The organism is Mycobacterium sp. NGS48 (assembly GCF_059812585.1).
Genome location: NZ_JCALCY010000003.1, coordinates 112,072 through 168,562, shown reverse-complemented (window position 1 = coordinate 168,562; position 56,491 = coordinate 112,072). Strand labels below are relative to the sequence as shown.

The window sequence follows — 56,491 nt, the reverse complement described above, 5'->3', positions numbered from 1 at the left end:
CGGCGCCGAACCGCGCCGCCACCGCGGCGGCCGACACGAAACAGGCCTGAAAAGCCAGCGTGCGCACCATCAAATCGCGGCCCATCACGAGCTGCGCTCGCAGTACGGCGCGGTCGAGCCCCAGCGGCACCCGTTGGGCCAGCAGCGCGCGGCCGAACAGCACTGCGGCCAGCCACTGGCCCACCAGGTTGGCCAGCGCCGAACCGGCCAGCCCCATTCGCGGCAGTCCCAGCCAGCCGTACACCAGCAATGGGCACAGCAGCGCCGACAGCCCGAAACCGGCGACCACGTAGCCCAGCGGCCGCACGGTGTCCTGGACCCCGCGCAGCCACCCGTTGCCTGCCAACGAGATGAGGATCGCCGGGGCGCCCAGAATGGCGATCCGCAGCCATGGCAGTGCGGCATCGGCGATGTCGCCGCCGGATGCGATCACCGAGACCAGCGGCACCGCTGCGGCCTGCACGACCACGACGATCAGCGCGCCCAGACCCAGCGCCAGCCAGGTCGCCTGCACGCCCTCGGCCACCGCCGAGGGGCGGTCGCCGGCACCGAAATAGCGGGCCGAACGTGCTGTCGTGCCATAGGACAGAAACGTCAGGTCGGAACCGACGAGAGCGAGGATCAGTCCACCGATGGCCAGTCCGGCCAGGCTCAGCGCACCCAGCCGGCCGACGATCGCGGTGTCGAACAACAAGTAGAGCGGCTCGGCCGCAAGCACACCGAGCGCCGGTAGCGCCAAGCCGGCGATTTGTCGCGAACCGGTCATGGCCACTTCCCTCGCGAGCGTGCGCAGAATGCCGTGTTCTCTCGCCGTTGCGCGTACAAGTGCGCACCCTCGCGCAGTACTAGGCGAAGGCGGCGACCAGCGCGGCCACCACATCGTCGATCGTGCCGGTGGTCGAGTACCCCGCGGCCAGCTTGTGCCCGCCACCGCCGAACGTCGACGCGACAACAGCCAAATCCACCGCCTTTTTGGCTCGCATCGACACCGACCACTGCTGCGGCTCAACCTCTTTGAAGACCGCCGCCACCTCGGCCTGCGACGTGGTGCGCACGATGTCGACGATGCTTTCGACTTCCTCCGCGCGTGCGCCGACCCACTCCTGATGCCCGACCGCCGCATACACCAGCCCGCTGCCCCCGACGGCGTCGGGCAGCAGCTGGGCGGAACCCAGCACCTTGGACAGCATCGTCAGCCAGCTGAACGGATGGGTGTCCATCAGCGCTCGACTGATCGCGGCGTTGTCCACACCGAGCTCAATGAGCCGTGCCGCCAACCGGTGCGCCCGGGCGCCGGCCCAGCGGAACGACCCGGTGTCGGTCGTCAGCCCCGCATAAAGGCAGTGCGCAACCTCGATGTCGATCGGCTTGGACCACGCGTCGAGCAACTCGGCGACCAGCATCGTGGTGGAATCCGCCATCGAGTCAACGAAATTCGCGGTGCCGAACAGTTGATTGGATGCATGGTGGTCGATTACCAGCAGCTCCCGGTCCGCGCCGGCCATATCGCGCAGGCCACCGAGCCGGTTGATGCTCGGAATATCCACGGTCACGACGAGGTCGACGTCACGGCGCATCTCCTCGGGACTGACCAGCAGCCGACCCCCGGGCAGTGACTGCAGCGACTGCGGCAGCACTGCCGGCGCGGCGAAACCGACCTGCACCGCTTTGCCGGATTGGTCCAGCACGATCCCCAGCGCCAAACCGGCGCCGATGGTGTCGGCGTCGGGATAGACGTGGCAGACCACGCCGATCGTGGCGGCAGCGGACAGCAACTCAGCGGCTGCGGCGGCGTCGACGCGCCGGCCGGCGACGGCCGCCTCAGTCGTCGCGTTGGTCGTCGTCATCGGCGTCTCCCGCGTCTGAGTCCCCGCCCCTTACCCGATACGGATCGGCCTCCCCAGCCGGCTCGGCACCCGAGCGAACCCGCGCCAGGTCCGCGTCGGCGGCGCGGGCACGGGCGAGCAACTCCTCCATCCGGTGCGCCGCGTCAGGCACGGTGTCGCGGCTGAACGTCAGCGTAGGCGTGAACCGCACGCCGGTACCGGCGCCCACCTTGGTTCGCAACACACCCTTGGCGCTTTCCAGCGCCGCGGCGGCACCGCCGTAGTCCGGCTCGTCCTCCAGGGTGCGCCCCATCACCGTGTAGAACAGGGTCGCGTCATGCAGATCGGCGGTCACCTTGGCGTCGGTGATGGTCACCCCGGCCAACCGCGGATCTTTGATTTCGTACTCGATCGCCGAGGCGACGATCGTCGAGATCCGCTTGGCCAATCGTCGCGCACGGGCCGGATCGGCCATCAGGCGCGGGCCTTCTCAACCAACTCGTAGGTCTCGATGACGTCGCCTTCCTTGATGTCGTTGTAGCTCAGCGTCAGACCACATTCGTAGCCGTCGCGCACCTCGGTCACGTCGTCCTTCTCGCGGCGCAGCGACTGCACGGTCGCGGTCTCGGCGACCACGATGTTGTCCCGCAGCAGCCGGGCCTTGGCATTGCGGCGCACCACGCCGGAGGTGACCAGACAGCCGGCGATCAGGCCGACCTTCGAGCTGCGGAACAGCGCCCGGATCTCCGCGCGGCCCAATTCCACCTCTTCGTAGACCGGCTTGAGCATGCCCTTCAGCGCGCTCTCGATCTCGTCGATGGCCTGGTAGATCACCGAGTAGTAGCGGATGTCCACGCCTTCGCGGTTGGCCAGTTCGGTGGCCTTGCCCTCGGCTCGCACATTGAACCCGATGATGACCGCGTCCGAGGCCGACGCCAGGTTGACGTTGGTTTCGGTGATACCACCGACACCGCGGTCGATGACCCGCAGCGCCACCTCGTCGTCGATCTGGATGCCCAGCAGCGCCTCTTCCAACGCTTCGACCGTACCGGCGTTGTCGCCCTTGAGGATCAGGTTGAGCTGGCTGGTTTCCTTCAGCGCCGAGTCCAGGTCCTCCAGGCTGATCCGTTTGCGGCTGCGCGCGGCCATGGCGTTGCGCTTGCGCGCGTTGCGCCGGTCGGCGATCTGGCGGGCGATCCGGTCCTCGTCGACGACCAGCAGGTTGTCACCGGCGCCGGGTACCGACGTGAAGCCGATGACCTGCACCGGCCGCGACGGTAGCGCCTCCTCGACGTCGTCGCCGTGTTCGTCGACCATGCGGCGGACCCGCCCGTAGGCGTCGCCGGCGACGATCGAGTCGCCGACCCGCAGCGTGCCGCGCTGCACCAGCACGGTGGCCACCGGACCGCGGCCGCGGTCCAGGTGCGCCTCGATCGCCACGCCCTGGGCCTCCATATCGGGGTTGGCCCGCAGGTCCAGCGCTGCGTCGGCGGTCAGCAGCACCGCCTCTTCCAGCGCCTCGATGTTGGTGCCCTGCTTGGCCGAGATGTCGACGAACATCGTGTCGCCACCGAAATCCTCTGCCACCAAACCGTATTCGGTGAGCTGCCCGCGGATCTTGGCCGGGTCGGCGCCCTCCTTGTCGATCTTGTTGACCGCCACCACGATCGGCACGTCAGCGGCCTGGGCGTGGTTGATGGCCTCCACGGTCTGCGGCATCACGCCGTCGTCGGCGGCCACCACCAGAATCGCGATGTCGGTGGCCTTGGCACCGCGGGCACGCATGGCGGTGAACGCCTCGTGACCGGGGGTGTCGATGAAGGTGATCAGCCGCTCGTTGCCGTCGAGGTCCACCGAGACCTGGTAGGCGCCGATGTGCTGGGTGATGCCGCCCGCCTCGGCTTCGCGGACGTTAGCCTGACGGATGGTGTCGAGCAGTCGGGTCTTCCCGTGGTCGACGTGGCCCATCACGGTGACCACCGGCGGGCGCACCTGCAGGTCTTCCTCGGTGCCCTCGTCCTCGCCGTAGGAAAGGTCGAAGGACTCCAGCAGCTCGCGGTCCTCGTCCTCGGGGGATACCACCTGCACGACGTAGTTCATCTCGCTGCCGAGCAACTCGAGCGTCTCATCACCGACCGACTGGGTGGCGGTCACCATCTCGCCGAGGTTGAACAGCGCCTGGACCAGCGCGGCCGGGTTGGCGTCGATCTTCTCGGCGAAGTCGCTCAGCGACGCGCCGCGGGCCAGCCGGATCGTCTCGCCGTTGCCGTGCGGCAGCCGCACACCACCGACCACCGGCGCCTGCATGTTTTCGTATTCGGCGCGTTTGGCCCGCTTGGACTTGCGGCCGCGCCGAGGCGCGCCGCCGGGCCGGCCGAACGCGCCGGCCGCGCCACCGCGCTGACCGGGTCGACCGCCGCCGCCGCCGGGACGGCCACGGTAGCCGCCACCGGGCGGGGCACCGACACCGCCGCCGCCGCCGCCTCGATAGTTGCCGCCACCGCCGCCGGGGCGGCCGCCGGCGGGCGCGCCTGGCCGACCGCCGGGGCCGGGTCGCGGCGCGCCGGGACGCGGTGGGCGCCCTTGAGCTCCACCCGGCCGAGGCGGCATGCTGCCGGGCGATGCGCCCGGGCGGGGTGCGCCGGGCCGGGGCCCGCCGGGACGAGGTGCCTGCGGACGAGGAATGGGCCGGTCGACGGGCTGGGCCGACGAGAACGGGTTGTTGCCGACGCGCGGGGTACGCGCGGCCGGCTTCGGGGCCGGGCTCGGGCGCGGGCCAGGCGTGGGGCCGGGCCGCGTCGGAGGCGGGGCAGCTTGCGGTTGGCCGGCGGCCGGAGCCTGGGCTGCCGGCGGGGCCGCGGGCGCGGGCGGCTCGGCGGCCGCCGGTGCGGACGGTTTGTGGCCGTCGACTTTCTCAGCGGCGGTGTCGGCCTTCGCGGGGGCCTTTGCCGCCGCGCCGTTGCCGGCCGCTTTCGCTGCGGTCTTGTCTGGCGCGGCTTTGCCGCCGCCAAACGACTCCCGTAGCCGGCGCGCAACCGGCGCTTCCACCGTCGACGATGCCGATTTGACGAATTCGCCCTGTTCGCTCAGCCGGGCGAGAACTTCCTTGCTGGTAACACCGAGTTCCTTGGCTAACTCGTGTACGCGGGCCTTGCCTGCCACTACATCTCCTGTCCATGAGGCGACAGCGGTGGTAGGCCGCGCCTCGGGTTAGCTATGACGCATGGTCATCGGGACTTCACGGTGTGCTCATGTTCTTCGCTACCTGTTCTGTTGCCGGGTGAGCCGAGCGCATTGACATGCTCGACCACCGCGGAGGTGTCCGGTGAACCGGCGATGCGCAGCGCTCGACTGAAAGCTCGCCGCCGAATCGCTTGGTTCGCGCACTGCGGTACGGGATGCAGCCACGCACCCCGCCCCGGCAGGTTACCCGCTGCATCAACGATCACGGCGTAATTGCCGTTCCCGGTCGACGCAGCCACCACGCGAAGCAGTTCGACAGCCAACTCTCGCTTTCGGCAACCGACACACGTCCGCACCGGTCCGTCGATGCGTCGATGTGCCGAGGCCGAAGTCTCGCGCTGGATCACGGCTTAGTTTACCTTCACCGGACCGGTGAGAACCGCGCGGGCTGGCCGCCTTGCCGGTTAGCGGCCGTGCGCCATCCCGTGGCCGGCGGCATGGTCGGGTTGGTCCGCCGCCGACCCCGGCGAATCGCCGCGAATGTCGATACGCCAGCCGGTGAGCCGGGCGGCCAACCGCGCGTTCTGTCCCTCCTTGCCGATCGCCAGCGACAACTGGAAATCGGGCACCACGACTCGAGCGGCGCGGGCCGTCTGGTCGATCACCGTGACCGAAACCACCTTCGCCGGCGAAAGCGCGTTGGCGACGAAACGGGACGGGTCTTCGTCGTAGTCGATGATGTCGATTTTTTCGCCGGACAGCTCGCTCATGACGTTGCGAACCCGTTGACCCATGGGGCCGATGCAGGCGCCTTTGGCGTTGAGGCCGGGAACCCGGGATGCGACCGCGATCTTCGAGCGGTGACCGGCTTCCCGGGCGACCGCGATGATCTCCACGGAGCCATCGGCGATCTCGGGTACTTCCAGCGAGAACAGTTTGCGCACCAGGTTGGGATGAGTGCGCGACAGCGTGATCAGCGGTTCGCGAGCGCCGCGGGTCACGCCCACGACGTAGCAGCGCAATCGGTCGCCGTGCTCGTAGGTCTCCCCCGGCACCTGTTCGGCCGCGGGGATCACGCCCTCCGACCCCTTGGTTTCACTGCCCATTCGGACCACGACCAGACCGCGGGCGTTGGCCCGGCTGTCGCGCTGGATCACCCCACCGACGATCTCGCCTTCCCGGGTGGAGAACTCACCGTAATTGCGCTCGTTCTCTGCGTCGCGCAGCCGCTGCAGGATCACCTGCCGGGCGGTGGTCGCCGCGATCCGGCCGAAACCCTCTGGGGTGTCGTCCCATTCGGACAACACGTTGCCGTCTTCGTCGACCTCGCGGGCGAGCACCCGGACAACACCGGTTTTGCGGTCGATGTCGATATGCGCCTCTTGCTGATGTCCTTCGGTGTGCCGGTAGGCGGTAAGCAGCGCGGATTTGATGGTCTCGACCACCACATCCACCGAAATGCCCTTGTCCGCTTCGATCGCATGCAGCGCGGCCATGTCGATGTTCATTTGCGCCGCTCCTCCGTTTCCCCGCCCCGACCGAGCGCCGCCAGCTCCAACTCACGTTTACTTGGCGACGAAAACTCCACTTGCACAACGGCTTTAACGATTTCGTCGAGCGGGATCACTCGAACGGTCCAGTCGCGCCGGCGGTCATCGCGGACAACCAGTGTCACCGCGTCCCCGGAGGTTTCACCGACCCGTCCGATCAACTGCGATCCGTCGGAGAGTGCGAGTTCGACCTTGCGCCCGCGGGCGCGACGGAAATGCTTCGCGCCGGTCAACGGCCGGTCCACCCCGGGCGAGCTGACTTCCAGCACATAGTGGCCGTGAATGCCTTCCACAGCGTCCAGCAACGCCGAGGCGCCGCGAGACAACGCGGCGATAGTGTCCAGATCGAGCGCGGTGTCACCGTCGGCGATCACCGAGATCCGCGGCGGCCGCGCCCGGGTGTCGATCACCACGTCTTCGATCTCGAAGCCTGCGCGCGCGAACTCACCATCGAGCAGCTCGATCACCTGCGTGTGCGACGGTAGCCCGGTGGTCACGGCGAGCTCCTCATTTTGAGTTGTCCGATCGGCGACTGATGTCGCCGGCGGGGCGGCTCCGGCTGCTCTCCGGGCGCACGGCTATCGCCGATCCCGGGGAACCAGTCACCAACGATACGCCAGGAATCCGGTCTCAGCCGGTCACCGCGAGTGCCCGGAAAGGCAATGGCAGGATGTTGCTGTGCCACCGACAGTGCCCGTCGTCACGCGGCGGCGTGTGCTGGTCGGTGGCGCCGCTCTCGCGGTACTGGGGATCGTTGCGTCGGCCTGCAGTCCGCAACCGGAACAGCCGCCTCCGGTCGACGAACTGGAAGCAGAGTTGACGCTGGCCCGCCACGACAGTGCACTGGCCGCTGCCGCTGCCACCGCCCAGCCGGCGGCCGTCGCAGCCGCGTTGCAGCAGGTCGCCTCTGAACGTTCCCGACACGCACAGTCGTTGGCCACCGAGATCGACCGGGTTGCCGGGATAACGACGAGCACCTCCAGCCAAACGACGACGGCACCGACGTCTACCAGTGCCCCGCCGGGACCGCCGCCGACGGTTTCCGAGGTCATTGGTTCGTTGCGCGCGTCGGCTGCCAGCGCGGAAAAGCTGGCGACCGCGTCGTCGGGCTATCGGGCGGGACTGCTCGGTTCGATTGCTGCGGCCTGCACCGCGGCATACATCGTCGCCCTGGTGTCCGGAGGCACAGCGCCGTGACATCCCCCGAGCCCACGTCCTACACCAATGCACTGTGCGCTGCGCTCACCACCGAGCACGCGGTCATCTATGGCTATGGCATCGTCTCCGCCCGCTGTACGCCGGATGTCAACAAGCTGGTGGCGGCGTCGATGACGCAACACCGCGAGCGTCGCGACCAGGTCATCGCGATGTTGACCGACCACGACGTCGCCGCCCCGATAGCGGCAGCCGGCTACCAGCTGCCCATGCCGGTGAACAACGAGACCGACGCGGCCCGGCTGGCGGCCCGGATGGAGAAGGACACCGAGGTGGCCTGGCGGGCGGTGCTCGAGCAGGCCCAGGCCGACCCGGACCGCGGGTTTGGGGTGAGGGCCCTGACCCAGAGTGCTGTTCTCGCCGCCCGGTGGAATCGGGTCGCCGACGTTTGGCCGATCACCACCGCATTCCCGGGCGGCAGCGACTAGGGGCGCCGCCAGACGCGCGCGCTAGCTGATGGCCGTCGTGATGTCGGTGGCCAGGGCGGCGCCGGCGGTCAGCTCACGGACCTGGCCGCTGAACCGGTCGCGCAGCTCGACGACCCCGTCGGTCCAGCCGCGGCCCACCACGACGATCCACGGCACACCGAGCAACTCGGCATCTTTGAACTTCACCCCGGGCGATGCCTGGCGGTCGTCGAGCAGCACTTCGATACCGAGCCGGTCCAAGTCGGCGGCAAGCGCGATCGCACCGGCGCGGGCTTCGGCGTCTTTGTTGGCGATCACCAGATGCACGTCGAAGGGCGAGACGCTGGACGGCCAGCGCAGGCCCAGCTCGTCGTGGTGTTGTTCGGCAATGACGGCCACCAGCCGCGACACCCCGACCCCGTAGGAGCCCATGGTCAGCCGGACCGGCTTGCCGTCCTCGCCGAGCACGTCGGCGGTGAACGCGTCGGTGTATTTGCGGCCGAGTTGGAAGATGTGACCGATCTCGATGCCGCGGGCCGAGACCAACGTCCCGGCACCGTCGGGTGACGGGTCTCCGTCACGAATCTCGGCGGCCTCGATGGTGCCGTCGGCGGTGAAGTCGCGCCCGGCCACCAGCCCGACGACGTGGCGCCCCGGCTGGTCGGCCCCGGTGATCCAGGTGGTGCCGTCCACCACCCGCGGGTCGACGAGATAGCGAACTTCGTTATCGCGCAACGCCTTCGGGCCAATATACCCCTTCACCAGGAATGGGTACTTGGCGAAATCGTCGTCGCCGAGCAGCTGGTAGTCGGCCGGGTCGAGGGCGGCGGCCAGCCGCTTGTCGTCGACCTCGCGATCACCCGGTACCCCGATACCCAGCAGCTCCCACTCGCCGCCGGGTACGCGGATTTTGACCAAGACATTCTTGAGCGTGTCGGCGGCGGTGATGCTGCGGCCCAGCCCCGCGCCGTTGGCCCACTCCACCAGAGTGGCGATCGTGGGAGTGTCGCCGGTGTCGTGCACGATCGGCTCGGGCAGCCCGTCGACGGGCCGGCTTTGGGGGCGCGCGGTGACGACCGCCTCGACGTTGGCGGCATAACCCGACTCCGGGCAGCGCACGAAGGTGTCCTCACCGATCGGGCTCTCGGCCAGGAACTCTTCGGAGGCGCTGCCGCCCATCGCGCCGGACACCGCCGACACGATGACGTAGCGCACCTGCAGCCGGTCGAACATGCGCTGATAGGCCTCGCGGTGCGCGTGGTAGGCGGCTTTGAGTCCGGCATCATCGACGTCGAAGGAGTAGGAGTCCTTCATGACGAACTCCCGGCCGCGCAGGATGCCGGCCCGCGGCCGCGCCTCGTCGCGGTATTTGGTCTGGATTTGGTAGAGCACCAGCGGGAAGTCTTTGTAGGAGCTGTATTCACCTTTCACTGTCAGGGTGAACAGCTCCTCGTGCGTCGGCGCCAGCAGGTAGTCGTTGCGGCGACGGTCCTGCAGTCGAAAGATGGTGTCGCCGTATTCGGTCCAGCGGTTGGTCGTTTCGTATGGGGCGCGCGGGAGCAACGCGGGAAACAGGATCTCCTGCCCGCCAATGGCGTTCATTTCGTCGCGAACGATCTGTTCGACCTTGCGCAGCACCCGCAGCCCAAGCGGCAGCCAGCTGTACAGGCCAGGCGCGATCGGCCGGATGTAGCCGGCCCGGATCAGCAGCTTGTGGCTGGGTACCTCGGCATCGGCGGGGTCGTCGCGCAGCGTGCGCAAGAACAGCTCGGACATCCGGGTGATCACAGCGGGCAAGCCTATGCGGCGATTGCCAGCGCGGCGAAGCCGGGCGCCGGGGGTCGCCGCGCAAGGCTCGGTGGCGCGCATCGAACCGCCAAACCGCAGCCAGGGCTGTGATCCTTGGCTCATCACAACCCTGGCGTCTTTTTCGTGACGCCTAGAGCTGACCGGCCTCCACGGCTTCACGGTTGTGTTGGGCACGGGCGATCTGGCGTGCCGAGAAGCCGATACCCAGCGCACCGGCGCCCACCAGCACGGCGACGGCGGCCACCCACAGCAGCGAGTAGGTGTATCCGTGGTCGAGCGCGTCGATCTGGGCCGACGTCATGTCGGAAACCCGCCCGGTGGTGCCACCGAGGTAGAGGGTGCGCGACACCTGCACCGCCTGGATCACCACCAATACCAACGGACCGCCGAGGTCCTGGACCATCAGCGTGATCGCCGACACCGGCCCGATGTCGCGGGGCCGCACGTCGGCGACCGCGCACAGCGGGAGGACGACCGAGATCACGCCGATCCCGAACCCGCCAATCACGATGGGCACCAACAGGTTCGGGAAGTACGGGATGTTACGCGTCAAGGTCGAGCCGTACAGCATGGCACCCCACACACCCGCCCCGCCGCCGATGATCAGCCAGCGCGGCGCGAAATGCGGCGCTAACCGGGCCGCCACCACGTTCCCGGCGCCAAGCGCCACGGCGAACGGGATGAAACTCAGTCCGGCGCGCAGCGCCGAATATCCCATCACGTCCTGCACATACAGCCCGATCATCACCGTGAGCGTCAGCAAAACCCCGCCGGCCATGAAGAGAGAAAAGAAGGTCATCACCCGATTGCGCTCGCTGAACAGCGGCAGCGGCACCAACGGATGCTCGGCGGTGCGCTCGACAACCAGGAATCCGAGCGCCAGCAGCACGGTGGCGACCGCCGCCCCGATCACCCACGGATCCGTCCAGCCCCGCTGCGGCCCCTGGGTAAATATCAGCACCGCCGACATGCAGCCCAGCGTGGCCAGCGCCGCGCCGGTGACGTCGAGTTTCAACCGCTCGTGGCGGGTCTCGGCCAGCTGCGTGACCGCGATGGCGATGATGGCGATCCCGATCGGAATGTTGATCAGAAACGCCAGCCGCCAGGACACCACGGTCAGCGCGCCGCCGAGAACCAGGCCCAGCACCGAACCGGCACCCTGCATGGCCGCCGAGATGGCCATCGCGCGGTTACGCGCTGGACCGACGGCATAGGTCGTCGCGATCAACGCCAAACCGGTCGGCGCGGCCACCGCGGCGCCCATGCCCTGGACAGCGCGAGCCACCACCAGAAACGACTCCTCGGTGGCCAGCCCGCACGCCAACGACGCCAAGGTGAACACGCCGACGCCGGAGATGAAAGCCCGCTTACGGCCGATGGCGTCGCCTACCCGGCCGCCCAGCAGCAGGAGCCCGCCGAAGGTCAACACGTAAGCGGTGATCACCCAGCTCTTCCCGGCGTCGGAAAGGTCGAGTTCGGCCTGCATGCGTGGCAGTGCCACGACGACGATGGTGCCGTCCAGTGTCGACATCAGCTGCATGCCGGTGATCGCGACGATGGCGATACCGAGCACGCTGGAGGACAACTGCCGGGCCGTCGGTGCAGGACCGCCCGGCGTAGACATGAGACGCCAGCCTAGTGCAGGCGCGTCTCAGCGCCGGCGAACCGTGCCCGCTACAGCTCGCCGACGTCGAGGGCGTGCTGGACCTCCTGCGCGTGGGCGACTTGCTTGGCGGTGTAGCCGATCAGCAGCGCCACCCCGCCGACCACGACGGCCGTCCCGGCCACCCACAGCAGGCCGTAGGTGTAGCCCTGGTCGAGCGCGTGCAGTTGCGCTGGGTTCATGTATTTCACCGGGCCGTTGGTGCCGCCCAGATACAGCGTGCGCGACGTGATCACGGCCTGGATCACGGCCAGCACCACCGGACCACCGAGGTTCTGCAGCATCAGCACAATCGCCGAGGTGGGTCCGATCTTGTCGAACCCAACGCCCGCGATCGCCGAGAGCGCCAGCGGAACAATGATCATGCCGATGCCGACGCCGCCGACCACGATCGGAATCACCAAGTTCGGGAAGTACGGGATGCCGGCGTTGAGCGTCGAGCCGTACAGCATCGCGCCCACCAACAGGGCACCGCCACTGATCACCACGACGCGCGGCGGAAACCACGACACCAGCTGCGACGACGCGCCCATGCCGATGCCCATCGCGATGGCGAACGGGATGAAGCCGACCCCGGCGCGCAGCGCGCTGTAGCCCATGATGTCCTGCACGTACAGCGCGATCAGCACGGTGAGGGTGAACAGCACGCCACCGCCCATGAAGATCGCCGCGAAGGTGGCCAGCCGGTTGCGATCGAAGAACAGGTCGAACGGCACGATGGGGTTCTCGGCCGTGCGCTCGATGATGGCGAACGCGATGAAAGCACCCAGGGCCACCAGTCCCGAACCGATCGTCGTGACGGAGATCCAGCCCTGCTCCGGGCCCATCGAGAACGCGAACACCGCGGCGGTACAGATCAACGTGGCAAGAAAGGCCCCGGTGGCGTCGAGCTTCATCCGTTCCTTGACGGTTTCCCGCAGCGTGGTGCGGGCCAGGTAGATCATCAGCAGCCCGATCGGCACGTTCACCAAAAACGCCAGCCGCCACGACACCTCGGTCAGCGCCCCGCCGACCACCAGGCCCATCACCGAGCCGACGCCGGTCATCGCGCCGAACACCGCCGTCGCCGCGTTGCGCGCGGGCCCCTTCGGGAAGGTGGTCGCGACCAGCGCCAAACCGGTCGGTGAGGCGATTGCGGCGCCCACCCCCTGCAGCAGCCGGGCGATGACCAGGGTGGATTCGTCCCAGGCGATGCCGCACAGCGCCGAGGCGATCGTGAACAAGGTGACGCCGACGATGAAGGTGCGCTTGCGCCCGATCGTGTCGCCCAGGCGTCCGCCGAGCAGCATCAGCCCGCCGAAGGTCAGCACGTAGGCGGTGATCACCCAGCTACGGCCGGCATCGGACAGGCTGAGGTCGTTTTGGATCCGGGGCAGCGCCACGATCGCGATGGTGCCGTCCATGGTCGCCATCAGCTGCATGCCGGCGATCGCGACCACCGCGGCAATGAACCGGCGCGACGGCAACCACGTCGGTGAATACCTGCTCGTACGGTCCACGGGGGCCTCTTTGACGGGCGTCGGAACGGGATGGTCAGTAGCCCAGCTACCGACTGCCCGCTCTGCGTCGTTAAGAGCAGTCATAAGGAGCTACCCTACAGTAATCTTAAGAAGCGCTTAAGTGCCGAAAGCCGCGACGGCACCAATCACGATGATCGCAGGCGGCCGGATGCCCTCGGCCCGGATCGCTTCGGGGGCGTCGGCCAGGGTGGCCCGCAACGTGCGCTCGGCGGCCGTCGTCCCGTGCTGAACCACCAGGACCGCCGTATCCGCTGGTCGGCCGCCTTTCAACAACGCTTCGGTGAACAAATCGATACGTTCCACGGCCATCAGCAAAACGATGGTGCCCGACATTGCCGCCAATGCGTCCCAATTCACTAACGATTCGGGATGACCGGGCGCAATATGGCCGCTGACCACCACAAATTCGTGGTTTATCGCGCGGTGGGTGACCGGAACGCCCGCCAATGCGGGCACCGCTATGGCACTCGTCACACCCGGCACCACGGTGACCGGAATTCCGGCGTCGGTACACGCCAGCACTTCCTCGTAGCCCCGCGCGAACACGAACGGGTCCCCACCTTTGAGACGCACCACGAACTGCCCGGCCTTCGCGCGCTCGATCATCACCGCGTTGATGGCGTCCTGCGCCATGGCGCGGCCGTACGGGATCTTGGCGGCGTCGATCACCTCGACCTGCGGGGGCAGTTCGGCAAGTAATTCCGGCGGGGCCAGTCGGTCGGCGACCACCACGTCGGCTTGGGCCAGTAATCGGCGCCCGCGGACAGTGATCAGTTCCGGGTCGCCGGGGCCGCCGCCGACCAGTGCCACCCCGCCGCGCACGACATCGTCGCTTTCGGCGGTGACGATCCCACGCTGCAGCGCTTCTCGGATGGCCGAACGGATCGCTGCCGAGCGACGGTGCTCGCCGCCGGCCAGCACACCCACCGCCAGCCCGGCGTAATCGAATGTCGCCGGGGTGACCGCGCTGCCCTCGACGGCGATATCGGCGCGGACGCAGAAGATTTGTCGGCGATCTGCTTCGTCGACCACTGCGGCGTTGACTGCGGGGTCGTCGGTGGCCGCGATCGCATACCAGGCCCCGTCGAGGTCGCCGTCGCGATACTCGCGCAGCGACAAGGTGATTCGCGGCATCGCCTCGACGGCGGGGGTGGCGGTGCGGGTGATGACATGCACGTCCGCCTCGCTGGCGACCAGCAGCGGAAGCCGGCGTTGAGCGACCGTGCCGCCGCCGACCACGACGACCTTCTTGCCGGACAGCCGCAAGCCGACCAGGTAGGCGTTCTCGGTCACTCGGCGATTTTAGGCGATCGCGTGGGCCACGAAGCGTGCCACGGCCGCTGGAACCGCAGCGGGATGGGTGTGCAGGTAGGCCGCATGCACGCCGCCGTGGACGGCGCCGTCGCGCACAGTGCCCGCGGCGTGTCCCTGATACAGCCATGCCGGTTGATAGGTGTCGGCGAATGTGACTGCGCTGCGGTGAAATTCGTGCCCCGTCACCCGCTGTCCGGCGCCGTAGAGTGGCGAATCGACAACGGCGACGGCGTCGCGATATCCCAAGGTCAGTTGCTCGGTGAACCGCGCCGACCCGGCCAGGACCCCGCACATCGGGTAGCCGTCGAGTTCGGAAACCAGGTACACCAACCCGGCGCATTCGGCATGCACCGGCGCTCCGCCAGCGACCAGCGCGCTGATCTGCCGGCGGGCGGGATCGTTGGCCGACAGTTCAGCGGCGAACTGTTCGGGGAAGCCGCCGGGCAACAGCACCGCGTCGGTGTTCTCGGGCAACGAATCGACCAGCGGATCGAATTCGACGACGTCGGCACCGGCCGCCCGGACCAGTTCGGCGTGTTCGGCGTAGCCGAAGCTGAATGCCTTGCCGCCGGCCAACGCGACCGTAACCGGCTCGGTGACCGCTTCGCCGACGGCGGCCGCCGGATCCCACGGCGGATCGGTGACCGCAGTTGCGGCCGTCGCGACGACGGCACCGATATCGACGTAGCGGGCGATCAACGCTGTCATCGCCTCGACCGCGGCCCGGGCGCGCCGACCGTATTCGGCTGCGGTGACCAGCCCCAGATACCGTGTCGGCACTTCGATTTCGTCACGACGCGGAATCGCGCCCAGCACCGGGATGCCGGCATGTTCGCAAGCCTGCCGCAGCACCTGCTCATGTCTGGGCGTGCCGATCCGGTTCAGCACGACACCGGCGATGCGGATACCGGTGTCGAACGTTGAAAAGCCATGCAGCAGAGCGGCGATGCTGTGACTTTGCCCGCGGGCGTCGACCACCAGGATCACCGGGGCGCTTAGCAGGCCCGCGACCTGCGCCGTCGAACCTCGTGCCGGGACGGCTGCGGCGTCCTCGATGCGCCCGTCGAAAAGCCCCATCACGCCTTCGATTACCGCGATGTCAGCGCCGGCGGCGCCATGCCCGTAAAGCGGTCCGACGAGCTGCTCGCCCACCAGAACCGGGTCCAGGTTGCGGCCGGGGCGTCCGGCTGCCACGGCGTGGTAGCCGGGGTCAATGAAGTCCGGGCCCACTTTGAACGGAGCGACGAGATGACCCGCCTGCCGCAGTGCACCGATCAGACCGGTTGCGACGGTGGTCTTTCCGCTTCCCGATGCCGGAGCTGCGACGACGACGGCAGGCGTGCTCACGCTGGTCGCCACCGGCCCATCCCCCACCGCCGCGAGCGTGCGTATAACCGGGTTTTTATGCGGCGTGTCGACCGGGGACACGCACGCTCGCGCAAGAGGGTTACCACTCGATGCCCTTCTGACCTTTGCGCCCGGCATCCATCGGGTGCTTGACCTTGGTCATCTCGGTGACCAGGTCGGCCGCGTCGACCAGCCGCGGCGGGGCGTCGCGGCCGGTGATCACCACGTGTTGGTGGCCCGGACGCGACAGCAGGGCGTCCACCACCTCGTCGACGTCGACCCACCCCCACTTCAGCGGATAGGTGAACTCGTCGAGCACGTAGAAGTCGTGTCGCTGCTGCGCCAGCCGGCGGGTGATCTCGGCCCAGCCGTCGGCGGCTGCCGCGGCGTGATCGTCGTCGCTGCCGGGCTTGCGCGACCACGACCAGCCGGCGCCCATTTTGTGCCATTCGACGGCTCCGCCGACACCGTGCTCGTCGTGCAGCCGGCCTAGCTCGCGAAACGCCGCCTCTTCGCCGACCTTCCATTTGGCGCTCTTGACGAATTGGAACACCGCGACGTTCAGCCCGGAGTTCCAGGCCCGCAGCGCCATTCCGAATGCGGCGGTCGACTTTCCCTTGCCCGGCCCGGTGTGCACCGCCAGCACCGGAGTGTTGCGCCGGGCCCGAGTGGTCAAGCCGTCGTCGGGAACCTGTTGCGGGCGGCCCTGCGGCATGACTAATCCACCCCCGAAGTCAGGCCGCGCCGCGCACGGCCTGGGTCAGATAGTCGGCCCGCAGCTGCTCCAACCGCAGTGTGGGCGCGCCCAACTGGGTCGCCAGCCGCTCGGCCAGCCCCAGCCGCACGAACGACGTCTCGCAATCCACTACCACCGCGGCGGCGCCTTCGGCGACCAGCAGTGCGGCCGCAGTGCGGCTGCGGCCCAACGGATCTGCGCCCGATGTCGCCCGCCCGTCGGTGAGCACCACCACCAGCGGCCGGCGTGCGCGGTCGCGAACCTTCTCGCGCAGCACCAACTCGCGGGCGGCCAGTAGCCCTTCGGCCAACGGCGTCTTGCCGCCGGTGTCGAACCGGGACAGCCGGCGGGCGGCGATGTGCGCCGATGTCGTCGGCGGCAACAACAGCTGGGCGCCCTGATGGCGGAAGGTGATGACGGCGACCTTGTCGCGCCGTTGATACGCGTCGCGCAGCAGCGACAAGGTCGCACCGCTGACCGCCGCCAACCGGTCGCGGGCGGCCATCGAGCCTGAGGCGTCGACGACGAAGATCACCAGGTTGCCTTCGCGGCCCTCCCGGACCGCGCGACGCACGTCGCCGGGCTGGAGCCGAAGCCGGTTCCCGCCGTCCGGGTGCTCGGCGGCGGACAACACGGTGGCGAACAGGTGCAGGCCATGGCCGGCGGCGACGTCGTCGGTGGCGGCCACCACGGCGCCGGAGGTGTTGCGGGCGCGCGATCGGCGGCCCGGCGCGCCCGCACCGACGCCCGGCACGGTCAGGGCGCGGGTCCGGAAGGTCGACGACGGCGGCGCGCTGGACTTCACGGAGGACGGTTGACTTGGTGAATTCCGCTGTGGCGGATCGTCGTTGGCGCTTTCCCCGCCGCCCGGCGGATCTGGATCGGGCTCCGGATCTCCGGGTGGATCGTCTTGTGCGGCTTGGGCCAGCGCCTCGTCGAGCTGGTCCCGGTCGATGCCGGGATCATCGAACGGGTCGCGGCGGCGCCGGTGCGGCAACGCCAACTCGGCAGCTACCCGGATGTCCTGTTCGTCGACGTCGCCGCTGCCCCGCCAGGCGGCATGAGCGACGGCGGTGCGGGCCACCACCAGATCAGCGCGCATCCCGTCGACGTCAAACGCCGCGCACAGCGCCGCGATGCGGCGTAACTCGTTCTCCGGCAGTACGACGTCGTCGAGCAGTTGGCGGGCAGTGGCGATCCGGCGGGCCAGCTCGGCGTCGGCGGCGGCATACCGGTCGGCGAATCCGTCCGGGTCGGCCTCGTACGCCATCCGCTGCTGGATGACCTGCACCCGCACGTCGACCTCACGCGACGCATGCACGTCGACCGTCAGCCCGAAGCGGTCCAGCAGCTGTGGGCGCAACTCGCCCTCTTCGGGGTTCATCGTGCCGATCAGCACGAACCGGGCCTCGTGGGAATGTGAGATCCCGTCACGTTCGATGTGCACCCGGCCCATCGCCGCGGCGTCGAGCAGCAGATCGACCAGGTGGTCGTGCAGCAGGTTGACCTCGTCGACGTAGAGCACACCACCGTGGGCGCGGGCCAGCAGCCCGGGCGAAAAGGCGTGCTCGCCGTCGCGCAGCACCCGCTGCAGATCCAGTGAGCCGATCACCCGGTCCTCGGTGGCGCCGATCGGCAGTTCCACCAGGCGGGCGTCGGCGCCCTCCGACGCGGCGGCCGACAGCAGCGCGGCGAGGCCTCGCACGGCGGTGGACTTGGCGGTGCCCTTCTCGCCGCGGATCAGCACCCCGCCGATCTCGGGGCGCACCGCGCACAGGATCAGCGCCAGCCGCAGCTGTTCATGGCCGACGATCGCGCTGAACGGGTAGGGCTTCACGGCCCACCCGGCCTGCGCATCGGCACATGCGGAATACCGTCTTCGACGAAGTCCTCACCGTCACGGACGAAGCCGTGCTGGGCGTACATCTCGGCGAGGTAGGCCTGAGCGTCGATACGGCACGGGTAGTCGCCCACCTCCGCCAACGCGGCTTGCAGCAGTCGGGTGGTGTGACCCTGCCCGCGCGCGGTGCGCTTGGTGCACAACCGGCCGATCCGGAATGCCTTGTGCCCGCCGGCATGCTCTTCCATCAGCCGCAGCGTACAGATCACCGCGCCATCGGGCTCTTCCAGCCAGAAATGTCGGGTTTCCGAACGCAGGTCTCGTCCGTCCAGTTCGGGGTAGGGGCAGGCCTGCTCGACGACGAAGACCTCCACCCGCAGCTTGAGGAGCTCGTAGAGGGTCGGCGCGTCAAGGTCTTTGGCCCACGCTCGGCGCAATGCGGCGGTCATAGCTCCAACACCTTTGTGCCCCATGCCCACACCTCGTCGAACAGCGCCGGCTCACGCGACAACGCGGTTCCCAGCGAGGGCACCATCTCTGTGAGGGTCGGCAGCCATGATTGATAGCGGTCGGGAAAGCAGCGCTGGAGCACATCGAGCATCGCTGCTACGGCTGTCGAGGCGCCCGGCGAGGCGCCCAGCAGGCCGGCGATGCTGCCGTCGGCGGCAGTCAGCACCGTGGTGTCGAACTCGAGTTTTCCGCGCCGGATCACCTGCACCCGCTGGCCGGCCGCTACTGTCTGCCAGTCGGAATCGACTGCGCCGGGCGCGAACTGACGCAGTGCATCGACCCGTGCGGGTTGGGTGAGCTGCACCTGGCCGAGTAGGTAGTTGACCAGCTTCCGGTGGCCGAACCCGGCGCCGAGCATCGACAACAGGTTGTCCGGTTTGACCGACCGCGCCAGGTCGGAGACACGGCCGTGCTTGAGGAACTTGGTCGACCAATCCGCGAACGGCCCGAACAACAGCCACGGTTTGCCGTTGACGATCCGCACATCCAGATGCGGCGCCGTCACACCGGGCGCGCCGGACGCGGGCATGCCGTATACCTTGGCGCGGTGCCGCCCGATCAGGGCAGGGTTGGCGCTGCGCAAAAACCGCCCGCCGATGGGAAAGCCCCCGAAACCCTTCGCCTCCTTGATCCCGGAGCGCTGCAGGAGCCGCAGCGCCTCGCCGCCGGCCCCGACGAACACGAATTTCGCGTGCAGTTCCCGGCTTTGGCCGGTGCGGCGGTTGCGGATCCTCAGCGACCAACCGCCCTGGCGCCGACGGGACAGATTACGCACCTCATGCCCGAACAACGCGGTGGTGCCGCCCCGTAGGCCGTAACCGATGAGCTGCCGTGCCAGCACACCGAAGTCGATGTCGGCGCCGTCGGCGGCCCAGCTCAGCCCCACCGGCCGGCTGAAGTCACGTCCGGCGGCCATCAGCGGCAACCGGCGGGCGAACTCGTGGGGATCCTCGATCAACTCGGTGCGCGCGAACAGCGGGTTGGCCGACAACGCTTGCCGGCGCCGTCGCAGGTAGTCGACTTCGTCGACACCCTGCACAAAGCTGACGTGCGGGACCGAGTTGAGGAAGCCGCGCACGTCGGTGAGGATCCCGTTTTCCACCGCGTAGGCCAGAAACTGGCGGGTGACCTGGAACTGCTCGTTGACACGCACCGCTTTGCTGATGTCGATCGAGCCGTCTCGATCCGGGGTGTAGAAGAGCTCGCAGAGCCCGGAGTGGCCGGTGCCGGCGTTGTTCCACGCGCCGCTGCTTTCGGCGGCGGCGGCGTCCAGCCGTTCGACCACAGTGATCGACCAGCCTGGCTCCAGCCGTCGCAGCAACGCCCCCAGAGTGGCGCTCATGATGCCCGCCCCCACCAGCACGACGTCGGCCGTCGCGGTTGTAGCGGAGTCGGACACCGGAGGTTTGTCCTTCGTCGTGGATCGGCTGTACCGGTCCTCAGGCTATCCCGGCAGCAGTCACTGCAATCCAGCACGCTTTAAGCTGGCAAACGTGACTGGCTGGCAGCGCGATGTCCTGCCCGGTTACTGGCAGCGCACGATCGCGCTGGGTCGCGATCCGGACGGCGAGGGAGACATCGTCGCGACCCTGATCCGTCGCGGCGAGGCCGCCGCCGTGCCGCACGCTGTTCTGGCCATGCACGGCTATACCGACTACTTCTTCAATACCGCGCTGGCCGACCACTTCGCCGACCGTGGCTTCGCGTTCTACGCACTCGACCTACGTAAATGCGGACGGTCGTGGCGGCCGGGCCAAACCCCGCACTTCACCACCGACCTGAGGTGTTACGACGCCGAGCTCGACCACGCGCTGGCCGCCATCCGCGAGGACACCGATGCCGCTCGTGTGCTGGTGTGCGGGCATTCCGCCGGTGGGCTCATCGGGTCGCTGTGGCTGGACCGGCTGCGGCGGCGGGACGCCACCGCCCGGGCCGGTATCGGTGGCCTATTGCTCAACAGTCCCCTGCTCGACTTGCCCGGTGCGGCGGTGCTGCGCTGGGCGGTGACCTCTGCGCTGATCGCAGCCATCGCGCGGGTCAGCAGAACACGGGTGGCCCGGGCACCCGGTGCCGGCGGCTACGGCGCCAGCCTGCACAACAGCTATCACGGCGAATTCGACTACGACCTGCGATGGAAGCCGTTAGGTGGGTTTCCGATCACGTTCGGCTGGCTACACGCGGTCCGGCGAGGACAGGCCCGGCTGCACCGCGGGCTCGATGTCGGTGTTCCCAACCTGATCCTGCGCTCAGACCACAGTGTGTCCGAAACCGCCGACTCGGTTGCCCTGCAATGCGGCGACGCGGTGCTCGACGTCAGCCACATCGCCCGTTGGGCCGGCTGCATCGGCAACCGCAGCACGATCGTCTCGATCACCGACGCCAAACACGATGTGTTCCTGTCCATGCCGCAGCCCCGCCAAGAGGCCTATCGTCAACTGGACACCTGGCTCGACCACTACCTCGGCGCTGCCGAACCGATACCGTCACAGAACGGATGACGACATGGAAACTTACGACCTTGCGATCATCGGAACCGGTTCGGGCAACAGTGTTCTCGACGAACGCTATGCCGGCAAACGAGTCGCCATCTGCGAACAGGGCGTCTTCGGCGGCACTTGTCTCAACGTCGGATGCATCCCGACCAAGATGTTCGTCTACGCTGCCGAGGTTGCCCAAACCATCCGCGGCGCAGCGCGTTACGGTATCGACGCGCATATCGATGGCGTGCGTTGGGATGACATCGTTTCACGCATCTTCGGCCGCATCGACCCGATCGGGATCAGCGGGCAGGATTATCGACGTGCCTCCCCCAACGTCGACGTGTACGGGCGCCACACGCGTTTCGGCCCGGTTGCGCCCGACGGTCGTTACCTGCTGCGCACCGACGACGGCGACGAGTTCACCGCCGACCAAGTGGTGATCGCCGCAGGGTCACGGCCGGTTGCTCCGCCGGCCGTCCTCGAGTGCGGCGTCGAATACCACACCAGCGACACGATCATGCGTATCGCCGAGTTACCTGAGCATCTCGTGATCATCGGCGGCGGTTTCGTGGCAGCCGAATTCGCACACATCTTCTCGGCGCTCGGTGTTCGGATCACGCTGGTGATCCGGGGCGGCACGCTGCTGCGGCACCTGGACGACACGCTGTGCGAACGCTTCACCCGCATCGCCTCGACCACATGGGAACTACGCACCCATCGCAACGTCGTCGACGCCAGCCATGACGGCTCGGGCATCGTGCTCGAACTCGACGACGGCTCCAAGCTGAGCGCCGACGCGGTGCTGGTGGCCACCGGGCGGATACCCAATGGCGATCTGCTCGACGCCGAGCAGGCCGGGATCGACGTCTCGCACAGCCGCATCGTGGTCGACGAGTACCAACGGACCTCCGCCCGTAATGTTTTCGCGCTCGGTGATGTCTCCTCCCCGTATGAGCTCAAGCATGTGGCCAATCACGAAGCGCGCGTCGTGCAACACAATCTGCTGTGCGACTGGGACGACACCGAGGCGATGATGGCCACCGACCACCGCTACGTGCCCTCGGCGGTGTTCACCGATCCGCAGATTGCCAGTGTCGGCCTGACCGAGAACCAGGCCGTCGCAAAGGGTTTCGACGTGTCGGTCAAGGTGCAGGACTACGGCGACGTCGCCTACGGCTGGGCGATGGAGGACACCACCGGCATTGTCAAGCTCGTCGCCGAATGCGGTAGCGGGCGGCTACTCGGGGCCCACATCATGGGCCACCAGGCATCCTCGATCATCCAGCCGCTGATTCAGGCAATGAGTTGCGGGCTGAGGGCCGATCAGATGGCCCGCAGCCAATACTGGATTCACCCGGCGCTGCCCGAGGTGGTGGAGAACGCGCTACTCGGATTGAGCTGACGGCGGCCGGTCGTTCGACTGACATGCCGGGCACAGGCCGTGCAAGGTCAGACCGGCGCGCTCGGACAGGCTGAACGAACTGCCTTCCATCGCATGCTCGAGCGCCGAGCTCAGCTGTTGGGCGGGCACCTCGATGATCGAGCCACACCGGGTGCACACCGCGTGATGGTGCGGATCCTCGGCCAGCCCATAGGTGGTGACCCCGCCCTCGAGGGTCAGAGCGTGCAGCACACCCTGCTCGACCAAGGTGGTCACTGTCCGATAGATCGTCGCCAGATCCGGCGGTTGTTCACCGGCGGGTAAACATTGGCGCAGTCGCTGGTCGATTTCGGCCACCGACAAATGACCGTGGACCGGCTCCAGCACGGCCAACACCGCAATCCGTGAAGCCATCCGCCGCAGCCCATGTGCGCGCAGCAACTCGCCGATCCGCTCGGTGACCGTCGGATCCAACGCGGATGGCTTGGTCACTTCACCAGTATGCGCGCACCTGATGGCCGAATCGCGCCCAATGACCAGGATCGAGGAGCCGGGAAGCTGCCAGACTGACATCCGTGGTCGGTTCAATCTGCGACGTGCTGCCCGCCGCGGCTGCGCTGCTGTCAGCACCGGAAGCGGTCGACGCGTTGGGGATCACCGAAACGGTGGGCGACGTGCGCCGCGTCGCCGTCATTCTGGTCGACGGGATGGGCTGGCATCTGCTGCCGGCGCTGGCCGGTAGCGCTCCGCTGCTCGCGTCGATCCTGGCCGGGGAGGTCGGACGGCTCCAGGAACTGGCGTGCACGTTCCCGTCGACGACGCCGACCAGCTTGGTCTCGTTGGGCACCGGTGTCCCGCCGGGCCGGCACGGCGTTTTGGGCTTCACCGTCAAGCTGCCCGCCACCGACCGAGTGCTGCACCATATCTTGTGGCGCGACGACCCACCGCCCGCCCAGTGGCAGCCCGTCTCGACCTGGTTCGAACGGCTCGCCGCGGCGGGCATCAGCGCGCGGGCGGTGCTGCCGGCCGCGTTCATCGGCAGCGGCCTCACCGAAGCGGCCTACCGCGGCGCGGACTTTCGTCCGGCGGATCCGGGCGATGACTACGCGCAGCGGGTGGCCGACGAGCTGGCGGCAGGACCGGGCCTGGTCTATGGCTACACCGCCGCCCTCGACACCGCGGCGCATGTGTTCGGGATTGGTTCACCGGAATGGCATAGCGCCGCCGGTTACGTCGACGCACTGCTCACCCGGCTGGTCGAGGCGCTGCCGGCAGATGCGGCGCTGCTGGTCACGGCCGACCACGGCGGCCTGAACATTCCGGCGGGCGCGCGAATCGACCTCGGGACCGACGCGCAGCTGGCTGCCGGAGTACGGGTGGCCGCCGGCGATCCGCGGGTGCGCTACCTCCATACCGTCGCCGGTGCGGCGCCGGACGTCCTCGCGGCGTGGAGCGAGATACTGGCCGGGCGCGCCGAGGTGCGCAGCCGTGAAAATGCCGTCGCGGCAGGCTTGTTCGGACCGGTGGACGACGATCATCTGGGCAGGATCGGCGATGTCGTCGTCACCTGCACCGGCGATTTTGCGGTGTTGGCCACCGGTTTCGAGCCGCCGGAAGTGGCACAACTGGTCGGATTCCACGGCGCTGCCACGGCTGCCGAGCTGGCGATCCCGTTGATCACGTACCGGCGTTGAGCGAGGACGCAATTTTCAGCGTTGCTACGAAATTCCACTAAATTCCACGATATTCCACTTGCAAATGATTTGCATTATTACTGCAAATCGTCTGCATGACGCTTACCGATGGATTACCGTCGTCAATGGCCGGGGTTTTCTTCTTGTGCGGAGAGGACACGACATGGCCGGCGCTGCATTCGGTCAGCAGCAATCGTCGTGGTCGAGGTTGCGAAACGCCTTGACGCCAGACGAGTGGCTACGTCTGTGCGCCATGTTCGCGGTGATCGCCGCGCTGCATCTGGTCGGTTGGTGCACGCTGGTGCTCGTCGTCGAGCCGGCGCACTTTTCGGTCGGAGACAAGGCCTTCGGTATCGGCATCGGTCTGACGGCCTACACCCTGGGACTGCGGCACGCCTTTGACGCCGACCACATCGCGGCGATCGACAACACCACCCGCAAGCTGATGAACGACGGGCAGCGCCCGCTGGCCGTCGGCTTCTTCTTCTCGCTGGGCCACTCCTCTGTCGTCTTCGGGCTGGCGCTGCTGCTGGCGTTCGGCATCAAAGCGATCGTTGGGCCGGTCAGACAGGATTCTTCGGCCCTGCATCACTACACCGGCCTGATCGGCACCACGGTTTCCGGTGTGTTCTTGTACCTGATCGCCGCCCTCAACGTCGTCATCCTGGTCGGGATCCTGCGCGTGTTCGCCCAGATGCGCCGCGGCGTTTACGACGAGGACGAACTGGAAGAACAGCTGAACAACCGCGGATTACTCAACCGGTTCCTTGGTCGCTTCACCAAATCGATTACCGCGTCCTGGCATATGTATCCGGTCGGCCTGTTGTTCGGACTGGGTTTCGATACCGCCACCGAGGTCGCGCTGCTGGTGCTGGCCGGCACCAGCGCTGCGGCCGGCCTGCCCTGGTATGCCATTTTGTGTCTGCCAGTGCTGTTCACCGCCGGAATGTGCTTGTTGGACACCATCGATGGTTCGTTCATGAACTTCGCCTACGGCTGGGCCTTTTCGAATCCCGTACGCAAGGTGTACTACAACATCACCATCACCGGGCTGTCCGTGGCGGTCGCCCTGCTCATCGGCAGCGTGGAACTGCTTGGCCTATTCGCCGATCAATTCGGCTGGGGCGGCCCATTTTGGGATTGGGTCGGCGGGCTGAACCTCAATGCCGTCGGCTTTGTCATTGTCGGACTGTTCGTGGCGACATGGGTTGTCGCTCTGCTGGTCTGGCGTTATGGCCGTATCGAGGAGAAGTGGGCCGTGCAGGCCGAACGCGTCGGCTGAAACGCGTCGAGAAGTCGGCTTGGGTTGATATCAGGCCGCGTTCACCGCCGTACCAGGTGCGGGTAGTCAACGACACCCACGATCAGCGCAGTGTCGCCCGCGCGATGGGCGGAACTGTGATTGTCAGCTCGGACATAACCGTCCGAATTCGACGACCGTAAGGTTTCGATTCGGTCCCGGCGCGATGCCTGCTGTCTACACGCATGCACCGGGCCAGTTTTCAGGCACGCCTGCGCAAATATGGGCGTGCGTTGCCTGCATGCGCCCAGGTATGGACTAGTCCACCGGGGCGATCTGGTATTTCGAAGGAGCAGTCCATGTCATTCGTCAACATCGTACCCGAAGCACTGTCCGCAGCGGCGGTAAATCTGCAATCCGTCGGCTCGGTGGTAAGTGCCCAGAATGCCGCAGCGGTGGTACCCACCACCGCGCTCATTCCCGCCGCTGCCGACGAGGTATCAGCGCTGACCGCAGCACAATTCGCCGCGCACGCCCAGATGTACCAACTGGTCAGCGCGCAAGCCACCGCCATCCACCACGCGTTCGTGACGATGCTGGCGACCAGCTCGGGGTCCTACGCGACCACCGAGACAGCTAACGCCGTGGCCGCGAGTTGAGGAGCAGTACAATGGATTTCGCAGCCTTACCACCAGAAATCAACTCCGCCCGCATGTATGCGGGAGCTGGCGCCGGCCCACTGTTGGCCGCTGCTACGACGTGGGACAACCTATCCGCCGAATTGGGCTCTGCGACCGCAGATTACGGGTCAGCGGTCACCAATCTGGCTACGGGCCAATGGCGCGGCCCGGCCTCGGCGTCGATGGCCGCAGCCGCCGCCCCGTATGTGACGTGGATGGGCAGCGCCGCCGCGCAAGCTCAACTGACGGCCATCCAGGCCAAGGCTGCTGCCGGCGCCTACGAAGTCGCGTTCGCCATGACGGTGCCCCCGCCGGTGATCGCCGCTAATCGTACGTTGCTGGCGTCGTTGGTCGCGACTAACTTCCTCGGCCAGAACACTCCAGCGATCGCGGCCACCGAAGCGCACTACGCCGAGATGTGGGCACAGGACGCCGCGGCGATGTACGGCTACGCCGGATCGTCGGCGGTCGCATCGGCGTTGGCGCCCTTCACCGAACCGCCGGTGACCACCACGACCGCTGGTCCGGTCCTGCAGGCCGCCGCGGTTACTCAAGCCACCGGAACGGCAACCGTCGCAGGCACCCAGACGGCTCTTTCGCAATTGACGACCACCATCCCGCAGACGCTGCAGGGACTCTCCTCCCCGGCATCGTCGACGTTGGGCTCGGGTTTCCTGGGCTCATTGTTTCCGGATGGCCTGTTTGGTTCGGAGGGTCTGGGACTGAACGACAATTTTTGGAACACCATCTTCTCGTCCGGGTTCTATATGCCGGGGAACTTCCTGGGCACCATGACCGATTTCGCCGCGATGGCGGGCGTCGGTGAGGCTGCCGAGGCAGCCGAGGGGGCGGCTGCGGCTGGCGGGGCGGCGGCCGCCGAAGGACTCGGCGGCGCATTGGCAGGCCCGCTCGGTGGACTCGGCGGACTCGGCGGAGTAGCGGCCGGTTTGGGCCAGGCCGCGTCGATCGGACCATTGTCGGTGCCGCCGACTTGGCTTGCGCCGGCGGCGATGAGCCCGCTTACCTCATTGCCGGGCACCGGGCTGGGTGCGTTGCCGGCTGCCGGGTCGACCGTGGCCCCCAGCATGCTCGGCGGGATGCCGCTGGCAGGCGCGGGTGGACACGGCCTGAATGGCTCCGCGCCCCGCTACGGGTTCCGCCCGAGCGTGATGGCGCATCCGCCGGCCGCCGGATAACGCCCTCACGGCGTGAACACCACCCGGGTGCCGGAGGGTTCACGCTGGGTCCATGCCGCCTCGACGTCGGCCAGCGGCCGGCGCTGTGTGGTCAATTGCAGCTCACCGGACACGGTCATCGCGAACAGGCGTGGCAGAAATTCGCTGCGCGCCCGCATCAACACCTCGAACGGCACGCTGCCCGGACCCAGGCCCACCAGCTGGATACCAGCGCTGCGCAAGATGCCGGCGGGCAACGTGATGTCGGCGCCTGCCATGGATCCGACCTGGACGAACCGCGTGGCGTGATACGAAGCGAGCAGGGCGTTGTTGCTCAGCGCAGCCAAGACCTGTTCGGCCGGCTCACCCCACAGGTAGTCAAGTACGGCGTCGAACGGCCGGTCTCGGTGCGCGGCCGCGACCCGGGCGGCCACATCGTCGTCGCCCAACCGGATCACCTCGTCGGCGCCGGCACTTTCCAACCACTCCAACCGGTCAGGATCGCGACCCGCTACCACCACTCGGCCGACACCGAACATCTTTTTGGCCAGCTGGACGGCCAGCGACCCGGTGACGCCCGTAGCGCCCAGCACCAGCAGATGGTGCTCGGGGCCCACTTGCGCGGAATGCTCCAACGACATCCACGCCGACATACCGGGATTCGGCGCCGCCGCGGCCGTCGCCGCGTCCAGATCGTCGGGGATCTCGACGGCGCCGCGCGGGTCGATCAAGGTACGTTCGGCCATCATCCCGTGGGGTCTGAGTGCGCCGCTGTACACGCGGCGCCCGTCGGAAAGGCGAGCCACTCCGTCCACGCCGGCAACGCTCGGTAGCGGTAACTCGGCGCTGGCGAAATGCAACCCGGAGACCAATCCGCGAACCAAGTTGGTCAGGGCGGCTGCCTCCACCGTCGCCACTTCCGCGCCGTCGCGGGCCGACGGCTCGGCAAAATCGGCATAGACCGGTGGCCGGCCCAAAGTCTGGATAACCGCCGCCTTCATTCCCGACCTCCATAGTTTCCAATGAAATGGTTTCCATTGAAACATACGCTGTGTTTGCCGATATGACAAGATGGTTTCCGTGAAAACGAAGGCGGCCGCCGTCGCCGAAATCAGTCGGCTGGTCCAAGCCGTCGGCGACAAATTCGACAGCGCCGACGTCGACGCCGAGCGAGATTTCATGGCCGCACACCTCCCGTCGCGCATGCAGCGCACCGTGCGAGCGATGCCGACGCTGAGCATGCATCTGCTCGACCACATCAGCGACGAGCCGATCAACGTCGTAGCGCTGGCCGCCCGGGCCGGCCAATTGAAGGGAACGGTGTCCAAGCACGTCCAACGCCTCGTCGACGCCGGCTTGGTCCGTCGTGCACCGGTACCTGGCAATCGCAGGGAAGTCGCGCTGCGACTCACCGAGGATGGCCGCATCGTTGCCCAAGCGCATCGGCAGCTTCACGACGAGATGAACCGCGGGCTCGAGGAATTCCTGACCCGCTACAGTCGCGCCGAGTTGGCCACGGTCATCAAAATTCTCGACGACTTGGTCAGAACGCCCAGAGTTGGGGTGCGGCTGACCTCGCCGACTACACCGGCGTGACGTAGGCGGCGCTGATACCGCCGTCGGCCAGAAACGCCGAGGCCGTGATGAACGAGGCGTCGTCGCTGGCCAGGAATGCCGCGGCGGCGGCGATTTCGGGTGCTTCGGCGAAGCGGCCCATCGGCACGTGCACCAGCCGGCGTGCGGCGCGCTCGGGATCCTTGGCGAAAAGCTCCCGCAGCAACGGAGTATTCACCGGCCCCGGGCACAGCGCGTTGACCCGGATACCCTGCCGGGCGAACTGCACCCCAAGTTCACGCGACATCGCCACCACTCCGCCCTTAGAAGCGGTGTAGGAGATCTGCGATGTCGCCGAGCCCATCACCGCAACGAACGAGGCGACATTGACGATCGAGCCGCGCCCGGCGGGCACCATGTGACGCAACGCCGCCCGGCAGCACAGGTAGACCGATTTCAGGTTGACGTCTTGCACCCGCTGCCACACCGGCAGCTCGGTGTTCTCGATCAGCTCGTCCTCCGGCGGTGAGATGCCGGCGTTGTTGACCGCGATGTCGACCGAACCGTAGGTTGCCGCCGCGGTGTCGAACAGGGTGTTGACGGCGGCTTCGTCGGAAACATCCACCGGCACAAACAAACCGGCCAAGTCATCGGCGGCCTGCGCGCCGGCCTGCCGGTCGATGTCGCCGACGACGATCGTGGCCCCTTCGGCGTGCAGCCGCTGCGCGGTGGCCAGACCGATGCCGCCGGCGGCGCCGGTGACGACGGCGATTTTGCCGGCCAGCCGCCGGTTCAGATCCGGGCTCATTCGTGCACGCTCGCATACGCGCGCGCCGCCTCGACGATCGCCGTGAACAGCCGGAGGTCGTCGAGGCTTTCCTCGGGATGCCATTGCACGGCGAGTACGAAATCATCACCCGGCAACTCCAGGGCCTCAATCACACCGTCGACGTCCCACGCGCTGACGATCAGTCCGTCGCCGACGTCGGCGATGGCCTGGTGGTGATAGCAGCGCACGTCGGCCGACTCCCCCAGCAATCCCGCCAGCCGGGTGCCGGTCACGGTGCGCACCTTCAGCGTGGTGAACACCGCGTTGCCGGCCCGGTGGCCGCTGTGTCCGATGACGTCGGGCAGGTGCTGATGCAGCGTTCCGCCGAGCGCCACGTTGAGCACCTGCGCGCCCCGGCAGATGCCCAGCACCGGCAGCGCGCGCCGCAGCGCTCCGCGCAGCAGGGCGAATTCCCAGACGTCGCGTTGCCGGCCGGGCTCGTCGGTGGCCGGATGCGGTTGCTGGCCGTAGGCGGCGGGGTCGACGTCTTTGCCGCCGGTGATCACCAGGGCGTCGAGCCCGTCAAGCACCCGCTCGGCGATGTCCGCGTCCACCCGCTGGGGCGGCAGCAGCGTCGCCACGCCGCCGGCTCGCGTGATGCCCTGGAAGTAGACGGCCGGCAAAAAACTCGCCGGAACATCCCAAATGCCGGTCTGGGCCTGATCCAGATACGTGGTCATGCCGATCATCGGGGGTCGCGAGGTTTGCACGTCACCACCGTAGGCCGATGCCGCGGCCGCGGTCGGTCACCAGGTGCTGGTACGCAGGACGATCTCGGCGGCCAACTGCGCAATGGAATCCTGGGCGTTGCGACGCCCCAGCATCTCCACCACGCGGTAATCGCCGTAGACGAACCGCTGGCTGGCGCGGGCCACCGCCTCCGCGGCGGGCGTGCTGACCAGCGCGGTGGTGTTGATCTCCACCGGCGGGCAGTCTCGGTCGAGGATGACGCCGGCGAGGTCGGGTGCGCGCGGATGCCCGCGATCGATGACAACCAGACCGGTGAAGCGGTCCAATCTGGTGGCCGCGAGCTCCCAGGCCAGTTCGCCGCCGATACGATCGCCCACCAGCACGCCCCAGTCGATATCGAGCACGTCGAGAATGCCGACCACGGATTTGGCGGTCAGCCGTTGGTCCGGGCCGATGACGAGCGTTCGCAGCGAGGCGGTGTGCAGGCGTTCACAGAGCGGGTCGTAGGCAGCCAGTGGCCGCTGAGCCGCACCGAGCACCACGACGACCGAGCCCCGTTCCGGGCCCGCGATATTGACCTCGATCGGGAATCCGTCGATGGTGGTCATCATCGTCGAGGGCACTTTCGCAAGCTACAGCGATTGCTCTCCGCGCGTGGCGTTTCTGCACGGACTCTCAGATGGATATCAGGCGAACTGATGTCGAATAGAACCTCTGACGGTCGCGATGTGCTCAGAACGCTTGCGCTAGCGCGATTTTGGCAACGGCCCGCTAATCGCGCAGACCCGCAACGACAGTCGGGCGCGACGGCGGGCCGTTGTCGAGTAGACCGATGACCGCGTCGAGGTCGACGTGAGCCGCCAACAAATCGGCCATCAGGTCCAGCTGACCGTCGCGGCGCGCCGCCACATCCACATCGTCAGCCACAACGAACCCATCCCGTCCCGCGGCGGCGGCCGCCGCAGTCAACCACTTTCGCCGAAACTCGTCGTTGTCGAACAGGCCATGCCAGTGGGTGCCGTACACATGGCCACGTCGATAACCCTGCGGTGAACCGTACGCGTCGAACCAGCCCGCTTCCGCGCAGCGAGCGACCCGGCCGTGGTGGATCTCGTAGCCGCTCAGCGAGCCCTGCCACCGGCGCAGCACCTTCATGGTGTCGAACACGATGTCGGCGTCGAGCAGACTTAGCCCGTCGACGCGCCCGGACCGGGTTTCCACCCGGTCGTCGATCGAGCGGCACAGCATCTGGAAACCGCCGCAGATACCCAGTACCGGCCGGCCGGCTTCGGCATGCGCTGCGATCACCCGGTCCAGGCCGCGCGCGCGCAACCAGCGCAGATCGTCGACCGTGGCCTTGCTGCCCGGCACCACGATCACGTCAACGTCGGTCAGGTCGGCAGGCTCACTGACCCAGCGCACCACCACCCCGGGCTCGCAGGCCAGCGCCTCGACGTCGGTGGAGTTGGAGATTCGCGGCAGCCGCAGCGCACCGACCCGAAGCCGGCCCCGCCCGCGCGGCGGTTGCGGTGTACCCATCACCCGGTGATCCATCACCGAGACGGAATCCTCCGAATCCATCCATAGTTCCTCGGCGTAGGGCAGGACGCCGTAGGTCGGACGGCCGGTGAGGTCGGCCAATTGCCGCAGACCGGGCGCCAGCAGCGTGAGGTCGCCGCGGAATTTGTTGACGATGAACCCGGCGATCAGTGCCTGGTCTGGCGCGTCGAGCACCGCGACGGTGCCGAACAAATGGGCCAGCAACCCGCCACGATCGATGTCGCCGACCAGGATCACCGGCAGGTGCGCGGCCCGGGCGAGTCCCAGGTTGACCAGATCATTTTCGCGCAGGTTGATTTCCGCAGGCGATCCGGCGCCCTCGCAGATCACCGCGTCGAATTCGGCGCGCAGGCCTGCCAATTCGTCGGCCACCACAGCAGCCAGCTCGTTGCGCTGGGTCCAGTAACCGCTGCCGCTGACCGAGCCGGCGACCTGGCCGCGGACCACCAGCTGCGAACTGCGGTCGCTGCCGGGTTTGAGCAGGATGGGGTTGAACCGGACGCTCGGCGGCAATCCTGCGGCGCGGGCCTGGACGGCCTGCGCCCGGCCGATCTCGCCGTTTTCGACGGTGACGGCGGAGTTGTTGGACATGTTCTGCGCCTTGAACGGCGCCACCCGGATGCCCTTGCGCGCCAACAGCCGGCACAGCCCGGCCACCACCATCGATTTCCCGGCGTCGGAGCTGGTGCCCGCGACCAGCAGCGCCCCGCTCACGTTGGTTGCGCGACCAGACGCAGAATCGCATTTTTCGTGCCGCGATCGTGCGATTCTGCGTCTGGTCGCGCGCTCACGGCAGCGTCAGGATTTCGGCGCCGCTGTCGGTGACCAGCAGGGTGTGCTCGAACTGCGCGGTCCACTTGCGGTCTCTGGTGACCACCGTCCAGCCGTCGTCCCATATTTCATAGTCGAGCGCGCCGAGGTTGATCATCGGCTCGATGGTGAACGTCATCCCCGGCTCGAGGATCGTGGTGACCGCGGGCTGGTCGTAGTGCAGCACCACCAATCCGTTGTGGAACGTGGTGCCGATGCCGTGACCGGTGAAGTCGCGAACCACGTTGTAGCCGAACCGGTTTGCATACGACTCGATGACGCGCCCGACCACCGACAATGCCCGGCCCGGTTTGACGGCTTTGATCGCGCGCATCGTCGCCTCGTGGGTGCGCTCGACGAGCAGCCGGTGCTCTTCGGAGACGTCGCCGGCCAGAAACGTCGCATTGGTGTCGCCGTGTACGCCGTCGATGTAGGCGGTGACGTCGATGTTGACGATGTCGCCGTCCTCGATCACCGTCGAGTCGGGGATGCCGTGGCAGATCACCTCGTTCAGCGACGTGCAGCACGACTTGGGGAAACCCTTGTAGCCCAGGGTCGACGGGTAGGCGCCGTGGCCGACCATGTAGTCATGCGCGACCCGGTCCAGCGCATCGGTAGTCACGCCGGGCGCCACGGCCTTGCCCGCCTCGGCCAGCGCGCCGGCCGCGATCTGGCCCGCAGTGCGCATCTTCTCGATGACCTCGGGAGTTTGCACCCACGGCTCGCTGCCCTCGCGCGCGGTGGCTTTGCCGACGTATTCGGGGCGAGGGACCGACGCCGGCACCGGCAGCGTCGGAGACTGCACGCCGGGGGAAAGTGCGGTGCGAACAGGCATGTCGCCAGGGTAGTCGGATGCTCGGGCTACATTGCACGACCATGGAGATCGACAACGTTGACGCAGAGTTCACCGCACAGTTCGCCGAGCGGTTCGCCGACACCTGGCGCACGCCGGATTTGCCCAGGCACGAGGCATTGTGGAGCGACGACATCGTGCTGGTCCAGCCGATGATGGGCACCCTGCGCGGCAAGCGGGCCTGCCGGTCAGCGTTCCAGCGGCTGTTCGCACTGATTCCCGACCTGCACGCCGACGTGCGCACCGTCGGCCACGGCAACGCGGAGGTGTTCATCGAGTTCACGTTGAGCGGAACCTACGGCGGTAAGCCGATCGCGTGGGACGCCGTCGATCGCTTCGCGTTCGCCGACGGACTGATCGCCGAACGAGTCTCCTACTTCAACGCGGTTCCCCTGATGCTCACGCTGATCCGCCGGCCGCGCGGATGGGGTCGGCTGGCGCGCGCCGGCGCGACGCTTTTCCGGCGCTAACGCCGCCGCAGCAACGACCGGCGCGGTCCTTTGATCACCACCGAGCCGCAGACCACTCGGCCGGTCAACACCACATGGGGTGTGCCTTCGGCGGGCGCGGTCTTGCGGCGGTCGCTGGCACTGCCGGCGTAAACCTCGACGTCGTCGATCGAGGCGCTGGCGCCTTCGGGCAGACGGATTTCGACCGATCCGAACTTCATGTCGAGCTCGATGACGACGACCGGGCCGGCGAAACGCGCGTTCACCAGGTCCAACTCGCATGACCCCACCCGGCGCACCAGCGCCAGCCGGGTCGGCACCATCCATCCGCCGCGCCGCTTGAGGGAGCCGAGCCAGCCGCGCAGTTCGACCCGGTCGGCTGCCGAGGTGACGATCGCCCCGGGTCCGGGCAGGTCGCTGACCAGGCTGTCCAGCTCGATGCGAGTCCGGGCGTAGGACACCTGCGACGAGCGTTCCTCGAACTCGCCGATGTCGATCAGCCCCAGCGCGACCGCGTTGTGCAGCCGGCGCAGTGTGCCGTTGCGGTCGGCATCCGAAACCCGCAGCTCGGTCAATTGGTCAGGCTGGGTCATAGCTGTTTCAATGTACCGCCGCCGCCGGTGCCGCGGACCGCTCCGCTCGTCGGCCGTCAAGCCAGGTAGTCGCCCGGCAGCTGGCCCAGCATGAACTTGGTCATCCGCACCGCGTATTCCGAGCTGCCGCCTCCGACGATCAGCGCCGCGAATGCCATATCACCGCGGTACCCCGCGAACCACGAGTGCGATCCGCCCGGGAATTCGGCCTCCCCCGTCTTCCCGAACACCGCGCCGCACTCGGAGATGTCCGTCGCGGTGCCGTTGGTCACCACCAGCCGCATCATCGGCCGCAGACCGTCGAGCATCTTGGGGCTCACCGGTGTGCCATCGCCGGCCACCGTCGTCTCCCGGCCCTCGATCAGCCGCGGCACCGGCGTCTTCCCGGCGGCCACCGTGGCCGCGACCAGCGCCATGCCGAACGGGCTGGCCAGCACCTTGCCCTGGCCGAAGCCGTCCTCGGTCCGTTCGGCCAGATCCACCGTCGGCGGCACCGAACCGGTGACCGTGGTGATGCCGTCTACCTGGTAGTCGAGGCCGACGCCGTACTTGGCGGCCGCTTGCGTCAACGCTCGAGGCGGCATCCGGCTGGCCAATTCGGCGAACGTGGTGTTGCAGGAACTTGCGAAGGCCCGCGACATCGGCACCACACCCAGATCGAACCCGCCGTAGTTGGGCACGGTGCGGTGCCCGATGTCGACCGTGCCCGGGCAGCCCAGCAGCGTGTTGGGGCTGGCCATGTCGCGCTCGATCGCCGCACCGGCGGTGACCATCTTGAACGTCGACCCGGGTGGATACAGGCCGCTGGTGGCGATCGGGCCGTCGGCGTCGGCGGCGGCGTTTTGGGCAACGGCCAGAATCTCACCGGTCGAGGGCCTGATCGCCACGATCATCGCCTGGCGGCTCTGGTTGTCGACGGCATGCTGGGCTGCGTTCTGCACGGAGCGGTCCAGGCTGATCGAGATCGACGGCGCCGGTGAGGGTTCGACCTCGTGCAGCACCGCGACGTCGACTCCGTTCTGGTTGACGCTGACCACCCGCCAGCCGGGCTGGCCGTCGAGTTGGTCGGCGACGGCCTGCTTCACCTGGCTGATCAACGCGGGCGCGAAGTGCTCGTCGGTCGGCAGCAGCTCGGCCTGTGGGGTGATCACCACCCCGGGCAGGTTTCCGATTGCCGGAGCGACGGCGTTGTTGTCGTCGGCGCGCAGCGTGATCAGATCCAGCGGCTTGACCGACGAGCTGGCCTGCTCGGCGAGTAACTGCGGGTCGTTCAGCGCGTCGTCAAAGGGGTGCAGGGCGTCGATGACCGCGCGGGCGGTCGCAATGAGCTGCCCGCCGGCCCGGCCGGCATCCAGCGTGTAGTGGTAGAGGTAGCCGGGCACCAACACGTCGGTACCGCCGAGTTCGTTGACGCCGGCACGTCGTGGCGGATCAGCCCGCAGCGCGAACGTCTGATGCTCGCCGAGCCGCGGGTGCAGTCCGGTGGTGGTCCACCGGACCAGCCAGCGACCCTCGTCGCGGGCCATCTTCAGTTGCCCGTCATAGGTCCAGGCCCGATTCTTCGGTAGCTGCCAGGTAAAGCGGTAAGCCACCGTGCCGGTGTCCTCGGTGTAGCGCGAGCCCAGGAGCTGGGTGTCCAGGTGGGTAGCCTGCAAGCCGGCCCACGCCGCATTGAGCGCCTCGCGGGCATTGCTCGGGTCATCGCTGAGCTCCGCGGCGGCGGCAGTGTCGCCGGTGGACAAGGCGGCGAAGAATCGCTCGGCGGCCGGACCCGGCCCATCGGGGCGCGGCGTGCAGGCGGGCAAGGCGGCGATCGCGACCAGCAGCAGACAGGCGGCTTGCGATGCAAATGTGGTTTTTGTTGCCATTGAGGCAAATGTTATGAAATCGAGTCTCTGTGCGGTCGGAGGCGCACCGAGTGTGGGCCGACGAGCGGAACGCCACGGTGAAAAAACCGCCCGATCGCCGCAGTGGCGTTACGGTCGCAAACCGCCCCGACGAGTCAGTCCAGCAGGATGGTCGCGAAGGCGCCGACTTCGGTGAAGCCGACGCGGGTGTAGGCAGCGCGGGCCACGGTGTTGAAGTTGTTGACGTACAGGCTGGCGATTCGCCCGGTGCCGACGATCACCGCCGCCAATGTCGCGGTGCCGGCCGTACCCAAGCCCTGGCCGCGGCGATCGGGATGCACCCACACCCCTTGGATCTGGCCGACATGCGGTGACTGGGAGCCGACTTCGGCCTTGAAGACGACTTCGCCGTGCTCGAAGCGGGCCCACGCCCGGCCCTGGCTGATCAGGCTGGCCACCCGACGGCGATAGCCGCGACCGCCGTCGCCCAACCGTGGGTCGACGCCGACCTCGCCGATGAACATATCGATGGCCGCCGCCAGGTAGGCGTCGAGCTCGGGGAGCTTCACCTGGCGCACGCCGGGGTCGATCGCGCAGGCCGGCATCGAGTTCAACGCCATCAACGGCTGATGGGCACGCACGTCGCGGGCCGGGCCCCAGACCGACTCGAGCCGCTGCCACATCGGCATCACCAATTCGGCCCGGCCGACCAGCGACGAGCATCGTCGTGAGGCGCCCATGGCCTCGTCGGCAAACGCAGCCAAGTCGGCCGGCCCGCCACGCAGCGGGATCAGATTGGGACCGGCGTAGCACAGTGACTCATCGGCGCCCCGCCGAGTCCACAGTTCGCCGCCGATCGCAGTCGGGTCGATGCCGTGGTCGGCGACCCGTGCGGCGACCATGCACGACCCGACGGGGTCGTGGTCGAGGACGCGGCGCACCGCGGCGGCATCCCGCACCACCGACACCCGCCGCTCGTCGACCAAGCGATGGATGGGCGGAGCCGACATACTGACTCTTTCTGCGATCAGGTAGCCCGAACGGGCTCCCTCAGCTTACGGTCACAACCGGGGAACCGCTCGCAGATGCGTCCGGACCCGACGGCGTGCCGCCTTCGGCGGCCAATCGCATGGCCTCTTCGATCAGCGTCTCGACGATCTGCGCTTCGGGCACGGTCTTGATCACTTCGCCGCGAACGAAGATCTGGCCCTTGCCATTGCCCGATGCCACGCCGAGGTCGGCCTCGCGGGCCTCCCCCGGACCGTTGACCACGCAACCCATGACAGCCACCCGCAGCGGCACGTCGAGCCCGTCGAGGCCGGCGCTGACCTCGTTGGCCAAGGTGTAGACGTCGACCTGCGCACGACCGCAGGACGGGCACGACACGATCTCCAGCGAGCGCGGCCGCAGGTTCAGCGACTCCAGGATCTGGTTGCCGACCTTGACCTCTTCAACCGGTGGCGCCGACAGCGACACCCGAATGGTGTCGCCGATGCCCTGTGAGAGCAGCGCGCCGAATGCGACCGCGGATTTGATGGTGCCCTGGAACGCCGGGCCGGCCTCGGTGACCCCAAGGTGCAACGGGTAGTCGCACTGGGCGGCCAGCTGTTCGTAGGCCCTCACCATCACGACCGGGTCGTTGTGCTTGACGCTGATCTTGATGTCGCCGAAGCCGTGCTCCTCGAACAGCGACGCCTCCCACAGCGCCGATTCCACCAGCGCCTCCGGGGTGGCCTTGCCGTACTTGTCCATGAACCGCTTGTCCAACGAGCCCGCGTTGACACCGATGCGGATCGGGATACCGGCCTTACCGGCGGCCTTGGCGACCTCGGCGACCCGCCCGTCGAATTCCTTGATGTTGCCCGGATTGACCCGCACCGCCGCGCAGCCGGCATCGATCGCGGCGAAGATGTACTTGGGCTGGAAGTGGATGTCGGCGATCACCGGAATTTGGCTGTGCTGGGCGATTTCGGCAAGCGCGTCGGCATCCTCCTGGCGCGGGCAGGCCACCCGCACGATGTCGCAGCCGGCGGTGGTCAGCTCGGCGATCTGCTGCAACGTGGCGTTGACGTCGTGGGTTTTCGTCGTGGTCATCGACTGCACGGCGATCGGATGATCGCTGCCGATGCCGACGTCACCCACCGTCAGCTGACGGGTCTTGCGCCGCGGCGCCAACGTGGGCGCCGGCGGTGCCGGCATGCCCAGTCCAATGTTTTGGCCGGTGGCCATCGGTGAATCTCCTACTGGAACAACCTGATCGGATTGACCAGGTCGGCGGTCACGGTCAGCAGCATGTAGCCGACCACCACCACCAAAATGACATAGGTGGCGGGCATGAGCTTGAGGTAATTGACCGGTGCTGCGGCGACCTTCCCGCGGGCCGACCGCACCAGGTTGCGGAGCTTCTCGAATACCGCTATCGCGACGTGCCCACCGTCGAACGGCAGCAGCGGCACCAGGTTGATGGCACCCAGCACGAAATTGAACTGCGCCAGGAAGAACCAGAACGCCACCCACAACCCATGATCGACGGTGTCGCCGCCGATGATCGACGCCCCGACCACACTGATCGGCGTCTCCGGGTCCCTCTCACCGCCGCCGATCGAGTGCACCAACGCGCCGACTTTGGTCGGGATCTTCGCCAGCGACTTACCCAGCTCGACAGCCAAATCACCGGTGAAGGTCACGGTGCCGGGGATGGCCGTCAGCGCGTTGTAGTGCGTCGGCCCGAACTGCGCTGCGCTGATGCCGATGGCCCCCACTGGGCTCGGCTTCTGGTCGCCGGGCTTGGCGAACCGCTGCGTTCGGGTGACGTCGACCATGACGGTGAACTTGGCGCCGTCGCGCTCGATGACGAACGGCGTGGGGCCGGTGAGTTTCTGCACCGCATCGACCAGCTCGCCGAAGCTGTGGACGTCGGTGGCGCCCACCGTGGCGATCACGTCGCCGGACTTGATTCCGGCAATCGCCGCCGGTCCGGGCCCGTTGCACTTGGCCAGCTCGCCTTTAGTGAGTTCCGGTGCGACGCAGGCAGTTTCACCGACAACCGCCCGATCGTCGGGATGCAGGTTCGGCAGTCCCCAGGCGACGGCGATGCCATAGATCAACACCAGGCCGATCAAGAAGTTCATGCCGGGGCCGGCCAACAACACCGCGGTGCGCTTCCAGGTCTTCTGCTTGTACATGGCGCGGTCGTGCTCGTCGGGCAGCAGTTCTTCGACCGAGGTCATGCCGGCGATGTCGCAGAATCCGCCCGCCGGGATGGCCTTGATGCCGTATTCGGTCTCGCCGCGCCGCGTCGACCACAGCGTCGTACCGAAGCCGACGAAATAGCGGCGCACCTTCATACCGGTGCCGAGCGCGACCCACATATGCCCGCACTCGTGCAGCGCCACCGAGATCAGGATGGCGAGCGCGAACAGCACAATGCCGACAACGAACATCATCGGGTGCCTATGACCTCCTGTGTGGCTCGCTCAATCCCGCGTCGGGCCTCCGCACGGGCCCAGCGCTGCGCGTCGAGTACGTCATCCACGGTAGCGGGTAATGCGGCCCATTGGCCTGCGGCGTGCAACACGTCGGCGATTGTGCGCACGATCGCCGGAAAGCCGATCCGGCCCGCCAGGAAGGCGCCCGCCGCTTCTTCATTGGCGGCGTTGTAGACCGCCGTCATGCAGCCCCCGGCTTCGCCGGCCCGCCGGGCGAGCTCGACGGCGGGAAATACCCGGTTGTCGACCGGCTCGAAGTCCCAGCTTGACGCGGTGGAGAAGTCGCAGGCCGCGGCCGCGCCGGGCACCCGCTCCGGCCAGTTCAACGCCAGCGCGATCGGCAGCTTCATATCCGGTGGGCTGGCCTGCGCGATCGTCGAGCCATCGGTGAAGGTGACCATCGAATGCACGATCGACTGCGGGTGCACGACCACGTCGATGCGGTCGTAAGGCACCCCGAACAGCAGGTGGGTTTCGATGAGCTCCAACCCCTTGTTTACCAGCGACGCCGAATTCAGCGTGTTCATCGGCCCCATGGACCAGGTGGGATGGGCGCCGGCCTGCTCGGGGGTGACGTGCTCGAGGTCGGCGGCCGACCAGCCCCGGAACGGCCCGCCGGAGGCGGTGAGCACAAGTTTGGCGACCTCATCCGGGGTGCCGCCGCGCAGGCACTGGGCCAGCGCGGAGTGCTCGGAGTCGACGGGCACGATCTGACCCGGCTGCGCCGCCTGCAGCACCAGCGGGCCGCCCGCGATCAGCGACTCCTTGTTGGCCAGCGCCAGGCGGGCACCGCAGGCCAGCGCTGCCAGCGTGGGCCGCAATCCCAGCGCTCCTACCAGCGCGTTGAGCACGACGTCGGCCTCGGTCTCCTCGACCAGACGGGTAGCCGCATCAGGCCCGTGGTAGCTGACCTCACCGAGGGCGTGCGCCGCGTGCTCGTCGGCCACGGCGATGTTGGTGACCCCGGTCTCGGCGCGCTGCCGGGCAAGCAGATCCAAATTGGTGCCCCCGGCGGCCAGCCCGACCAATTCGAACCGGTCCGGATTGGCCGCGATGACGTCCAGCGCCTGGGTACCGATGGACCCGGTACTGCCCAGCACCAGAACCTTGCGGCGGCTCGTCACCCACTTATTGTGCCGCGCGGTGCTCGGCGTTGCGTTTAACACCCGCCCAAAGCGGGAAGGGCGACCAACACCTAATGGCCACAAGAACGGGAGATGGCAGCCATGGACGCTATGCAGCACAAAGCACTTGCCGCGGCCGGCTTCGCGGCGATCGCAGTGGCGGGGTTGTCGGGCTGTACCACAACCGAAGTCCACCAGCCGGCGCAGTCCGCACCGGCGACCGTGACCACGACGGTGCTCATCACCACGTCGGCACCCACGACGACCGGAAGCCCAACACCGGCAGGCAATCCGGTCGGTCCCGGCTGCGCGGAATACGAGCAGCAGGTGCCCACCGGGCCCGGCTCGGTTTCCGGGATGGCCAAAGACACCGTCGCCGTGGCCGCCTCAAACAACCCGCAGCTCACCACGCTGACCCAAGCGTTCTCCGGCAAACTCAACCCGCAGGTGAACCTGGTGGACACCCTGAACAAGGGCGAGTACACCTTGTTCGCCCCGACCGACAAGGCGTTCGAGAAACTCGACGCTGCCACCATGGACCGGCTCAAGACCGACGCAGCGTTTTTGAACGGCATCCTGACCTATCACCTGGTCAACGGTCAGCTGACACCGGCGCAGGCCGACGGCGTACATCAGACGCTGGACAACAATGCGACGCTGACGGTCACCGGTACCAGCGACGACCTCAAGGTCAACAACGCAGCGGTCACCTGCGGCGGTATCGGCACCGCCAATGCGACGGTGTACATGATCGACACCGTGCTGATGCCACCCGCATAGCCGAGACCCGGCAAACCGGGGTGTGCCAGAATGTCGGGGCACTGGCAATCCCAACCGGAGGTGACGTCGTGGTCAGTACTGAGGTGGAGCAGCGCGACGCCGGGGTGTACACCGCCGATGTGCCGTCCGCAGCCTGGGGCTGGAGCAAGATCAATTACCGCACCTGGCGCATCGTCGGGTTGTGCGTCGTCGGCTTCCTGCTACTGATGCTGCGCGGCAATCACGTCGGCCACATCGAAGACTGGTTTCTGATCAGCTTCGCGGCTCTGGTGCTGTTCGTCGTCGTGCGCGACTGGTGGGGTCGCCGGCGCGGCTGGCTCCGATAGCGCCGAACTGCCGAGACTGCGCTGACAGCGCCGAGACTGCGGTCAGCGCCTGCGCGGGGCAGCAGTCACACGCTGAGCGCAGTCTCGGCATAGAAAAGTCGACGGCTTAGCCGTCGGCGGCCAACTGACCACAGGCCGCGGCGATCTCCCGGCCGCGGGTGTCGCGGACGGTGCAGGAGACGCCCCTGGCGCGGATTCGCCGGACGAACTCGCGTTGGGCCGGCTTGGGGCTGGCGTCCCACTCGCTGCCCGGCGTCGGGTTGAGCGGGATGACGTTCACATGCGCCAGCGGTCCGAGCGCGCGGTGCAGCAGCTTTCCCAACAGGTCGGCCCGCCAAGGCTGATCGTTGACATCGCGGATCAGCGCGTATTCGATCGAGACCCGTCGACCCGTCACGTCGGCGTAGTAGCGGGCGGCGTCGAGCGCCTCGCCGACCTTCCACCGATTGTTGACTGGCACCAGCGTGTCGCGCAGCTCATCGTCGGGCGCGTGCAGCGACAACGCCAGCGTCACCCCGAGCCGCTCGTCGGCCAGCTTGCGGATGGCCGGGGCCAGACCGACCGTCGACACCGTCACCGAGCGGGCCGAGATCCCGAAGCCGGAGGTGATGCCACGCACCGCGGCAACCACCCGCGCGTAGTTGGCCAGCGGTTCGCCCATGCCCATGAACACGACGTTGGACAACCGGTCACCCCAGTCGTCGCGCAGTGCGACGGCCGCGGCCCGCACCTGCTCGAGGATCTCCGCGGTCGACAGGTTGCGGTTCAGCCCGCCCTGCCCGGTCGCGCAGAACGGACATGCCATGCCACAGCCGGCCTGCGACGAGATGCACACGGTGTTGCGCTGCGGGTAGCGCATCAGCACCGATTCGAACGTCGTGCCGTCGATGGCGCGCCACAGCGTCTTGCGTGTCTGGCCGTGGTCACAGGCGATGTCGCGGGCCGGGGTCAGCAGCGTGGGAAACAGCGCCTCGCCGACCAGGTTGCGGGCCGCAGCCGGCAGGTCGCTCATCTGCCGCGGGTCGGCGATCAGCCTGACGTAATACTGGTGCGCCAGCTGCTTAGCGCGAAAAGCCGGCAGGCCCAGCTCCGCGACGGCGGCGGCGCGGCCCGCCTCGTCGAGGTCGGCCAGATGCCGCGGCGGCAGTGCGCGCCGCGGTGCCTCGAACACCAGTTGTTGCACCATGATGAGTCCAGTATCAGGGCACCAGCGTCAGCACGACCCACGCCGCCACCGCCGACGGCAGAAACCCGTCGAACCGGTCCAGCACCCCGCCGTGGCCGGGCAGCAGGCTACCCATGTCCTTGATCCCCAGATCTCGTTTGACCTGTGATTCCACCAGATCACCGAGAGTCGCGGTGATCACCACCGTCAAACCCAGCAACACGCCGATCCACAGCGGTTTGCCGACCAGATACGTCACGGTGAGGGTCGTCGCGGCGATACCCAGCACCAGGGAGCCGACCAGCCCCTCCCAGGATTTCTTCGGACTGATCGCCGGGACCATCGGATGCTTGCCGAACAACACGCCGGCGGCGTAACCGCCCACGTCGGAGGCCACCACACCGACTGCCAGCGAGAACGCCTTCGCGGGCCCGTCATGGTGGTAAACCAGCAAGGCAGCAAATGAGGCGAACAACGGGACCCAGGCGGCCAGGAAAACCGTCGCCGAGACGTCGCGCAGGTAATTCGCCGGCGCGGCATCGGAACCCTGCGCTGCCCGCCGACCCTGCCGGCTCAGCAGCCGCCAGATCATGCAGATCACGACGGTGCCTCCGAAGCCGGCCAGCGCGCCGCGCGCACCGTACGGCCAGGTCAGCCACACGGTGGCCTGACCACCGAGCACGAGCGGGATGACCGGTAGCACGTAGCCGGCGGCCCTGAGCCGCCGCACCACTTCGAGCGTGCCGAGCAGCACACCGGCGGCAAGTATCCCGACGAACGCGTAGCGCGCGTACAACAACGTGGCGATGACGGCCCCGCCCAGGACCGCACCCACCAGGATCGCCACCGGCAGGTTGCGGCCGGCCCGCGACGCCTTCGGCGGCGGCTCCGGCAGCGATTCCTCGGCCGGGGTGCCTGTACCGGTATCAGTGCCTGCCACGGACATCGTTGCTGAGCGGCCGCTAGACCTCCAGCAGCTCGCCTTCTTTGTGTTTGACCAGCTCGTCGATCTGGGTGACGTACTGGTGGGTGGTCTTGTCCAGGTCCTTCTCGGCCCGGCCGACCTCGTCCTCGCCGGCCTCCCCGTCTTTGCGGATGCGGTGCAGCTCCTCCATGGCCTTGCGGCGGATGTTGCGTACTGAAACGCGGCCTTCCTCACCTTTGTGCTTGGCCTGCTTGACCAGCTCGCGGCGGCGTTCCTCGGTCAACTGCGGCACCGCCACCCGGATCAGCGTCCCGTCGTTGGTGGGATTGACACCCAGCTCGGAGTTGCGGATGGCGGTCTCGATGGCACCCAGCTGGCTGGCTTCGTAGGGCTTGATGACCACCAGCCGGGCCTCAGGGACATTGATGCTGGCCAACTGGGTGATCGGAGTAGCCGTGCCGTAGTAGTCGATCACGATCCGGGAGAACATGCCCGGGTTGGCCCGGCCGGTCCGGATGGTCGACAGGTCGTCCCGGGCCACCGACACCGCCTTCTCCATCTTCTCTTCGGCGTCGAAGAGAGTCTCGTCGATCATATTTGCGCCACTCCTTCTCATCGCTGGCCCGCTGCATCGCCGCCGGCGTGCATGTGCGCCGCTCCTTAGGTGGTGACCAGCGTCCCGATCTTCTCACCCGCGACCGCGCGAGCGATATTGCCGTCGGTCAGCAGGTTGAACACCAAGATCGGCATGCCATTGTCCATACACAGGCTGAACGCGGTGGCATCGGCCACCCGCAGCCCGCGGTCGATCACTTCGCGGTGGCTGATCGCGGTGAGCAGTTCGGCTTCGGGGTTGGTCCGCGGGTCGTCGGCGAACACGCCGTCGACGGCCTTGGCCATCAGCACCACCTCGGCGCCGATCTCCAGCGCGCGCTGCGCAGCGGTGGTGTCGGTGGAGAAATACGGCAATCCCATGCCGGCACCGAAAATCACCACCCGGCCCTTCTCCAAGTGCCGTCGCGCGCGCAGCGGAATGTACGGCTCCGCCACCTGCCCCATCGTGATCGCGGTCTGGACTCGGGTCGCGATGCCTTCCTTCTCCAGGAAATCTTGCAGCGCAAGGCTATTCATGACAGTGCCGAGCATGCCCATATAGTCCGAGCGGCTGCGCTCCATGCCGCGTTGTTGAAGTTGTGCGCCGCGAAAGAAGTTGCCGCCGCCGATCACGACCGCGACCTGCACGCCACTGCGAACCACTTCGGCGATCTGGCGGGCCACCTGGGCCACCACATCGGGATCCAGCCCGACCTGCCCGCCGCCGAACATTTCGCCGCCGAGCTTGAGCAACACCCGCGAATACTTAGGCCGATTATCCGGTTGAGCGGCTGAGTAGCCATTGTCCGGCAAAAACGCCTCCACGCCCCTGGTGCTCGTCGGCTCCGGTTCTGTCATCAGACTCCTCGCGTAAGAGCGCCATTCCGCTGCGCCCTGAGACGACACTTTCCATCCTGCCTCATGCCCACCCCCGCATGTCCGAGGTGAAAGCTTAATGTCGAGGCTCGCCGGCCGTGCGGCCACTGCGAGATTTCTCGCGGAGATCCTCGCGCCCCCGCACAACCAGAAGGTCAGTGCCCGCCGGGAGCTACGACGAGGCTGTCAGCCCCCGGGTGGCCGGTCCTTCCAGCAGCGTGCCATCCGGTGCGAAGCGCGATCCGTGCAGCGGACACTCCCACGACTTGTCCGCGTCGTTCCAGTTCACAATTCCGCCCAAATGCGGACATACCGGCGAAACACGGTGCTGCACACCGTCAACCGTGCACCGTGCTTCCAAATTCCAGGGCAGACCGCTGACCACTCCGCCGTCGGCGGGAGTGGCGCGTCCCAGCCGGGTCACCGGCGCGACCCACCCTTTGGCCATGTGGAAAGCGACCTCGAGATTGGCTTGCACAGCGGTGGGGAGGCCGGTGAGCTCATGCGGGCTCCACGCCGCGAAGGCACGTGCCCAATCCATTCGCCCGTCGAGGATCCGCCCGCTGAGCGCAAGCGCCGCGGCCGTGCCGGCAGCCAGCCCCCACTTGTTGAATCCCGTTGCGACAAGGACTTTCTCGTCCCCAGGAAGGATGGGACCGACATATGGCAAGTGGTCCGCGGGCGTGTAGTCCTGGGCCGACCACTGATGGGTCACCTCGGCACCGGGATAGTACTTGCGCGCCCACGACGACAGTTCGTCCAGCTCGGCGGTAGGACTCTTGCGGCCGACGACGTGGCTGGCACCACCGACGATGAGTCGCTCGCCAGCGGCGACCGGGGCGTATCGGATCGACCTGGTCGGCGAACCGGCGGAGATGAACATCGGCCGGGTGATGGTGCCGGGGACGTCGAAGGCAATGCAGTAAGACCTATTGGGTTTCAGTCTGGCGAAGAATCCGCCGCGATCCAGAATGGGCATACCGGTGGCCAGTACACACCGCCCTGCGTCGACGTCGACCTCACCGTCAGAGGTACGCACGCCCAGCCGCACACGGCCGCTGCGGTGCGAGAGACGATGCACCCGCGCGCCCTCGACGAGCCGGCCGCCCCGCTCGGTCAACTCGCCGATCAGGCTGTCCAGCAATGGCATTGGATCGAACTGCGCCTGGGCGGCGAGCCGCACCCCGCCGTGATAGGGAAACGGGACATCGGCGTCGTCATCCCAGTCGACATCGAGGCCTGCCAGCCGGCACGCAGCCAACTCCGCGCGCGCCGACGCCACCTCTCCCGCCGACTGGGCATACGTGTACGCGTCTTCACGCTGAACCGGAACTTCGTTGGCCTCGCAATACCGCAGTAGCCAATCCTGGCCCTCGTGGTTGCCGCGCACGTAGTCACGCGCGAGGTCGGCCCCGTGGCGGGCGACGATCTGCGACAACATCGTGGCCTGCAGCAGGCTGACCTTTCCGGTGGTGTTGCCGGTGGTCACTGCGCCGGCGCTGCGCGCCTCCAGCACCACTACGTCCTTGCCGGCCCTGGCCAGCAGCACCGCGGTGACCAGACCGGTGATGCCGGCGCCAACCACCACGACGTCGGCGGTCAGCGGTCCCAGACTTGTTCGAGCAGTTAGGCGGCTTCGATCGGCCAGCCACAGCGATCTCATCATCGCTCCCACATACCCGGCCGTGAGGCGACGAAACAGCGCGGCAGCCGGGCAAGGTGGCTGTGAAGGTTTGAGTACCCGCCGACCCGGGAATCCGCGAGACGCGGCGGGGAAAGCAAGAGATCAACGAGTCTCTGCGCCGCGCCGAAACCGGTCGAGACATCGGCCGGTGCTGAGTAGGAACTCAGTGACACTAGCCAACAAGGAGGACTCCATGGCGGACGACAAAAACAGTGGACCTGAAGAGGGCGTACGCGGTGCCGTCGAAGGCGTCAAGGGCAAGGTGAAGGAAGCCGCCGGCAACGTGCTCGGCCAAGACGACATGGCCCGCGAGGGCAAGGCCCAACAGGACAAGGCCGAAGCGCAGCGGGACGCCGCAAAGAAAGAGGCCGAAGCAGACGCTGCTCGCGGTAGCGCGGAAGCGTCCGAGAAGCGCCAGCAGTCTCACCAGGAGTAGCTTGATCCAAGATGACAGGCCCGGTCCGTGACGGACCGGGCCTGTCATCTGCGTGGGGCCTGGGGATCAACCGAACAATGGCAGCGCCCGCTTGCGGGCCAGCGCGTCCATGCCGCGCTGAATGCTGTCCTGCACTTCGTGATACTTGTGGTCGACGTACTCGTCGTCATCGGCACGTGTGGCGTCTTGGTCGAGCTCGACGGCGGGCATGAATCTCGTCCGGATCTTGGCGGGCAGTGGGAACTGAGGCAGCGCGGCGGGCGCAATTCCCCACGGCAGCGAGACGGCCACCGGGAACACCTTGAGCCGCAACAGCCGGTCCAACCGCAAGACCCGCGAGAGCTTGTCGCCGCGGATCAGGACCGGCATGGCGTCGGCGCCCCCCACCGTGGCGATCGGCACAATTGGCACGCCGGCGCGAATCGCCATCTTGACGAAGCCTTTTCGCCCGGCCAGGTTGGCGCGGTCCCGCTCACTCCACGGCCGCAGCGAGTCGACTTCGCCGCCCGGCCAGAGCGCGACATCACGTCCTTCGGCCAGGGCCGTCGCAATGGCGTCCGGCGCGGCCGGCAGCACACCCATTGAACGGAAGTACCGGCCGAAACCCGGAATCGCCATCAACGCGTCGTGGGCGGTTCCGTGCAAAGTCCGCTCGGGACCGAATCGCCGCCACCACTGGAAACCGACTGTCCAGGCATCCCACACGAATGGTGCGCCGGAGTGGATCCCCACCAACAGCACGGGTGTCTCCGGGACGTTTTCCCAGCCGTCGATTTCCATTCGGAACCAGTATTCGACCAACGCGTTCCAGAAGAACTTCTGCTGCTGCAGCGTGGCCTCGTCCTGGCCGCTGAGGTCCCATCTGCCGGCCCGGCTGGCCACCCAGCCGCTCAATCCGCCCTGTTGTCCTTCACGCCGGTCGTCCATCGCCGCGCGCGCTTGTTCGGCCTGCTGGTGGGCCTGCTGACGCACCTTGCCCGGTCTGCGATCGGTTGCACTCATACCGCTTCGAGTACCCCATCCGGGCCGCGGCGAAAATGCCTGCAAAGCGACGCCTCCCCGCGTCATTGACTGACGCGGGGAGGCAAGTTGCCTTATATGGCAGCTTTAGGCGGTGCTTGTCCAGATCAGGACGTCCTGCACGCCGTCGTTGTAGACGACGCCATTGGGCGGCGCGCCGGTCACGTCGAAGTAGACCTTGCCGCTGGACTGCTGACCCTGAACAATCGGCGCCGGGCTAATGCCGTTCGGCACCGGAGACGTGTCAACCACCCGGTAGGTTTCACCGTTGGCGGCCCGGGCGTTGAAGTCCGAGACCAACGGCGTGACAGTCCCACTGTCCGACTTGGCCGTCAGATCCGCCTGGTACAAGTGACCCTTCGGGGTGTATCCCGGAATCACCATGTCGCTGGGCTGCAGATTTGTCACCGTGTAGTCGGTGACCAACGGACCGTCTACCAGTTGTTGGCTGGTGCCGAAACCCTGGATGCTCGGCGGAGCAGCAGAGGCCATCGGCGCGCCGAAAACACTGGCGGCCGCGATTGCAGCGGCTCCAATTCCCGTTTTCACAGTAGTGGCGGTGAACTTCACGCTATCTCCTCTCATTCGTGTCGTTCGAGCCTTCCGTTCGAGCGGTGATACCCCGGTCTCGAGTAGGTCACCGCACCCAGTCCCCCATACCCATCCACTGTGGGCCCAAACGTGGTCCGAACGAATGATGTTGCGTGACAGCGATCTTTTACGTCGCCGTGAAGCCCTCAAATCAATGGTTAGCCGCTGGTAGGGCCGGGTAGCCGGGCGGTAGATCACGACCGCGACTTCGATAGCGCCTGCGCTACCTGACGATTCGATACTCCAGGAGCACCCGATGAGTTTTCCCGAGCAACAGCAAGCGGTACCCGGTGTGCAAGCTCGAATGGACCCCGTCCCGGACTGCGGCGAGGACAGCTACCGAGGCTCCGGAAAACTTACCGGTAAACGGGCGGTCATCACCGGTGGTGACAGCGGGATCGGCCGCGCGGTGGCGATCGCCTACGCCAGAGAAGGCGCTGACGTGTTGATCGCCTACCTCAACGAGGACGAAGACGCTCAGGACGTCGCTCGCTATGTCGAAGACGCAGGCCGCAAATGCGTCCTCGCTCCCGGCGATCTGTCCGATCCCACACATTGCCGGGCTGTGGTGGATCAGGCGGTCCAGGAGTTCGGCGGGATCGACGTGCTGGTCAATAACGCCGCATACCAGATGACGCACGAAACGCTCGATGAGATCAGCGACGAGGAATGGGACTACACGTTCCGGCTGAATGTCGGGGCTTACTTCTATCTCACCAAGGCGGCCTTGCCGCACATGGCCGCCGGCTCGTCGATCATCGGCAGCTCGTCGGTCAACTCCGACACACCCAACCCAACGTTGGCCCCCTATGCGGCAACCAAGGCAGCGATCGCCAACTTCTCGGCCAGCCTGGCACAGCTATTGGGCGACAAAGGGATTCGCGTCAACAGCGTGGCGCCCGGTCCGATCTGGACACCGCTCATCCCGTCGACCATGCCCGCGGAGAAGGTGAAGTCGTTCGGCGAGAATGTGCCGTTGGGGCGCGCCGGTCAACCGGCCGAGCTGGCGTCGATCTATGTGCTGCTGGCCTCCGACGACGCCAGCTATGTTTCCGGTGCGCGGGTGGCCGTCACCGGCGGCCGGCCGATTCTCTGAGAACAGGGCAGGCTCTCAGGAAATTCCAATCAAACGCTGGACAGACCGACCCGCTGGGGGCTACTAATGAGTAGGAATTACCCTGTCTTCAGCAGCGTAGGGCCGGCATCCGCCCGAGGCGCCAATTTCGGCGCACGATACGGAGTGCACCGATGAGCTCTGCGACGATCAAAGTCTGTCGCTCCCAAGCTGCTTCGAGTACGGAGCGAGTTGACGCGCCACACGCCCTGCGCGCGGCCACCCGCCACGTCGGTACGGCGGTAATCATCTCCGTCGCCGGCGAAGTAGACGCCAGCAACGAAGGTGACTGGCGCTACCTACTCGCCGAGATGGCGGCAACCGCCGCCACGCCGGGACCCGTCGTGGTCGACGTGCGCGAGCTCGACTTCATGGGTTGCTGCGCGTTCGCGGTGCTGGCGCGTGAGGCAGAACGTTGCCGACGCCGTGGTGTGACGCTCTGCTTGGTCAGCCAAAAGCCGATAGTCGCGCGGACCGCGGCCGCCTGCGGTCTGCGCTGGCTCCTGCCCATCCACTCGACGTTGCAAAGAGCGTTGACGCGCGCCGCAAAGGAGGACTAAGCACCACGATCTCACGCCAGGCCCGTGACGCCCGCGAGTACTGGTAGTGCCGATCGACGAGTGCTATCGCTTGGTCGCCGTCATCCGCCAGGAATGGCGGGGCTGTCCGGAGGCAGCACGGTGTGGCCGGCGGTCGACCGCTTTTTCGCCGAGCTCGATACACAACGCCAGATAACTGCTGTAACGCAACGCAATTGGCGGAAACCAGATGGCTGAAATCCGTGTTGGCAAAGCCAAGATCAAACCCGATTCGACGTCGCATTCGTGGCGGGTCCAGCAGGGCAACCAGGGCCCGTACGACAAAAACGTCGGCCGCCACAAGGACGGCAAGGCCGACGCCCGTCGCTCGACCGGAGTCGGCCCGAAGAGGCATGACGCAATCCTGCCAATCATGCCTAGCCTGCCGCCCGGATAAGCGGTGACGCAATGGATCTGACCGATACCGAGGAGAGCCCCATGATTGTTCTCTATGTGGTTGTCGCCATCCTGGCCTCGGTGGGGCTGGTGTTCATTGGCGTGAACTGCCGGCCATCATCCGCTACCTCAAGTTCGAACGGATGTGACTGCGGGCCTGATTGATTCGATTCCGTCTTAACGAGCCGGGTTGCCCTACGCCCCTGAGACTATCCGACCTGCCGCAGCGCCTCGGGTGTGAGGTCTTCGCGGGAGGGGTAGCCGTCGACGGCCATCAGCAGGTCGGCTTCGGCCAGCAGCGAGCGCAGCACGTGCACGATGCCATCGTCACCGCCCAGGGCCAGACCGTAGGCGTAGGGCCTGCCGATCCCGACTGCAGCGGCCCCCATCGCGAGCGCCTTGATGATGTCGGGACCGCTGCGGACTCCCGAGTCGAACAGCACCGGTAGCCCGTCGGCCGCCTCGAGGACTCCGGGCAAGCAGTCGAGGGCGGGTACACCGCTGTTAGCCTGTCGGCCCCCGTGGTTCGAGCAGTAGATGCCGTCGACGCCGGCGTCTTTGGCGCGCCGCGCATCGTCGGGGTGACAGATCCCCTTCGGGATTACCGGAAGATCGGTCTCCGCACGCAGCCAGTCCAAGTCATCCCATCGAAACGGCCCGCCGAAGATGGGAAGCTTCTGCACCGCGGCCTCCGTCGGATCTTCGCCGGGTTTCAGGCTGTCGAGGAAGACTGGGTCGCTGGTGTAGTTGGCAAGACAACGACTGGGCACCTGTGGATAGTTGCCGGCGCTCAAGTCACGCGGTCGCCAACCGGTCACCCAGGTATCGAGGGTGACGACGATGCCTTTGTAGCCGGCCGCCTCGGCGCGATGCACCAGGCTGGCGGCCATCTCGCGGTCCGGTGGCGTGTAAAGCTGGAAAAACCCGGCGGTGTCACCTAGCTGAGCCGCTACATCTTCGAGTGGGTCGGCCGAGAGTGTTCCGGCCATGAATGGGATGCCGGTGCGCGCGGCCGCACGGGCGCAGGCCAGATCGCCGTGGCCGTCTTGGGCGCATACGCCGATGACGCCGATCGGTGCCATGAACGCCGGAGCCGGAAACTTCACCCCGAACACCTCGACCGAAAGATCACGTTCGGTGGGGGCGACCAGCATTCGCGGCATCAGGCCCCAGCGCTCGAACGCGTGACAGTTGGCGCGCTGGGTGTGCTCGTCGCCGGCGCCGCCTACTACATACCCCCATACCGACTGCGGCAGCGCGGCGGACGCTTTTGCCTCCAAGTCAGCGAAGGTGATTGGCAAGGGCGGGTTTTCGCCTTTTTGCCCCTGCGTGTAAATCTCGTTTTGGTACTGTGCAAACGCCATAGGCAACAGGTACCCGACGCCGAGCCCACCAAACCGGCCTCGAACCGCCTGGCAGCGGGATATCTCGGCCTCTGCATGCGCCGCTGATATTGCATGTTTACCCATCACAGTACGGGGTAATGCGCTTGTGTCGACACAACATCCAAGCGCCAGGATTGACCGTCCATTAGGTACGGAGCAGGTGAAACGATGACCACAGCCGCCCGGCACCGCCCAAGGCGCCTTGGCGATGGACGTCGTGGGGTGTGGCTGGAGCCGTCAGCACGTGCGGTGGCGAAGGTCGACGTCATGACAGTCACATCACATCCGTTTGTCGAGGAATGGGGACCACCGCCGCCGCACCGCCGGCATGCCCGAGATCAGGTACTCAGTCGCAGACGGGCCCGGCACATGAGTCGGCGCTTCGCCGTCGTCGGGGTGGGGATCCCGGCGGTACGCCTTCAGGAAATAGCCGCGGGTAGGTCTCTAGCGTCTGACGACTTGGTCAATGTCAGTTTCGCACTCGTCGCGACGGAAGTGATGCGGGAAGAGCGTCTCGCGAAGTTCAAGCGAGGCCGACGTCGCGCCACCCGATGGCTCATATTTGCGGGCGCGACCCTCGCGTCGCTGAGCGCGCTCTGTTGCATTGTTTTCGCCTTCGTCAGCCTGGCTCTATACGAGTCGCCGCTGTGAGCTGACTTCGCTTGGGCTGACTGGATTCTGGCTCAGGCGCGTGTTGTCGACGCGGCTCGGGCGGGCCGTGACCTCGTCGGCGCCAATCGAGGACGTGGTGCCCGTTGTCGAACTCGCCCGGCAGTGCCGAAGCCAGCTGCGTCTGTGTCCTTTTCGGGACTAACTTCTGTGGTACCAATAGCGCATCGAGCAAACGTCACATCATCGCCGGCCTGCCCTGACAGCCGCGTTTACCGGCCCGGATATTCGGGGATTCGGCTGACATGGCGATTCGTGCAACGTGCGGGAACGACAACGACAAAGCGTTCACGGTGACTTGGCAGAGGCGCACCGCTAGCTTCGACAGCATCGAATGTTCGGCCAGCGAGATTGCGCCGCAGTGTGCGCACTGCGGCTGCCGGATTCTCGGGCACGGCGTCGAGACCACCGACGCTGTCTACTGTGTGCACTGCGCACGCCAATCCGGTGACCGCGCGTTGGCCGACCGGCAACAGTGACGATGGGTACGCCACCGTTGCCGCCCCGCCCCGACGAGCCCGGCCGCGAAGACCGCAGCGTCCGGCCGGCGGTCACTTTCGCTTTGGTGATCGCGGTGGTGGGCGTGGCCTTCCTCGTCCTGGCGGCATTGTCAGTTGCCGGTTGCGACGGCGGGGCCCGTACCGACACAGCGGCGTGCGGGTCGGTACTGCGCATCGCGCTGGGAATCGGCGCGCCGGTCATTCTGTTCGGCGGAGGCGTGTGGGCGTTCGCGCGAACGTACCGGCTGTGGCGGCAAGGCAGGCCTTGGTGGGCATGGCAGGGCGCAGGTTGGTTTTTGCTGTTGCTGATGCTGCTCACGCTGACGATGGGCCTGCCGCCGATCGCCGGCCCGGCCCTGGGTGGTTAGCGGCAGGCCGAGGCCCTCCCTGGTTACCCGATTCAGCTGCGGGTACTTCTCCTGAAACCCGGGCACGACCATAGGTAGGAGAGCTCAGATGACTGAACCCGAAGCGATCGTCCGAAAACTGCATGATGCGCTCGAGAAAGAAGAAGGCCTCGCCGCTCGGCTCGAGCAGTCATTGACGAAGGCCCGCGAATGGGCCGAGGCCGACCTGAACCCGAAACTGTTCGAGGCGCTGGAGTGGCCCACCGACATCGGTCAGTACGAGGACTATCTGAAGCGCTTCGTGCGGTGGGTGCCGCACGAATCGGAGGCGGAGGCGTGGAAGCAAGAGGGGAAGTCCCAAGAGGTCGATGATCGGCACGCGCATTTCTACTTTTTGCTCTCGCAGAAGGTCGACGGCGAGATGCTGCAGAACTCCGACGTCTTCCGGGAGTGGGCGACTGAGTTCGCCCGGCAATGGGGCAACTTCCTGGACAGCCCCGAGTCGTTCAGCCCGGAAGCCTTGCAGTCGTTCATCGACAACGCGCCGCAGTTCAGCGTCCATGAGTCGCTGGTCGACGGTGCGCCGAATGCGCCCAGCGGCTGGTTGACCGCTAACCAATTCATCGCCCGCGAACTCAACGGCGGGCTGCGCCCGATTGCCGAGCCCAGCAATAACATGGTGGTGACCTCCCCGGCCGACTGCATGTATAAGAGCGCCTACGACATCGACGCCGACTCCGCGATTCCGGCCACCAACGTCAAGAACGAGAAATACGGCAACATCAAACAACTCATCGATGGCAGTCAGTACAGCGAAAGCTTCGCCGGGGGCACATTCGTGCACTACATGCTGCCGGTGACGGCCTATCACCGCTATCATCTGCCGGTCGGCGGTCTGGTCAAAGAATCCTTCCGGATCAACGGCAAGGTCTTCATGCGCGTCGGCATCGAGGAGCATCAGCTGCAGGGCAGCGACAGCTCCACTAGCGGATATGAGTTCTCCCAGACCCGCGGGGTGGTCACCATCGACACCTCGCAGTCCGACTTAGGTGACATCGGCATCGTCGCCGTAATCCCGGTGGGGATGGCACACGTGTCGTCGGTGGTACTGACCTCGACCCCCGGCAAGCACATGGCCAAGGGCGAGGAGTTCGGCTACTTCCAGTTCGGCGGCTCCGACATCATCATCCTGTTCCAAAAAGGGGTCGACCCGCAGATTGACACAAGCGAGGACTTCCGGCTCGTGGGCACTCCGGCAGCGCGTTGCAAGCCGCTCGCGCGGTGACCAGACACGCCGCGCTCCTACCGGGATCGAAAAGAGCTGAGGTTTAACATAATCGAGAGCTCACCCACTACACTAGGCGTGCCGATAACCAGCTGCGGACAGACTGGAATCGCGGCGGATGAATTGAGCCGGAAAGTTTGCGTTTAAGGAAGTGAGCGTATGGGCAACAATTGCGGCATGATGGCACGTCACGTCGTTCGTTTCGTCGGTTCTGCGATGGTCGCAGCATGCAGTCTCAGCACCACCGTCCTTTCTGGCCAGGCTCTTCCGTCGGCCACGGCCGCGGGATGCCCCGATGCCGAGGTGGTGTTTGCGCGTGGTACCGGTGAGCCACCCGGCCTGGGCCCCACCGGACAGGCATTCGTCGACGCGCTCGGCCAGCGCACCGGCGGGAGGTCGCTGGGGGTGTATCCGGTCAACTACCCCGCCAGCGACGAGTGGGCCACCGGGGTC

General features: G+C 67.0%; 58 protein-coding genes (2 of these 58 running past the window's edge). 21 read left to right on the top strand and 37 right to left on the bottom strand.

The features are described 5' to 3' along the window. From AC5Y42_RS07690 to rimP, 7 genes are all read right to left on the bottom strand, one after another. A protein-coding gene (locus tag AC5Y42_RS07690; RefSeq protein WP_499897045.1) for an MATE family efflux transporter crosses the window boundary here: on the bottom strand, positions 1-766 show its 5' portion. It extends 533 nt beyond the left edge of the window; only the first 766 of its 1,299 coding nucleotides appear in the window; its start codon is at positions 764-766; its stop codon lies off the left edge, out of view. Between the two features lie 79 nt (positions 767-845). Beyond that, entirely contained in the window at positions 846-1,847 is a 1,002-nt protein-coding gene (locus AC5Y42_RS07685; RefSeq protein WP_499897044.1) for a DHH family phosphoesterase, read from the bottom strand. Further along, positions 1,822-2,301, bottom strand: coding sequence for a 30S ribosome-binding factor RbfA (gene rbfA, locus AC5Y42_RS07680; RefSeq protein WP_499897042.1), 480 nt, complete (start codon positions 2,299-2,301; stop codon positions 1,822-1,824). Before rbfA ends, AC5Y42_RS07685 begins: the two co-directional genes overlap by 26 nt. Beyond that, positions 2,301-4,988: a translation initiation factor IF-2 gene (infB, locus tag AC5Y42_RS07675; RefSeq protein WP_499897041.1), complete on the bottom strand. Its 2,688-nt coding sequence runs from the start codon at positions 4,986-4,988 to the stop codon at positions 2,301-2,303. Before infB ends, rbfA begins: the two co-directional genes overlap by 1 nt. A 65-nt stretch (positions 4,989-5,053) precedes the next feature. Continuing rightward, complete coding sequence (locus AC5Y42_RS07670) at positions 5,054-5,308, bottom strand: YlxR family protein (RefSeq protein WP_499897555.1); 255 nt, start codon at positions 5,306-5,308, stop codon at positions 5,054-5,056. 165 nt (positions 5,309-5,473) lie between these two features. Further along, the gene (gene nusA, locus AC5Y42_RS07665; protein ID WP_499897040.1) at positions 5,474-6,517 is read right to left on the bottom strand and encodes a transcription termination factor NusA; all 1,044 of its coding nucleotides are present in this window, start codon (positions 6,515-6,517) and stop codon (positions 5,474-5,476) included. Next, positions 6,514-7,056, bottom strand: a complete 543-nt coding sequence (gene rimP, locus AC5Y42_RS07660) for a ribosome maturation factor RimP (protein ID WP_499897038.1) — start codon at positions 7,054-7,056, stop codon at positions 6,514-6,516. Before rimP ends, nusA begins: the two co-directional genes overlap by 4 nt. Before the next feature lie 181 nt (positions 7,057-7,237). Between rimP and AC5Y42_RS07655 the strand changes: the two genes are divergently transcribed. Both AC5Y42_RS07655 and AC5Y42_RS07650 read left to right on the top strand, forming a co-directional pair. Continuing rightward, on the top strand, positions 7,238-7,756 hold the full coding sequence (locus tag AC5Y42_RS07655; protein ID WP_499897037.1) for a hypothetical protein: 519 nt from the start codon (positions 7,238-7,240) through the stop codon (positions 7,754-7,756). Continuing rightward, on the top strand, positions 7,753-8,202 hold the full coding sequence (locus AC5Y42_RS07650) for a ferritin-like domain-containing protein (protein WP_499897036.1): 450 nt from the start codon (positions 7,753-7,755) through the stop codon (positions 8,200-8,202). The genes AC5Y42_RS07655 and AC5Y42_RS07650 overlap by 4 nt, the downstream gene beginning before the upstream one ends. Before the next feature lie 21 nt (positions 8,203-8,223). On the opposite strand, the gene AC5Y42_RS07645 is transcribed toward AC5Y42_RS07650, so the two are convergent. The 9 genes from AC5Y42_RS07645 to mqo form a co-directional block, all read right to left on the bottom strand. After that, entirely contained in the window at positions 8,224-9,969 is a 1,746-nt protein-coding gene (locus tag AC5Y42_RS07645; protein ID WP_499897034.1) for a proline--tRNA ligase, read from the bottom strand. A 151-nt stretch (positions 9,970-10,120) separates the two neighbouring features. Then, a complete protein-coding gene (locus AC5Y42_RS07640; protein WP_499897033.1) occupies positions 10,121-11,614 on the bottom strand; it encodes an MFS transporter in 1,494 nt (497 codons plus the stop codon). A 50-nt stretch (positions 11,615-11,664) separates the two neighbouring features. Continuing rightward, positions 11,665-13,236 (bottom strand): MFS transporter, encoded by a 1,572-nt coding sequence (locus tag AC5Y42_RS07635; protein ID WP_499897031.1) that lies wholly within the window; start codon positions 13,234-13,236, stop codon positions 11,665-11,667. Positions 13,237-13,269: 33 nt separating this feature from the next. After that, complete coding sequence (cobA, locus tag AC5Y42_RS07630) at positions 13,270-14,466, bottom strand: uroporphyrinogen-III C-methyltransferase (RefSeq protein ID WP_499897029.1); 1,197 nt, start codon at positions 14,464-14,466, stop codon at positions 13,270-13,272. Positions 14,467-14,475: 9 nt separating this feature from the next. Beyond that, the gene (locus tag AC5Y42_RS07625; protein ID WP_499897554.1) at positions 14,476-15,834 is read right to left on the bottom strand and encodes a cobyrinic acid a,c-diamide synthase CobB; all 1,359 of its coding nucleotides are present in this window, start codon (positions 15,832-15,834) and stop codon (positions 14,476-14,478) included. Positions 15,835-15,934: 100 nt separating this feature from the next. Next, a complete protein-coding gene (gene cobO, locus AC5Y42_RS07620; protein ID WP_499897028.1) occupies positions 15,935-16,549 on the bottom strand; it encodes a cob(I)yrinic acid a,c-diamide adenosyltransferase in 615 nt (204 codons plus the stop codon). A gap of 19 nt (positions 16,550-16,568) precedes the next feature. Next, entirely contained in the window at positions 16,569-18,407 is a 1,839-nt protein-coding gene (locus tag AC5Y42_RS07615) for a magnesium chelatase subunit D family protein (RefSeq protein WP_499897026.1), read from the bottom strand. Continuing rightward, entirely contained in the window at positions 18,404-18,859 is a 456-nt protein-coding gene (locus AC5Y42_RS07610; RefSeq protein ID WP_499897025.1) for a GNAT family N-acetyltransferase, read from the bottom strand. Before AC5Y42_RS07610 ends, AC5Y42_RS07615 begins: the two co-directional genes overlap by 4 nt. After that, positions 18,856-20,319, bottom strand: a complete 1,464-nt coding sequence (gene mqo / locus AC5Y42_RS07605) for a malate dehydrogenase (quinone) (protein ID WP_499897023.1) — start codon at positions 20,317-20,319, stop codon at positions 18,856-18,858. The genes AC5Y42_RS07610 and mqo overlap by 4 nt, the downstream gene beginning before the upstream one ends. Positions 20,320-20,413: 94 nt before the next feature. Between mqo and AC5Y42_RS07600 the strand changes: the two genes are divergently transcribed. Beyond that, the gene (locus tag AC5Y42_RS07600) at positions 20,414-21,418 is read left to right on the top strand and encodes an alpha/beta hydrolase (protein WP_499897022.1); all 1,005 of its coding nucleotides are present in this window, start codon (positions 20,414-20,416) and stop codon (positions 21,416-21,418) included. Between the two features lie 4 nt (positions 21,419-21,422). Beyond that, positions 21,423-22,802: a mycothione reductase gene (gene mtr / locus AC5Y42_RS07595; RefSeq protein ID WP_499897021.1), complete on the top strand. Its 1,380-nt coding sequence runs from the start codon at positions 21,423-21,425 to the stop codon at positions 22,800-22,802. On the opposite strand, the gene AC5Y42_RS07590 is transcribed toward mtr, so the two are convergent. Beyond that, complete coding sequence (locus AC5Y42_RS07590; protein ID WP_499897019.1) at positions 22,785-23,273, bottom strand: Fur family transcriptional regulator; 489 nt, start codon at positions 23,271-23,273, stop codon at positions 22,785-22,787. The two genes, mtr and AC5Y42_RS07590, sit on opposite strands and share 18 nt — an antisense overlap. A gap of 83 nt (positions 23,274-23,356) precedes the next feature. Here AC5Y42_RS07590 and AC5Y42_RS07585 point away from each other — a divergent pair, with 83 nt between their 5' ends. From AC5Y42_RS07585 to AC5Y42_RS07570, 4 genes are all read left to right on the top strand, one after another. Beyond that, complete coding sequence (locus AC5Y42_RS07585) at positions 23,357-24,475, top strand: alkaline phosphatase family protein (protein WP_499897017.1); 1,119 nt, start codon at positions 23,357-23,359, stop codon at positions 24,473-24,475. 163 nt (positions 24,476-24,638) lie between these two features. Beyond that, positions 24,639-25,757 carry a Nickel transporter NicT gene (gene nicT, locus AC5Y42_RS07580; protein ID WP_499897016.1) on the top strand — a complete coding sequence of 373 codons (1,119 nt, stop codon included), beginning with the start codon at positions 24,639-24,641 and terminating at the stop codon, positions 25,755-25,757. 317 nt (positions 25,758-26,074) lie between these two features. Further along, positions 26,075-26,374 (top strand): PE family protein, encoded by a 300-nt coding sequence (locus tag AC5Y42_RS07575; protein WP_499897014.1) that lies wholly within the window; start codon positions 26,075-26,077, stop codon positions 26,372-26,374. A gap of 11 nt (positions 26,375-26,385) precedes the next feature. Further along, the gene (locus AC5Y42_RS07570; protein ID WP_499897012.1) at positions 26,386-27,591 is read left to right on the top strand and encodes a PPE family protein; all 1,206 of its coding nucleotides are present in this window, start codon (positions 26,386-26,388) and stop codon (positions 27,589-27,591) included. 5 nt (positions 27,592-27,596) lie between these two features. Here the strand turns inward: AC5Y42_RS07570 and AC5Y42_RS07565 are convergent, their stop codons facing one another. Continuing rightward, the gene (locus AC5Y42_RS07565) at positions 27,597-28,571 is read right to left on the bottom strand and encodes a zinc-binding dehydrogenase (protein ID WP_499897010.1); all 975 of its coding nucleotides are present in this window, start codon (positions 28,569-28,571) and stop codon (positions 27,597-27,599) included. Between the two features lie 79 nt (positions 28,572-28,650). Here AC5Y42_RS07565 and AC5Y42_RS07560 point away from each other — a divergent pair, with 79 nt between their 5' ends. After that, complete coding sequence (locus tag AC5Y42_RS07560; RefSeq protein WP_499897008.1) at positions 28,651-29,166, top strand: MarR family winged helix-turn-helix transcriptional regulator; 516 nt, start codon at positions 28,651-28,653, stop codon at positions 29,164-29,166. On the opposite strand, the gene AC5Y42_RS07555 is transcribed toward AC5Y42_RS07560, so the two are convergent. From AC5Y42_RS07555 to map, 5 genes are all read right to left on the bottom strand, one after another. Continuing rightward, a complete protein-coding gene (locus AC5Y42_RS07555; protein ID WP_499897007.1) occupies positions 29,153-29,932 on the bottom strand; it encodes a 3-oxoacyl-ACP reductase in 780 nt (259 codons plus the stop codon). The genes AC5Y42_RS07560 and AC5Y42_RS07555 overlap by 14 nt on opposite strands. Further along, positions 29,929-30,642, bottom strand: a complete 714-nt coding sequence (locus AC5Y42_RS07550; protein WP_499897552.1) for a gamma-glutamyl-gamma-aminobutyrate hydrolase family protein — start codon at positions 30,640-30,642, stop codon at positions 29,929-29,931. The genes AC5Y42_RS07555 and AC5Y42_RS07550 overlap by 4 nt, the downstream gene beginning before the upstream one ends. Before the next feature lie 57 nt (positions 30,643-30,699). Continuing rightward, positions 30,700-31,251: an alpha/beta fold hydrolase gene (locus tag AC5Y42_RS07545; protein WP_499897550.1), complete on the bottom strand. Its 552-nt coding sequence runs from the start codon at positions 31,249-31,251 to the stop codon at positions 30,700-30,702. A gap of 163 nt (positions 31,252-31,414) precedes the next feature. Further along, positions 31,415-32,917 (bottom strand): cobyric acid synthase, encoded by a 1,503-nt coding sequence (locus AC5Y42_RS07540; RefSeq protein ID WP_499897005.1) that lies wholly within the window; start codon positions 32,915-32,917, stop codon positions 31,415-31,417. Between the two features lie 73 nt (positions 32,918-32,990). Then, on the bottom strand, positions 32,991-33,848 hold the full coding sequence (gene map, locus AC5Y42_RS07535) for a type I methionyl aminopeptidase (protein WP_499897003.1): 858 nt from the start codon (positions 33,846-33,848) through the stop codon (positions 32,991-32,993). 41 nt (positions 33,849-33,889) lie between these two features. On the opposite strand from map, the gene AC5Y42_RS07530 reads away from it, so the two are divergent. Then, positions 33,890-34,336 (top strand): nuclear transport factor 2 family protein, encoded by a 447-nt coding sequence (locus tag AC5Y42_RS07530; protein ID WP_499897002.1) that lies wholly within the window; start codon positions 33,890-33,892, stop codon positions 34,334-34,336. On the opposite strand, the gene AC5Y42_RS07525 is transcribed toward AC5Y42_RS07530, so the two are convergent. The 6 genes from AC5Y42_RS07525 to dxr form a co-directional block, all read right to left on the bottom strand. After that, positions 34,333-34,908, bottom strand: a complete 576-nt coding sequence (locus AC5Y42_RS07525) for a DUF1707 SHOCT-like domain-containing protein (RefSeq protein ID WP_499897000.1) — start codon at positions 34,906-34,908, stop codon at positions 34,333-34,335. The genes AC5Y42_RS07530 and AC5Y42_RS07525 overlap by 4 nt on opposite strands. Positions 34,909-34,964: 56 nt before the next feature. After that, positions 34,965-36,776, bottom strand: coding sequence for a penicillin-binding transpeptidase domain-containing protein (locus tag AC5Y42_RS07520; protein ID WP_499896999.1), 1,812 nt, complete (start codon positions 36,774-36,776; stop codon positions 34,965-34,967). A 134-nt stretch (positions 36,777-36,910) separates the two neighbouring features. Further along, on the bottom strand, positions 36,911-37,765 hold the full coding sequence (locus AC5Y42_RS07515; protein WP_499896997.1) for a GNAT family N-acetyltransferase: 855 nt from the start codon (positions 37,763-37,765) through the stop codon (positions 36,911-36,913). Between the two features lie 40 nt (positions 37,766-37,805). Further along, positions 37,806-38,984 carry a flavodoxin-dependent (E)-4-hydroxy-3-methylbut-2-enyl-diphosphate synthase gene (gene ispG, locus AC5Y42_RS07510; RefSeq protein ID WP_499896996.1) on the bottom strand — a complete coding sequence of 393 codons (1,179 nt, stop codon included), beginning with the start codon at positions 38,982-38,984 and terminating at the stop codon, positions 37,806-37,808. A gap of 11 nt (positions 38,985-38,995) precedes the next feature. Continuing rightward, on the bottom strand, positions 38,996-40,201 hold the full coding sequence (locus AC5Y42_RS07505) for a M50 family metallopeptidase (protein ID WP_499896995.1): 1,206 nt from the start codon (positions 40,199-40,201) through the stop codon (positions 38,996-38,998). Continuing rightward, positions 40,198-41,367, bottom strand: coding sequence for a 1-deoxy-D-xylulose-5-phosphate reductoisomerase (gene dxr, locus AC5Y42_RS07500; RefSeq protein ID WP_499896993.1), 1,170 nt, complete (start codon positions 41,365-41,367; stop codon positions 40,198-40,200). The genes AC5Y42_RS07505 and dxr overlap by 4 nt, the downstream gene beginning before the upstream one ends. A gap of 102 nt (positions 41,368-41,469) precedes the next feature. Here dxr and AC5Y42_RS07495 point away from each other — a divergent pair, with 102 nt between their 5' ends. Together AC5Y42_RS07495 and AC5Y42_RS07490 are read left to right on the top strand one after the other, a co-directional pair. Further along, complete coding sequence (locus AC5Y42_RS07495) at positions 41,470-42,147, top strand: fasciclin domain-containing protein (RefSeq protein WP_499897548.1); 678 nt, start codon at positions 41,470-41,472, stop codon at positions 42,145-42,147. 68 nt (positions 42,148-42,215) lie between these two features. Further along, entirely contained in the window at positions 42,216-42,473 is a 258-nt protein-coding gene (locus tag AC5Y42_RS07490) for a DUF2631 domain-containing protein (protein WP_499896992.1), read from the top strand. A 106-nt stretch (positions 42,474-42,579) separates the two neighbouring features. Here the strand turns inward: AC5Y42_RS07490 and rlmN are convergent, their stop codons facing one another. The 5 genes from rlmN to AC5Y42_RS07465 all read right to left on the bottom strand — a co-directional run bounded on the left by rlmN (position 42,580) and on the right by AC5Y42_RS07465 (position 47,696). After that, a complete protein-coding gene (rlmN, locus tag AC5Y42_RS07485; protein WP_499896990.1) occupies positions 42,580-43,659 on the bottom strand; it encodes a dual-specificity RNA methyltransferase RlmN in 1,080 nt (359 codons plus the stop codon). Between the two features lie 13 nt (positions 43,660-43,672). Then, on the bottom strand, positions 43,673-44,578 hold the full coding sequence (locus AC5Y42_RS07480; protein WP_499896989.1) for a phosphatidate cytidylyltransferase: 906 nt from the start codon (positions 44,576-44,578) through the stop codon (positions 43,673-43,675). Between the two features lie 22 nt (positions 44,579-44,600). After that, entirely contained in the window at positions 44,601-45,158 is a 558-nt protein-coding gene (gene frr / locus AC5Y42_RS07475; protein WP_499896987.1) for a ribosome recycling factor, read from the bottom strand. Positions 45,159-45,223: 65 nt separating this feature from the next. Beyond that, on the bottom strand, positions 45,224-46,015 hold the full coding sequence (gene pyrH / locus AC5Y42_RS07470; RefSeq protein ID WP_499885590.1) for a UMP kinase: 792 nt from the start codon (positions 46,013-46,015) through the stop codon (positions 45,224-45,226). A gap of 190 nt (positions 46,016-46,205) precedes the next feature. After that, positions 46,206-47,696 (bottom strand): FAD-dependent oxidoreductase, encoded by a 1,491-nt coding sequence (locus tag AC5Y42_RS07465; RefSeq protein WP_499897547.1) that lies wholly within the window; start codon positions 47,694-47,696, stop codon positions 46,206-46,208. A gap of 214 nt (positions 47,697-47,910) precedes the next feature. Here AC5Y42_RS07465 and mbp1 point away from each other — a divergent pair, with 214 nt between their 5' ends. Then, complete coding sequence (mbp1, locus tag AC5Y42_RS07460) at positions 47,911-48,153, top strand: microaggregate-binding protein 1 (protein WP_499896985.1); 243 nt, start codon at positions 47,911-47,913, stop codon at positions 48,151-48,153. A gap of 66 nt (positions 48,154-48,219) precedes the next feature. Here the strand turns inward: mbp1 and AC5Y42_RS07455 are convergent, their stop codons facing one another. Together AC5Y42_RS07455 and AC5Y42_RS07450 are read right to left on the bottom strand one after the other, a co-directional pair. Next, on the bottom strand, positions 48,220-49,155 hold the full coding sequence (locus AC5Y42_RS07455) for a lysophospholipid acyltransferase family protein (protein WP_499896984.1): 936 nt from the start codon (positions 49,153-49,155) through the stop codon (positions 48,220-48,222). A 105-nt stretch (positions 49,156-49,260) separates the two neighbouring features. Then, on the bottom strand, positions 49,261-49,743 hold the full coding sequence (locus tag AC5Y42_RS07450; protein WP_499896983.1) for an MPT63 family protein: 483 nt from the start codon (positions 49,741-49,743) through the stop codon (positions 49,261-49,263). Positions 49,744-50,020: 277 nt separating this feature from the next. Here AC5Y42_RS07450 and AC5Y42_RS07445 point away from each other — a divergent pair, with 277 nt between their 5' ends. The 4 genes from AC5Y42_RS07445 to AC5Y42_RS07430 all read left to right on the top strand — a co-directional run bounded on the left by AC5Y42_RS07445 (position 50,021) and on the right by AC5Y42_RS07430 (position 51,853). Beyond that, positions 50,021-50,860, top strand: coding sequence for an SDR family oxidoreductase (locus AC5Y42_RS07445; protein ID WP_499896982.1), 840 nt, complete (start codon positions 50,021-50,023; stop codon positions 50,858-50,860). 152 nt (positions 50,861-51,012) lie between these two features. Then, complete coding sequence (locus tag AC5Y42_RS07440) at positions 51,013-51,438, top strand: anti-sigma factor antagonist (protein ID WP_499896980.1); 426 nt, start codon at positions 51,013-51,015, stop codon at positions 51,436-51,438. A gap of 46 nt (positions 51,439-51,484) precedes the next feature. Continuing rightward, positions 51,485-51,613: a DUF5947 family protein gene (locus tag AC5Y42_RS07435; RefSeq protein WP_499896978.1), complete on the top strand. Its 129-nt coding sequence runs from the start codon at positions 51,485-51,487 to the stop codon at positions 51,611-51,613. 33 nt (positions 51,614-51,646) lie between these two features. Further along, complete coding sequence (locus tag AC5Y42_RS07430) at positions 51,647-51,853, top strand: hypothetical protein (protein ID WP_499896977.1); 207 nt, start codon at positions 51,647-51,649, stop codon at positions 51,851-51,853. Positions 51,854-52,061: 208 nt separating this feature from the next. On the opposite strand, the gene AC5Y42_RS07425 is transcribed toward AC5Y42_RS07430, so the two are convergent. After that, positions 52,062-53,216: an alpha-hydroxy-acid oxidizing protein gene (locus AC5Y42_RS07425; RefSeq protein WP_499896975.1), complete on the bottom strand. Its 1,155-nt coding sequence runs from the start codon at positions 53,214-53,216 to the stop codon at positions 52,062-52,064. A 935-nt stretch (positions 53,217-54,151) separates the two neighbouring features. On the opposite strand from AC5Y42_RS07425, the gene AC5Y42_RS07420 reads away from it, so the two are divergent. The 4 genes from AC5Y42_RS07420 to AC5Y42_RS07405 form a co-directional block, all read left to right on the top strand. Then, positions 54,152-54,385, top strand: a complete 234-nt coding sequence (locus tag AC5Y42_RS07420; protein WP_499896974.1) for a metallothionein — start codon at positions 54,152-54,154, stop codon at positions 54,383-54,385. Between the two features lie 2 nt (positions 54,386-54,387). Then, positions 54,388-54,774, top strand: a complete 387-nt coding sequence (locus AC5Y42_RS07415) for a hypothetical protein (protein WP_499896972.1) — start codon at positions 54,388-54,390, stop codon at positions 54,772-54,774. 88 nt (positions 54,775-54,862) lie between these two features. Beyond that, positions 54,863-56,038: a phosphatidylserine decarboxylase gene (locus AC5Y42_RS07410; protein WP_499896971.1), complete on the top strand. Its 1,176-nt coding sequence runs from the start codon at positions 54,863-54,865 to the stop codon at positions 56,036-56,038. Positions 56,039-56,197: 159 nt separating this feature from the next. After that, positions 56,198-56,491, top strand: the start of a protein-coding gene (locus AC5Y42_RS07405) for a cutinase family protein (protein ID WP_499896970.1). 468 nt of this gene lie beyond the right edge of the window; only the first 294 of its 762 coding nucleotides appear in the window; it begins with the start codon at positions 56,198-56,200; its stop codon lies off the right edge, out of view.

Coding starts and splice junctions, on each gene's coding strand:
- AC5Y42_RS07685 (WP_499897044.1), bottom strand. CDS start 1,847: ATGACGACGACCAACGCGACGACTGAGGCGGCCGTCGCCGGCCGGCGC.
- AC5Y42_RS07515 (WP_499896997.1), bottom strand. CDS start 37,765: ATGTCGGCTCCGCCCATCCATCGCTTGGTCGACGAGCGGCGGGTGTCG.
- AC5Y42_RS07440 (WP_499896980.1), top strand. CDS start 51,013: ATGAGCTCTGCGACGATCAAAGTCTGTCGCTCCCAAGCTGCTTCGAGT.
- frr (WP_499896987.1), bottom strand. CDS start 45,158: ATGATCGACGAGACTCTCTTCGACGCCGAAGAGAAGATGGAGAAGGCG.
- AC5Y42_RS07575 (WP_499897014.1), top strand. CDS start 26,075: ATGTCATTCGTCAACATCGTACCCGAAGCACTGTCCGCAGCGGCGGTA.
- AC5Y42_RS07430 (WP_499896977.1), top strand. CDS start 51,647: ATGGCTGAAATCCGTGTTGGCAAAGCCAAGATCAAACCCGATTCGACG.
- cobO (WP_499897028.1), bottom strand. CDS start 16,549: ATGCCGCAGGGCCGCCCGCAACAGGTTCCCGACGACGGCTTGACCACT.
- AC5Y42_RS07545 (WP_499897550.1), bottom strand. CDS start 31,251: ATGACCACCATCGACGGATTCCCGATCGAGGTCAATATCGCGGGCCCG.
- AC5Y42_RS07520 (WP_499896999.1), bottom strand. CDS start 36,776: ATGGCAACAAAAACCACATTTGCATCGCAAGCCGCCTGTCTGCTGCTG.
- AC5Y42_RS07565 (WP_499897010.1), bottom strand. CDS start 28,571: ATGAAGGCGGCGGTTATCCAGACTTTGGGCCGGCCACCGGTCTATGCC.
- AC5Y42_RS07525 (WP_499897000.1), bottom strand. CDS start 34,908: ATGACCCAGCCTGACCAATTGACCGAGCTGCGGGTTTCGGATGCCGAC.
- AC5Y42_RS07555 (WP_499897007.1), bottom strand. CDS start 29,932: ATGAGCCCGGATCTGAACCGGCGGCTGGCCGGCAAAATCGCCGTCGTC.
- AC5Y42_RS07420 (WP_499896974.1), top strand. CDS start 54,152: ATGGCGATTCGTGCAACGTGCGGGAACGACAACGACAAAGCGTTCACG.
- AC5Y42_RS07505 (WP_499896995.1), bottom strand. CDS start 40,201: ATGATGTTCGTTGTCGGCATTGTGCTGTTCGCGCTCGCCATCCTGATC.
- AC5Y42_RS07640 (WP_499897033.1), bottom strand. CDS start 11,614: ATGTCTACGCCGGGCGGTCCTGCACCGACGGCCCGGCAGTTGTCCTCC.
- mbp1 (WP_499896985.1), top strand. CDS start 47,911: ATGGCGGACGACAAAAACAGTGGACCTGAAGAGGGCGTACGCGGTGCC.
- AC5Y42_RS07495 (WP_499897548.1), top strand. CDS start 41,470: ATGGACGCTATGCAGCACAAAGCACTTGCCGCGGCCGGCTTCGCGGCG.
- AC5Y42_RS07465 (WP_499897547.1), bottom strand. CDS start 47,696: ATGAGATCGCTGTGGCTGGCCGATCGAAGCCGCCTAACTGCTCGAACA.
- nusA (WP_499897040.1), bottom strand. CDS start 6,517: ATGAACATCGACATGGCCGCGCTGCATGCGATCGAAGCGGACAAGGGC.
- pyrH (WP_499885590.1), bottom strand. CDS start 46,015: ATGACAGAACCGGAGCCGACGAGCACCAGGGGCGTGGAGGCGTTTTTG.
- ispG (WP_499896996.1), bottom strand. CDS start 38,984: ATGGCCACCGGCCAAAACATTGGACTGGGCATGCCGGCACCGCCGGCG.
- mtr (WP_499897021.1), top strand. CDS start 21,423: ATGGAAACTTACGACCTTGCGATCATCGGAACCGGTTCGGGCAACAGT.
- nicT (WP_499897016.1), top strand. CDS start 24,639: ATGGCCGGCGCTGCATTCGGTCAGCAGCAATCGTCGTGGTCGAGGTTG.
- AC5Y42_RS07610 (WP_499897025.1), bottom strand. CDS start 18,859: ATGACCGCCGCATTGCGCCGAGCGTGGGCCAAAGACCTTGACGCGCCG.
- AC5Y42_RS07635 (WP_499897031.1), bottom strand. CDS start 13,236: ATGACTGCTCTTAACGACGCAGAGCGGGCAGTCGGTAGCTGGGCTACT.
- AC5Y42_RS07550 (WP_499897552.1), bottom strand. CDS start 30,642: ATGATCGGCATGACCACGTATCTGGATCAGGCCCAGACCGGCATTTGG.
- rlmN (WP_499896990.1), bottom strand. CDS start 43,659: ATGGTGCAACAACTGGTGTTCGAGGCACCGCGGCGCGCACTGCCGCCG.
- AC5Y42_RS07455 (WP_499896984.1), bottom strand. CDS start 49,155: ATGAGTGCAACCGATCGCAGACCGGGCAAGGTGCGTCAGCAGGCCCAC.
- AC5Y42_RS07415 (WP_499896972.1), top strand. CDS start 54,388: ATGGGTACGCCACCGTTGCCGCCCCGCCCCGACGAGCCCGGCCGCGAA.
- rbfA (WP_499897042.1), bottom strand. CDS start 2,301: ATGGCCGATCCGGCCCGTGCGCGACGATTGGCCAAGCGGATCTCGACG.
- AC5Y42_RS07530 (WP_499897002.1), top strand. CDS start 33,890: ATGGAGATCGACAACGTTGACGCAGAGTTCACCGCACAGTTCGCCGAG.
- AC5Y42_RS07570 (WP_499897012.1), top strand. CDS start 26,386: ATGGATTTCGCAGCCTTACCACCAGAAATCAACTCCGCCCGCATGTAT.
- AC5Y42_RS07425 (WP_499896975.1), bottom strand. CDS start 53,216: ATGGCGTTTGCACAGTACCAAAACGAGATTTACACGCAGGGGCAAAAA.
- AC5Y42_RS07410 (WP_499896971.1), top strand. CDS start 54,863: ATGACTGAACCCGAAGCGATCGTCCGAAAACTGCATGATGCGCTCGAG.
- AC5Y42_RS07445 (WP_499896982.1), top strand. CDS start 50,021: ATGAGTTTTCCCGAGCAACAGCAAGCGGTACCCGGTGTGCAAGCTCGA.
- map (WP_499897003.1), bottom strand. CDS start 33,848: ATGCCTGTTCGCACCGCACTTTCCCCCGGCGTGCAGTCTCCGACGCTG.